This window comes from Kitasatospora sp. NPDC015121 (genome assembly GCF_055562955.1).
Genome location: NZ_JBVHEH010000016.1, coordinates 176,551 through 227,227, shown reverse-complemented (window position 1 = coordinate 227,227; position 50,677 = coordinate 176,551). Strand labels below are relative to the sequence as shown.

Here is a 50,677-nt window from a genome sequence, read left to right as displayed (position 1 = left end):
GCGGGGGCGCTGCGCGGGGGTGGCGCGCCGGCGGCGGGGGCGGACGGCCGGTATTTGGGCGGACACTTCGACGGGCCCGGGGGGCCGGGGGGCGGGGGGGGGGGGCGGCCGGGCGCCCCCCCCCCGACCGAGGGTCAACGCGCCTTGCGGCGCGAACCGGGGCGGCGTTCGCTCGGCCGGTAGACCGGCTCGCCCGCCGCGGTGGCGGCGTCCCGGCGGGTGGCCCCGAAGTCGGCCAGCGCCTGGGCGAGCGCGGACGCGGACGGGGCCGGGGCCATCACGTCCACCCGCAGGCCGTGCTCCTCCGCCGTCTTGGCGGTGGCCGGGCCGATGCAGGCGATGACGGTCACGTTGTGCGGCTTGCCGGCGATGCCGACCAGGTTGCGGACGGTCGAGGACGAGGTGAACAGCACCGCGTCGAAGCCGCCGCCCTTGATCGCCTCCCGGGTCTCGGCCGGCGGCGGCGAGGCGCGCACCGTGCGGTACGCGGTCACGTCGTCGACCTCCCAGCCGAGCTCGACCAGGCCGGCCACCAGGGTCTCGGTGGCGATGTCGGCGCGCGGCAGCAGCACCCGGTCGATCGGGTCGAACACCGGGTCGTACGGCGGCCAGTCCTCCAGCAGGCCGGCCGCGGACTGCTCGCCGGAGGGCACCAGGTCGGGCTTGACGCCGAAGTCGACCAGCGCCTGCGCGGTGGTCTCGCCGACCGCCGCGACCTTGATGCCGGCGAACGCCCGGGCGTCCAGGCCGTACTCCTCGAACTTCTCCCGGACGGCCTTGACGGCGTTCACCGAGGTGAAGGCGATCCACTCGTAGCGGCCGGTGACCAGGCCCTTGATCGCCCGCTCCATCTGCTGCGGGGTGCGCGGCGGCTCGACCGCGATGGTCGGCACCTCCTGCGGCACCGCGCCGTACGAGCGGAGCTGCTCGGAGAGGCCGTGGGCCTGCTCCTTGGTGCGCGGGACGAGCACGTTCCAGCCGAACAGCGGCTTAGTCTCGAACCACGAGTGCGAGGCCCGGTGGGCGACCTGCTCGCCCACCACGGCTATCACCGAGGTCGCCGGGTCCACCGGGGCGGAGACCGGCGAGGGCAGCACCCGGGCGGCCTTCAGGTCGGCGGCGATGGCGGCCAGCGTGGAGGTGAAGGTGCGCTGCCGGGTGGTGGTGCCGGAGAGCGTCGCGGAGAGCGCCGCGTCGGGCTTGCGGCCGTGCGCCACCAGCGAGTTGGCGGTCGCGGGCAGCTGGCCCAGGGTGGTCCGCACCACCAGGGTGGTCTCCGGCGCGCCGAGGTCGACGACCTGGCCGGCCAGCAGCGCCTCGGCGTCCACGAAGCGGACGTCGGCGCCCTGGCCGCCGCGCAGCGGGACGCCCGCGTAGGCGGGCACGCCCACCGACTGGGCGACGCCGGGGACGACCTCGAACGGCACGCCGGCCTTGGCGCAGCGCAGCATCTCCTGGGCGGCGCAGCCGTCCAGGCCGGGGTCGCCGTCGACGGTGCGGACCAGGTGGCGGCCGGCCTTGACGGCGTCGGCGGCCAGGTCGGCGAGCTCCTTGCCGGCGTCGGCCGGGTCGATGACCTGGACGCCGCTGGGACAGTGGGTGCGGACGGCGGCGGCGGTCAGCGGGTCGGCGATCAGCACGTCGGCGGTGCCGAGCACGTCGACGGCGCGCAGGGTGAGCAGCCCGGGGTCGCCGGGGCCGGCGCCGAGGAAGGTGCAGCGCCCTGCGGGCGGGTGGAATCCGGCGGCGGTCATCGGGCGCGCTCCCCCATCAGGTCGGCCGCTCCGGTGTCGAGCAGCCGGGCGGCCAGGGCGCGGCCCAGGGCCGCGGCCTGCTCCTCGGCGGTCTCGTCGGGGACGAGCGGGCCGTTGGCGGACATCTTGAGCAGTTCGGTGCCGTCGGTGCTGCCGACCACGCCGTCCAGGCGCAGTTCGGTGCCGGCCCAGGTCGCCAGCGCGGCGACCGGGGCGGAGCAGCCGGCCTCCAGGGTGGCGAGCAGGGCGCGTTCGGCGACCACGGCGGCCCGGGTGGGGCGGTGGTCGAGCCGGGCCAGGACGGCGGCCAGGGTCGGGTCGACGCACTCGACGGCGAGCGCGCCCTGCCCGGGGGCGGGCAGCATCAGCTCGGGGTCGAGGTGCTCGGTGATCTCGGCGGAGCGGCCGAGCCGGTTGAGGCCGGCGGTGGCCAGCACCACGGCGTCGAGCTCGCCGGAGGCGACGTAGTGGATCCGGGTGTCGACGTTGCCGCGGATCGGCACGGTCTCCAGCTCGGCGCCGCGGGCCCGGGCCCAGGCGTTCAGCTGGGCCATCCGGCGCGGAGAGCCGGTGCCGATCCGGACGGTGCGGCCGGCGCTCTTGCCGACCAGCTCGGCCAGGGTCAGGCCGTCGCGGGCGACCAGCGCGTCCCGGACGTCCTCGCGCTCGGGGACGGCGGCCAGCAGCAGCCCGGCGGGGGCGGCGGTGGGCAGGTCCTTGAGCGAGTGGACGGCCAGGTCGATCCGGCCCTCCAGCAGGGCGTCGCGCAGGGCGGAGACGAACACCCCGGTGCCGCCGATCTGGGCCAGCGACTCGCGGGAGACGTCCCCGTACGTGGTGATCTCGACCAGCTCCACCCGGCGGCCGGTGATCTCGGCCACCGCCTCGGCGACCATGCCCGACTGGGCCATGGCGAGGGCGCTGCGGCGGGTGCCGAGGCGCAGCGGCGTCACTGTCTCTGGACCATTCATGAGGTGATCGTCCTGGTCGTGCTGGGGGGCTGACGGGGTGTTCATCTGGTGGCTCCGGCGGGCGGGGCGGTGGCTCCGGCGGGCGGGGCGAGGGCGGCCTGGGCGGCGGGGACGCCGCCCGGCGGGATCGAGGATCCCGCCTGGGCGCCGATCGGGGTGCCGGAGACAGCGTGCACCGCCGCGGGGTCCAAGTCGAACAGTTCGCGCAGGGCCTCCGCGTAGGAGGCTCCGCCGGGTTCGGCGGCGAGCTGCTTGACCTTGACGGTCGGGGCGTGCAGCAGTTTGTCGACCACCCGGCGGACGGTCTGCGAGATCTCGGCGCTGGAGCGCTCGTCGAGGTCCGGCAGCCGGGCGGTGAGGCGGGCGAGCTCGCTGCTGACCACCTCGGAGGCCATGGCGCGCAGGGCGACCACGGTCGGGGCGATCCGGGCGGCGCGCTGGGCCTGGCCGAAGGCGGTGACCTCGTCCGCGACGATGGTGGCGACGGCGTCCACGTCGCCGGCGCCGGGGGTGGCGGCGTGCGCGTGCGAGAGGCTCTCCAGGTCGACCAGCAGGGCGCCGTCGAGGGCGTGCACGGCGTGGTCGACGTCCCGGGGCATGGCCAGGTCGAGGAAGGCCAGCGGGGAGGCGGCGGTCCGGGCGGCGAGCGCGGCGGCGACCTCGGGGGCGTCGATCACGGTGCCGGCCGCGCCGGTGCAGGAGATCACCAGGTCGACGTCGGCGAGCGCCTGCGGGACCTTCGCGAAGTCCAGGACGCGGGCGGCGCCGCCGAGGATCTCCACCAGCCGCTCGGCCCGGGCCCCGGTGCGGTTGGCGACCAGCAGGTCGGTGACGCCCGCGCGGACCAGGGTGGCGGCGGCCAGCGAGCTCATCGAGCCCGCGCCGACCACCAGGGCGCGCTTGCCGGCGACCGGGCCGGCGCCGGCCGCGACCTGCTCCAGGCCGAAGGTGACCAGCGACTGGCCCGCCCGGTCGATGCCGGTCTCGCTGTGCGCGCGCTTGCCGACCCGCAGCGCCTGCTGGAACAGCTCGTTCAGGCCGCGGCCCGCGGTGTGCTCCTCCTGGGCCTTGGCGAGCGCGTCGCGCAGCTGGCCGAGGATCTGGCCCTCGCCGACGACCATCGAGTCCAGGCCGCAGGCCACCGAGAACAGGTGGTGGACGGCGCGGTCCTCGTAGTGCACGTACAGGTGGGGGGTGAGCTCGTCCAGGTCGACGCCGCTGTGCCCGGCGAGCAGCTGGGACAGCTCGGCGACGCCCGCGTGGAACTTGTCGACGTCGGCGTACAGCTCGATCCGGTTGCAGGTGTTGACCAGCGCGGCCTCGCCGACGGTCGCCGAGGCGGCGGCGTCGTGCAGCAGCCGGGTCGGGGTCTGGCCGGTGAGCGCGGCGCGTTCCAGCACGCCGACGGGCGCGGTCCGGTGGCTCAGACCGACTACCAGAAGACTCATGCCCCCACCTCGTCGTGACGGATGTTCGTGCTCACGCCGGCATCACCGCGGACAGGTCGTCGTCCGGACCGCCCTTGGCGGCGGGCGCGGCCTTCGCCTGCTCGGCCTTGCCGCCGGCGGCGGCCCGGCGCAGCTTCGCGGCGGCGGCGCGGACCGGGCCGGGGGCGCGGTCGAGCACCGAGTCGCCGGCGGCCGGTTCGTCGCCGGCCTTGCGCTGCTCGTGGAAGGCGAGGATCTGCAGCTCTATCGACAGGTCGACCTTGCGCACGTCCACGCCGTCCGGGACGGTCAGCACGGTCGGGGCGAAGTTCAGGATGCTGGTCACGCCGGCCTCCACCAGCCGGTCGCAGACCTGCTGGGCGGCGCCGGGCGGGGTGGTGATCACGCCGATCGAGACGTGCTGGGTGGCGACGATCTCCTCCAGCTCGTCCATGTGCCGCACGGGCAGGCCCGCGGCGGTGCTGCCGACCACGTGGGGGTCGGCGTCCAGCAGCGCGGCTACCCGGAACCCGCGGGAGGCGAAACCGCCGTAGTTGGCGAGGGCGTGGCCCAGGTTGCCGATGCCGACGATGACGACCGGCCAGTCCTGGGTGAGGCCCAGCTCGCGGGAGATCTGGTAGACGAGGTACTCCACGTCGTAGCCGACGCCCCGGGTGCCGTAGGAGCCCAGGTAGGAGAAGTCCTTGCGGAGTTTCGCGGAGTTCACCCCGGCGGCGGCGGCCAGCTCCTCGGAGGAGACGGTCGGGACCGAGCGCTCGGAGAGGGCGGTCAGCGCCCGCAGGTAGAGCGGGAGGCGGGCCACGGTCGCCTCCGGGATGCCCCGCGCACGCGAGGACCTGCGCGCGGCGCCCGGGTCGGGCGTCTGCGAACTGCTGGGTGAGGGTCGGCCGATTGCCACGTTGCTCCTGTGGGTGAAGCTGGGCTTGGACCGCCAGGCTATGCGTTTGTGAACGTGTGCACAAAGATGGTGTCCGATTTGTCCCCGAACAGTGACACGCATCACTCGTAACCCGCCGAACCGATCAGCGCCCGCGGGCCCTCCACCCCGGCCGGCCACGGCCCGAGCGGCGCCACCCGGCGCCGCAGCGGCGCCCCGCCCCCGGCCCGGGACGCCCGCGACGGGCCCAGCCGGGGCCACGGCACCGCCGGCTGCTCCGGCGCCCGCTCCTCCGGGCAGCCGCCGGTCCGGCGGCAGTGCCGCAGCAGCTCCACCGTCGCCCGGGCGTCCCCCAGCGCGGTGTGCGCCGGGAACCAGCCGAGGCCGGCCGCGTCCACGCACGCCGACAGCCCGTACCCGCCCGCCTCCGGCAGCTGCCGGCGGGCCATCCGCATCGTGCACAGCAGCGGCACCGGCGGCAGCGCCACCCCGATCCGGGCGAACTCGCGCTCCAGGAACGCCCGGTCGCACGTCACGTGGTGGCCCACCAGCACCCGGCCGGCCAGCAGCTCCAGCAGCCTCGGCGCGATCTGCCGGAACCTGGGCGCCCCGAGCACGTCGCCCTGGGCTATCCCGTGCACGTGCGTCGGCCCGACCGGGCCGCACGGGTCCACCAGCGTGGCGAACTCCCGCTCGGCCCGCAGCCCGGCGTCCAACTGCACCACGGCGACCTCGACCACCCGGTGGCGCCAGGGGCTGCGACCGGTGGCCTCGACGTCGACGACGGCGTAGCCGTTCATCGCGCCCTCCTCTTGCACGGCCCCCGGCGGACACGGAAACCGTTCGATCGTAAGCCGAGGGGCGGGCGAACTCCTAGGGCGATCTTCGTCGGACGTCCACGAAGCAGTGCCGGGGCGGCCCGGCGGGGCCGGGCCGGTCAGGCGCCGAGCGCCTTGCGCAGCCGCTTCTCGTCCACCCGCCAGAAGTCGTGCTGGCGCCCGTCGATCAGGGTGACCGGGATCTGCTCGGCGTACTGCTCGTAGAGGGCCGGGTCCCGCAGGATGTCCTTCTCCTCGAAGGACACGCCGAGGTCGGCGGTGACCCTCAGGACGACCGCGCGGGCGTCCTCGCAGAGGTGGCAGCCGGGCTTGCCGATCAGCGTGACGACGGTGTCGGCGGGGTTCTTCTTGGCGCGTCGCAGCAGGTTCACCGGTTCATTGTGCCGCCGCGCGTTCACTGCGGCGGCACTCCTCCGACACGGGGTCGGGCGGCCGCGCTGACTATGCTCGTCGCATGGCCGCGCTGCGAAGGCTCACCCAGTCAAGGCGTCCCACCGACGACCGGACCGCCCTGGCGGGCGAGGCCGCGGCCGACGCCGCCAGCGCCCAGCTCCCGCCCGAGGAGCGGGCCGCCCCCGCGGAGCCGGCGGGGGACCACACCCCGGAGCCCGGGGACGTCCGGGCCGCCGCGTTCTTCGACTGCGACAACACGATCCTGCGCGGGGCGGCGATCTTCTACCTGGGCGTCGGGCTGTACCGGCGGCGCTTCTTCTCCCGCCGCGACCTGGCCCGCTTCGCCTGGCAGCAGGCCGCGTTCCGGCTGCGCGGGTCGGAGAACCCGGAGCACATCGCCGACGCCCGGGACAGCGCGCTCGGCCTGGTGGCCGGCAAGCGCACCGCGGACCTGGAGCAGATCTGCGAGGAGATCTTCGAACCGGTGCTGGCCGAGAAGGTCTGGCCGGGCACCCGGGCACTGGTGCAGATGCACCTGGACGCCGGGCAGCGGGTCTGGCTGGTGACGGCCGCGCCGCAGGAGGTGGCCCGGCTGATCGCGCGCCGGCTGGGCATGACCGGCGCGCTCGGCACCGTCGCGGAGACCGCGGACGGCGTCTACACCGGGCGGCTGGTCGGCGGGATGCTGCACGGCCCGGCCAAGGCGGCCGCGGTGCAGGCGCTGGCCCGCCGCGAACAGCTGGACCTGGCGCGCTGCGCGGCGTTCAGCGACTCCGCCAACGACATCCCGATGCTGAGCCTGGTCGGCCACCCGTACGTGATCAACCCGGACGGGGCGCTGCGGCGGCACGCGCGGGCGATGGGCTGGCGGGTGCGGGACTTCCGGACCGGGCGGAAGGCGGCCCGGATCGGCCTCCCGGCGGCGGCCGGGCTCGGCGTGCTGGCCGGGGCGGCCGCGGCGGCGGTCGCAGTGCACCGCCGACAGCGGGCCTGACCGGCGCTCCGGCGGCGGGCCCGGGCGGTGCTCGGACGGGCGCGTCAACGGCGTGGCGGCGGGCGCGTCAACGGCGTGGCGGCGACACGCCCCCGCACGGGTGGTCGTGGCAGGTCGGCGGGGGTGAACCCGTCGGCGCGGACGGATGGTTCGGGACCGTCCGGCGGTGACCGGAACTGATCGTTCGGCGGTCGGCCAAAGTCGTGGGTTGGGGCCGCAGATGGCGGGGAAACCCGGCCAGCGCACCGCTCTTCGGTCACCCGACGTGCACAAGTGGTCACATTGAGCCGGGTGGATGGCGCCAACTTCGGTCACCGGCAGGTGAATATGCGCAAGAAGTGGACCTCATCCGACCACTTCGACCACGCGGTGTAGCTGTCATTGCACAAAGCGTTATTCTCTCCTGGATGCACGCCACCCGAACGTCCCCGTGACGGGTGGTCCGTGCGGCGTGCTCTCCGCACAGGCGGAGGTGATCCGTCCACAGTTCTGCCTCTGGGAGTCCCGTGTACCCACCCGTCCGGAACGACGCGCCAGCCACCTCCCGCCCGTCGACCGCCACTCTGCGCCGCGGTGTGCGCCTGGAACGGCTGTGGGCCGCGATCCGCGAGTTCGAACTGGCCGTCCCGCAGCCCGCGGTGGCCGGCCCGGCGTTCGCCGCGCCCGCGCCCGCCGCCCCCGTGGCGTTCGCCGCGCCGCTGCTGCGCTCGACCGCCACCGGCCCGACCGCCGCCGGCAGCCCGTCCGGCGGCACCGCCCCGGGGGCGCGGACCCGCACGGTGCCCGCCCCCGGCACCCGGGGCCGCTCCCGCAGCGCGCCCGCCGGGCCCGGCTACGACACCGAGCACAACCCGGTGGTGGAACTGGTCGAGCGGGCCCAGAACGGCGAGAGCGAGGCCTTCGGGCGGCTCTACGACCACTACGCCGACACCGTGTACCGGTACATCTACTACCGGGTCGGCAGCCGGGCCACCGCCGAGGACCTGACCAGCGAGACCTTCCTGCGCGCGCTGCGCCGGATCGGCACCTTCACCTGGCAGGGCCGCGACTTCGGCGCCTGGCTGGTGACCATCGCCCGCAACCTGGTGGCCGACCACTTCAAGTCCAGCCGGTTCCGGCTGGAGGTCACCACCGGCGAGATGCTGGACTCCAACGAGTGCGAGCGCAGCCCCGAGGAGTCGGTGCTGGAGTCGCTCTCCAACGCCGCCCTGCTGGACGCGGTGCGCCGGCTCAACCCGCAGCAGCAGGAGTGCGTCACGCTGCGCTTCCTGCAGGGCCTCTCGGTGGCCGAGACGGCCCGGATCATGGGCAAGAACGAGGGCGCCATCAAGACCCTGCAGTACCGGGCGGTGCGCACGCTGGCCCGCCTGCTGCCGCCGGACGCCAGGTGACCCGCCGACCGTGGACGCGATAGCCCGCGGACCGTGGCCGCCGCCCCCGGCGCCCGACGGGCCGTCAACCCGCCCCGGGCGCGGGCACGTCCGGGTGACGGGGCGGTCATCTGCTCTGCTTAATACGCCAGGGGGGTCGTGCGTAACCGACTCCCGACACCGCTCGTTGGCCAGCGTGCAATCCGCCACCGGGCCCGCAGTCAAGTGCGAACTCGAGCTGTCACCCGATGGTGTGGTTTCGGCCTGTCGGGACAACCAACCGGCGGGCCACGGTGTCGAAAACGACGAAGGGAGGTGTGGCCCGTGACGGCAAACGTGCTGGAGCACCGGCGGGCGAAGTCCTTCGCCGAGGCGCTGGAGGCCCACCAGAGTGACCACCGGAGCAGCGGCTCGCACCGGGCCGGCTCCGCCGCCATGACCGAACTCCTCGCCACGGCCGACGCACTCGGCGCGCTGCCCGCGCCCGGGCTGGCGGCCGAGACGCGGACGGTCCAACGCGCCCAGCTGGTGGCCGCGTTCGAGCAGCAGTGGTCCGGCGGCGCGCCCACCGCGGTCCTCCCCGCCGCGCACGGCCGGCGCGCCCGTCGCTCCCGCTGGGGCCGCCGCCTGGCGATCGGCGGCCTGGTCGCCGGCGTCGCGGTCGGCTCGCTGGCCGGAGCCGCCGCCGCGTCCACCAACGCCCTTCCCGGGGACGCCCTGTACGGCATGAAGCGCGGCCTGGAGGGCCTGCGCCTGGACTGGGCGGACAGCGACACCGAGCGCGGCGCCCTGCTGCTCCAGCAGGCCTCCACCCGGCTCGACGAGGCGCAGAGCCTGCTCGGCCGCGCCGACAGCCCCACCGCGCTCAGCCCCGGCACCGTCGACCAGGTCCGCCGCGCGCTCGACGACATGCACGCCGAGGCGCTGCGCGGCCGCGACCTGCTGCGCGCGGTCTACCGCACCGACGGCTCGCTCGCCCCGATGCGCCAGCTCGCCGGCTTCGCCGGGGAGGACCGGCGCTGGACGGCCCTGCAGTCCAAGCTGCCCTCCGGGCTGAGCACCCAGGCCTCCAAGGTCGACCGGCTCTTCGACGACATAAGCGAGGACGTCGCGCCGCTGCGCCTGGGACAGGCCCCGGGCCAGGGCGGCAGCGGCGGCGGCGCGTCCTCCGGGGGCGGCACGGGCGGCGGCGCGGGCGGCGGCGGCACGGGGGGCACGGCGGGCGGCGGGACGGAGCAGCAGCCGCTGCTGCCCGGCGTGCCGGTCACCGGCGGCGTGGTCGGCGGGCACGACCCGGCCACCGCGCCGTCCTCCCGGGCCACCCCGAGCGCGCCCGGCGGCGGCACCTCGGGCGGCCTCGGCGACCTGCTGGGCGGCCTGACCGGCAGCGGCGCCTCGCCCGCCGCGTCCGGCTCCCCGGCCGCCGGGGGCGCCCCCGCGGGTGCCTCCCCGGCCGCCTCCGGCTCCCCGGCGGCCCCGCCGGCGGACGGCGGGCAGGGCATCACCATCCCGCCGCTCATCCCGGGCCTGCTGCCCGGGCTGACGCTGAAGTAGCGGCCGGGCCCGGGTAGCGCCGGGGCGGGCGCCGTCCCGCCCCGGCGCTACCCGAAGACCGACCGCCGCTGCACCAGCAGCTTGTACAGCGTGTGCTGGATGGTCTCGCGCACCTGGTCGGTGAGGTTGAAGACCAGCATCGGGTCCTCCGCCGCGTCCTTCGGGTAGCTGTCGGTGGGGATCGGCTCGCCGAACTGGATGGTCCACTTGGTGGGCAGCGGGATCGCGCCGAGCGGTCCGAGCCAGGGGAAGGTCGGCGTGATCGGCACGTAGGGCAGGCCGAGCAGCCGGGCCAGCGACTTGAAGTTGCCGATCATCGGGTAGGTCTCCTCGGCGCCGACGATCGAGCAGGGCACGATCGGCACGCCGGCCCGCAGCGCGGAGGCGACGAAGCCGCCCCGGCCGAAGCGCTGCAGCTTGTAGCGGTCGGTGAAGGGCTTGCCGATGCCCTTGAAGCCCTCGGGCCAGACGCCGACCACCTCGCCGCGCTCCAGCAGGGTCTGCGCGTCCTCGTTGCAGGCCAGGGTGTGTCCGGCCTTGCGGGCCAGCTCGTTGACGACGGGCAGCACGAAGACCAGGTCGGCGGCGAGCATCCGCAGGTGCCGGTCGGCGTGGTCGTGGACGGCGACCTGGGTCATCAGGGCGTCCAGCGGGATGGTGCCGGAGTGGTTGGCGACGATCAGCACGCCGCCCTCGGCGGGGATGTGCTCGGTGCCGCGGACCTCGATCCGGAAGTACTTCTCGGCGAGCGGGCGGAGCAGGCCGAGGAAGACCTCCTCGGTGAGCTCCCGGTCGAAGCCGAAGTCGTCGACCTCGTAGTCGCCGGTGAGCCGGCGGCGCAGGAAGCCGAGGCCGTTGGCGGCGCGCTGCTCCCAGCCCTTGCCGAGGACCCGGGTGGCGGTGGCGCCGAGCTGTCCGGCGAGGGCGGTGCCGACGCCGTCGGCGATCCGGTCGGCGAGGCCGGGGCGGGCGTCGGGGTCGGGTCCGCTCCAACTGGGGGCGGACTCGATCGGGATGACCTTGGCCGCCGGATCGGCGGACTCCCGGGCGGCTGTCATCGCGGCCTCGTTTCCTGGTTCCGGGTGGGGTGGTTCCGGGTGCCGGAGCGGTCGCCGAGCGCGTCCGCGAGCCGGTCGGTGACGGCGGTCAGCCGCTCGGGCGGCAGCGGCCCGGGCGGGCAGTGCGCGACGAAGTCGGCGAAGGTCTCGGAGGTGGTCCAGCGCGGGGTGTAGCCGAACCGGTCGCGCAGCTGGACGGTGTCCACCACCCGTCCGTGGGTGAGCAGTTGGAGCTGTTCCTGGGAGAACGCCCGGTCGGCGGGGGCGGACAGCCCCCGGGCCAGCCGGGCGACCAGGCCGAGCGCGGGCCGCAGCAGCGGGACGGTGGGGCGGCCGAGCCGGCGGGCGCACTGGGAGAGCAGCAGGACGCCGTCCCCGGCGACGTTGTAGGTGCCGGTGGGGGCGGCCAGCGCGGCCAGCCGGAGCACCTCCTGGGCGTCGTCCTCGTGGACGAACTGCAGCCGGGGGTCGTGGCCGAAGGCGGTGGGCAGCAGCGGCAGGCGGAAGTACGCGGCGAGCGGGGTGTCGCCGTCCGGGCCGAGGATGTTGGCGAAGCGCAGCACGGTGACGGCGACGTCGGGGCGGCGGCGGGCGAAGCCGCGGACGTAGCCCTCGACCTCGGCGGCGTCCCGGGCGAAGCCGCCGGGGGGCAGCGCCTTGGGCTGGGTGCCCTCGCCGAACACGGCGGGGTCGCGGGGCGCGGAACCGTAGACGGCGGTGGTCGACTTGACGACCAGGCGGCGCAGTCCGGGGGCCTGCTGGCAGGCGCCGAGCAGCTGCATGCTGCCGATGACGTTGCTCTCCTTCACCGCGGCCCGCCCGCCGTGGCCGAGCGCGGTGACGTTGAGGTGCACGACGGTGTCCACGCCGTGCTCGGCGATCACCCGGGCGATCGCCGGGCGGCGCGGGTCGACCTGGGCGTACCGGACGCCGAACGGCAGCCGGGACGGCGGCGGGGCGGCGTCCACCCCGACCACCCGGTCGACCTCGGGGTGCTCGGAGATCCGCTCGGCGAAGCGCGCGCCCAGCGGGCGCGCCACGCCGGTGACGAGCACGACCTTGCCCACGATGCCCCGACCTCCCTGGATGCCCACCCTGGTGTGCACCGTACCGCGCGGAGGTCACGGGGGCTCGAACGCCACTGCCCGCCCGGGGGATTTCTCCTCCGGGCGGGCAGTGGCACACCGACGGCGCCGGTTCTACCTGCGTCGCTGAACGCGTGTGCGGGGTCGTCCCCCGCAGGAGCGAGGAAGGCGCCGACCGGTGTTACTTCTTGTTGCGACGCTGGACGCGAGTCCTCTTCAGAAGCTTGCGGTGCTTCTTCTTGGCCATACGCTTGCGACGCTTCTTGATGACAGAGCCCACGGAATTTCCTCGCTCACTCGGACCCGCGCCCGTGAGAGACGGGAGTCCATACGACTGACGGAGGGCCTAGCCTACCGTCCACGTCGCGTTTGCCGTAATCGGTGCCCCGGTGGGGCTCCGGCCTACGCGCTTTCCAGGCGCACGTAGGACTCCTGGAGGTACTCGTGCACCTTCTGCTCGGGCACCCGGAAGGAGCGTCCGACCCTGATGGCCGGAAGCTCGCCGCTGTGCACGAGGCGGTAGACCGTCATCTTCGACACCCGCATCACCGAGGCGACCTCGGCCACGGTCAGGAAGACGACATCCTGCAGGGGACGCTCGCCGGAACTCATGACCCATCACCCGACCCTTACCCGTGTGCAAGGCACCGGCTTCCCCTCCGGTGACTCCACCGGCACACGTGTATCCCCAGAGTAGTTATACGTGGTACGGGTGGGAAGAGGGGGGCCGTCACCTGTTGTACGGTGCGAGATCCGCCCGTTGCAGTACGTAGTCGCTCAGCGGGACGTAGCAGCTGGGAGCGGAGCCGTCCTCCAGCGGGACGACGACCTCCACCAGGCCGTCCGCCTCGGCGGCGAACGGGGCGACGTCGTTGCAGTCGGCGATGCCGCCGGCCGGGATGCCGAGGCGGCCCGCGCCGCAGAGCCAGCCGTGGTCGCCCAGCACCAGGTCGGGCGGGCGGTGGCCGGCGTCGGCGAGGGCGGTCAGGGCGAGCCGGACCGGCAGCGGGGAGTGGGTGTGCGCGAGGTCGCCGGGCCCCGGCCGGCCGGGGCCGTCGGGGCCGTCCAGGGCGCGCACGACCAGGACGCCGTCGAGCACGTCGAGGTAGCGGGGGCGCTCGCCCTCGGGGGTGGGCTCGCGGAAGCGCGTGCCCCGCGCGGGGGTGTGCACGGTGCAGCCGGCCGCTTCGAGCGCCTCGGCCAGCGCGCGGTGGAAGCCCGCCAGCTTGTTCGGGTGGCCGGTGCCGGCGAGCACGCCGCCGCGCCGGTCGGCGGTGCGGCGCAGCAGGGCGGCGAGGCGGTCCAGCGCGTCGAGGGTGCGGTCGGGGTCGATGGAGTCGGCGCCCTCGGTGTGGCGCGGGTCGGGGTTCACGCCGGCCCGTTCGGCCATCAGCTCCAGCACCGCGTCCTCGTCGCGGCGGGCGGCGGGGTCGAGGCCCATCAGGGCCTTGGGGTCGCCCTGGGCGAACAGCCGGTAGTGCCGGAGGTTGTTCTGCCGGGGGGTGGGGACCTCGGGCCCGGCCAGCCGGTGCTTGACCAGGTAGGCGCGGAGCTCGTCGCGGGCGCTCACGGGATCAGTCCGTGGTGCGGGAGGACGGCCCGGCGGGTGGCCAGGATGGCCTGGTCGAGGCGGTCGGCGGGGTCGTAGCCGCCGTCCTGGAAGTCGGCCCAGCGCGGGGTGGCGCCGTCGGTCATCCGGAGCGGGGCGGGGCGGCGGGTCAGCCGGTAGGTCTCGGCGCGCCAGGCCTCGGGGGTCTCGGTGGCCGGGTCGACGGGGTGGCCGGCGGCGGTGGCGACCAGGTGGGTCCAGGTCCGGGGCACCACGTCGACCACGGCGTACCCGCCGCCGCCGGTGGCGATCCAGCGGCCCTCGGCGTGCTCGTGGGCGAGGCGGTGGACGGCCTCGGCGACGATCCGCTGGGCGTCGACGGTGACGGCGAGGTGCGCGAGCGGGTCCTCGACGTGGGTGTCGGCGCCGTGCTGGCTGACGATCACCTGCGGGCGGAACGCGGCCAGCAGTTCCGGCACCAGGGCGTGGAAGGCGCGCAGCCACCCGGCGTCGCCCGTCCCGGCGGGCAGCGCGAGGTTGGCGGCGCTGCCCGGGGCGTCCGGGCCGCCGGTCTCGGTGGCCCAACCGGTCTGCGGGAACAGCGTGCTGGGGCTCTCGTGCAGCGAGACGGTCAGCACCCGGGGGTCGTTCCAGAACGCCTGCTGGACGCCGTCGCCGTGGTGGACGTCCACGTCGACGTAGGCGACCCGCTCGGCGCCGAGTTCGAGCAGCCGGGCGATGGCCAGCGCCGGGTCGTTGTAGACGCAGAAGCCGGACGCCTGCCCGGGCATCGCGTGGTGCAGCCCGCCCGCGAAGTTGACGGCGTGCGGGGCCTCCCCGCGCCAGACCGCCTCGGCGGCGGCCACCGACTGTCCGGCGATCAGCGCGGAGGCGGTGTGCAGCCCCGGGAAGGCCCAGTTGTCGTCCGTGCCCAGCCCGTGCGCGAGGTCCGCGGCGGACGGGTCGGCGGCGGCGCGCTTCACCGCGGCGACGTACTCGGCGGTGTGCACCAGCCGCAGCGTCGACTCCCCCGCGGGCGGCGCCGAACGCACCGTCACGGACGGCCGGTCGGTCAGCCCGAGCGCCTCGACCAGCCGCATCGTCAGCGCGAGCCGGGTCGGGTCCATCGGGTGGCCGGGGCCGAAGTCGTATCCGGTCTCGGCCTCGTCCCAGAACAGGTGCAGTCCGCAGGAGGTTTCCGCCATGCCCCACACCGTATCGGTGGCGGCCCGGACGGGCGGACCCGCCGGGCCGGGCCCGCCGGGGGCGCGGTCCCGCCGCGCGGGCCGGTCAGGCCGGGGCGTCCGCCGGGGCGGGCCGTGCGGCGGGGGCCGGGACGAAGTGCGGGGCGAGCGGGAGGACGGCCAGCACGAGGAGCATGGGGGCGCAGAAGGCCCAGCGGTAGTCGGAGAGTTCGGCGAGGGCCCCGACCAGGGGGGAGCCGATCAGGAAGCCGACGTAGTTGAACAGGTTGAGGCGGGCGACGGCGGCGTCGCTGGCGTGCGGGAAGAGGCGGCCGCCGGCGGCGAAGACCTGCGGGATGATCGCGCAGATGCCGAAGCCGAGGACGGTGAAGCCGAGGATCCCGGCCCGGGCGCCGGGGGCGAGGACGGCGATCAGGAAGCCGGCGGCGGCCACGGCGGTGCCGGTGCGGACCACCGGGAGGACGGTGAAGCGCTGGACGGCGCGGTCGCCGACGGCGCGGCCGAGCAGCATCGCGACCATGTAGCCGAGGTAGGAGAACTTGGCGAGGTCCTCGGGGCTGTGCAGGCCGTCGGTGAGGTACTTGACGCTGTAGTTGGAGACCGAGGCGTCCGCGATGTAGGCGAAGGCCATCACGGCGCACAGCGGCAGCAGCGGCTTCCAGGGGATCCGGCGGGCGGCCAGCGCGGCGGCCTCGCGGACGGCGTCGCCGAGTTCGGCGGGGCCGGCGAACCAGCGGCCGGTGACGATCGCGGCGGGGACCAGGACGGCCGAGGCGCCGCCGAACAGGACGGGCAGTCCGGTGTCCCAGTGGGCGCCGACCGCGGCGAGCGCGGCGCCGACGATGCCGCCGAGGCTGAACGCGGCGTGGAAGCCGATCATGATGCTGCGGCCGTAGCGGTGCTGGAGGCCGACGCCGAGCATGTTCATGGAGGCGTCCAGGGCGCCCACCAGGAGACCGAACAGGCCGAGGGCGAGGGCGAGTTGCCACAGCTGCGAGCCGAGGCCGGTGAGCGCCAGGGTGAGGCAGAGGGCGGGCTGGACGACCCGCAGGACGCCGCGCGCGGTGGTGCGTTCGACCAGCCGCTCGGAGGTGATCGAGCCGACGCCGGCCAGGATCGGGACGGCGGCGAGGAAGACCGGCAGCAGGCCGTCACTGAGGCCGTAACGTTTCTGCAGATCGGTGATGCAGGTGACCAGCAGGGCGAAGGTGGTGCCCTGCAGGAAGAACGAGACCGCCAGCGCGGCCCGGGCCCGCCGGAGCCGGGCGGTGGGTTCGGCCGTGGCCGTGACCTGCATCGGGACCTCGCTCACCACCGACGCTACCGGCCGGTACGCAACTGTTGGGCAGAGCGTAGGCGGTCGGCGGCGCCGGCGGGAGGGGTGCGACGGGATCAGTTCGGCAGCAGGGCGATCGCCTCCGGCAGCGTGCCGAGCAGGCCGGTCGCGCCCGCCGAGGTGAGCTTGGCCGGGTCGGTGAGCGCGGCGTACCCGTACACGTCCATGCCGGCCGCGCGGGCGGCCAGCACGCCGTTGCGGCTGTCCTCCAGGACCAGGCAGCGGGCCGGGTCGACGCCCATGGTGCGGGCGGCGTGCAGGAACAGGTCGGGGGCGGGCTTGCCGACGCCGACGTCCTGGGCGGAGAACAGCAGCTCGTCGGTGAAGTAGCCGGACAGGCCGGTGAGGCGGTGCGCGGTGCGGATCCAGGAGTGGTGGGCGGAGGAGGCGACGCAGTAGCGGACGCCGCGCTCCCGGAGGTGGCCGAGCAGTTCCTCCGCCCCGGCGACCGGCCGCAGCTCCTCCGCGAAGGCGGTGAACACCCGGTCGTGGAACAGGTCGTCGAAGCCGTCCGGGAGCTTCGCCCCGTACCGCTCGGCGACCACGTCGTGCACGGTGTGCGCGGCGGTCCCCATGAAGTCCCGGTAGGAGTCCTCGGTGCTGGTGGGGTAGCCGAGCTCGGTCAGGTACTCGGCGAGCACCCGGTTGGAGATCGGCTCGCTGTCCACCAGCACGCCGTCGTTGTCCAGGATCAGCAGGTCGTAGCTCACGGGGTCGCTCATGCCGTCCGAGCCTACTTGCCGCCGCCGGCCAGCTCCCGGGAGCGGTCCCGGGCGGCCTCCAGGGCGCCGAGCATGGCGGCCCGGACGCCGTGGTTCTCCAGTTCGCGGATGGCGGCGATGGTGGTACCGGCCGGGGAGGTGACGGCCTCGCGGAGCTTGACCGGGTGCTCGCCGGAGTCGCGCAGCATCACCGAGGCGCCGATCGCGGACTGCACGATCAGCTCGTGCGCGACCTGCCGGGGCAGGCCGAGCAGGATGCCCGCGTCGATCATCGCCTCGACCAGGAAGTAGAAGTACGCCGGGCCGGAGCCGGACAGCGCGGTGGCGGCGTCCTGCTGGCTCTCCGGGACGCGCAGCGCCTTGCCGACCGAGCGGAAGATCGCCTCGGCCCGGACCAGGTGCGCCTCGGTGGCGTGCGAGCCGCCGGAGATCACGCTCATGCCCTCGTCGACCAGGACGGGCGTGTTGGGCATCACCCGGACCACCGGCGTGCCGGGGGCGAGCCGCTCCTCGAACCAGCCGGTGGGGATGCCGGCGGCGGCCGAGACGACCAGCTTGTCGGCGGCGACGTGCTCGGCCAGCTCGTCCAGCAGGGTGCCCATGTCCTGCGGCTTGACCGCGAGGATCAGGGTGTCGGCGAGCTTGGCGGCCTCCGCGTTGGTGACGACGGTGACGCCGTACCGGTCGGCCAGCTCGGTGGCGCGCTCGGCCCGGCGGGCGGTGACCAGCACGTCGGCGGGCGAGGTGCCGGCCCGCAGCAAGCCGGAGAGCAGGGCCTCGCCGATCTTGCCGGTCCCGAGGAAGGCGATCTTCTGGCCGGCGGTCGTGGTGTCGCTCATGGGCCCCTCCGTGCACTGCGGTTGCGGTTCCTGGGCGCCATCTTGCCCCGGGAGCGGCCGGCCCCGGCGGAGGCGTCCACCCTGCGGGCGCGGGGGGCGGCGCGGAGGCGGCGCGGGGCCGGGGCCCCCGGGCCCGTAGGGGGAATCTCAGGGGCCCCGGCTCTGGATTCCGGCGCCGGGCGGGAGCACCGTGGAGGCATGGGAAACGGAGAGCTGTCAGGACGCGAGAACCGCCAGGTCGCCGTCGCCGCGGCGACGCTCGGACCGTGGCGGACGGCGGCGACGGTGGGCGCGGTGGTCGGCGGCGCCACGCTCGCGGTCGAAGTGGTCACCCTGGACTGGTCGTTGGACATCCTGTCCCTCCCGGTCAGCCTGGGCCTGTTCGTCTTCTTCCTGGTCGGCACGGTCGGCGGCCGACTGCGCGGCGGCGAACGGCGGCTGCGCCGCTGGGCGGACGCGCACCCGTGGCAGTCGGTGCTGCCGGCCGCCGGGGCGCTGTGGGGGCTGGACACCCTGGTGCTGTGGCTGCTGGGCGACCACAGCCTGTTCGGGGCCCTGTTCACCGCCCTGCTGCCGGCCGGCGCGCTGCTCGCGGTGGCGGGCGTGGTGGGCTCGGTGAAGGCCGCCCGCCAGGGCTGACGCCGCGTCACGTTCCCCCCCGTCGTCGGGGGTGTCGTCGGTGGACGACATAATCCCGGCCGTGCCGACGATAGAAGAGCCGGGTCCGGGGTCCTCCGGGCCCGGCGGAGACGACGACCCCTTCGAGGGGCTGGTGCTGGACGAGGAGTTCGTCCGGTCCGCGACGAACAAGGAGGCGTCCGGGCGCTCCCGGATGCTGGCCGCGCGGTGGAAGCGGAACCCGCCGCCGGAGAACGAGCCCTGGCGGCCCGCCACCGCGGGCCGCCCGGACGACCACCGCCGGCGCCGCGCCGGCCGGGGGCCGTCCGCCCCGCGCCGCCGCTTCCGCCCCGGCGTGGGCGCCGGGCTGGCGCTGCTGCTGGTACCGGTCCTGGTGCTGGCCGGCCTGGCCTCGCTCGACGACGGCTCGGCGCTGGCGCCGCGCTCCTCCGCGCTCCCGACCCTGGGCGCCGAGACCGCTCCGCCGAGCAGCGCCCCTCCCGCCGTCGCCCCGGAGGTGCCGACCCCCGAACGCCCCTGGGCGGGCGCGCCCGCCGAGTCCTGGCCGAACGGCGCGGACGGCATCGGCATGCCCCCGGCCACGCCCGCGACGGGCGCGTTCGGCGCCGGGCAGGTGGCCGCCAACCTGGCGGCGGTGAAGGCGTACCTGGTCGCCGGCAACCTCGACCCGCGGGTGCTGTCCGGCGCGACCGCCCAGCCCGTCCTGGACCTGCTGGACGAGCAGGACGCGGCGGACCTCGCCGGGGCGCTGGCCCACCCGACCGCCGAGGACGACCCGACCTCCTGGCTGAGCCGCTTCGACCCGGCCCGGGCGGTGCCGGTCACCGACCAGGTCAAGGTGCAGGGCTCGGTCACCTTCGAGGACGACGGCGAGAACGGCATGCTGGTGCACACCGACGTGACCTACGTGTACGCGCTGCGCCCCGGCCCGGACGCCGGGAAGTCCGCCGGCGGCGCGCGGCCGGCCTCCTGGGCGCGGGCCGACCACGGCCGGGAGGTGGCCCGGGAGATCGTCCGGCGCTCGCAGGACTTCCGGTTCCACGACCCGGCGCGCTACCGGGTGACGCCCGGCAAGCCGGTGCTGGGCCGGAGCAGCAGCGAGTTCGGCAACAACCGGTGCGAGACCGGCTCCGGCTACCTGGAACCGGAGTTCGACTTCCTGCGGGCCGCCGCGACCGGCCCCGCCCCGAGCGGTCCGGAGTCCGACCCGTACGACCGGACCCGGCCGTTGCGGGCGGACGGGGAGTGCGGGCGGGTCAGCCGCACCTGACCGGCGCTCAGGTCCGCCGTCGGGCCGCCTTGCGGGCCTCGCGCTCCGCCCTGGCGGCCCGGCGGCGGTGCCAGACGGCGCTCTCCTGGTCGTGGGCGGCGCGCTTGAGGCCCTCGCCGGGGGCCTCGACCAGGCTGCGGGCGAAGTAGGCGGCCAGTGCCCCGGCGAAGCCGACCAGCCAGACGCCGGCCAGTGACTTCTCCTCGGCCATCCAGCCGCTCAGCGCGTCCCGGCCCTCGGTGAGGATCTTCCAGTTCCGCAGGCCCGCCAGCGCCGAGCAGACGGCGATGGCGAGCATCAGCAGGACCGAGAGCGGGGCGGCCTCGGAGAGCCGGACGCCGGAGACGCCCAGGCGCAGCGCGAGCGCCCCGGCGGCGGTGGCCGCGAGGGCACCGAGCGAGACCGCGACGCGGCGCAGCCAGTAGCCGGGGCCGCGCTCGACCCAGCTGGTGCCGAACCAGCGGATCGGCTGGGGGGCGGGGGCCCCGTCCGCGGTGCTGCTCGGGCTCGTCGCACGCGTGGTACTCACGGTCCGATTATCACCGCGACCGGGGGCCGCCCCGGGGAGCAACGCGCCTCAGCCGAGCTTGGAGACGTCCCGCACGGCGCCCTTGTCGGCGGAGGTGGCCATCGCCGCGTACGCCCGGAGCGCGGCCGAGACCTGGCGGTCGCGGTTCTTCGGGCGGTAGCCGCCCTCGGACTCCAGCGCGAGCCGGCGCTCGTGCAGCTCCTCGAAGGAGACGTCCAGGTTGATGGTGCGGGCCGGGATGTCGATGGTGATCCGGTCGCCGTCCTCGACCAGCGCGATGGCGCCGCCGGAGGCCGCCTCCGGGGAGACGTGGCCGATGGAGAGGCCGGAGGTGCCGCCGGAGAACCGGCCGTCGGTGATCAGCGCGCAGGCCTTGCCCAGGCCGCGGCCCTTCAGGAACGAGGTCGGGTAGAGCATCTCCTGCATGCCCGGGCCGCCCTTGGGCCCCTCGTAGCGGATGACCACCACGTCGCCCTCGGTGATCTGCTTGGTCAGGATCTTCTCGACCGCCTCGTCCTGGGACTCGCAGACCACGGCCTTGCCCTGGAAGCGCCAGATCGACTCGTCCACGCCGGCGGTCTTCACCACGCAGCCGTCCTCGGCGATGTTGCCGTACAGCACCGCGAGGCCGCCCTCGACCGAGTAGGCGTGCTCGATGCTGCGGATGCAGCCCCCGGCGGCGTCGGTGTCCAGGGTGTCCCAGCGCTCGGACTGGCTGAACGCCTCGGCGGAGCGGACGCAGCCGGGGGCGGCGTACCAGAGGTCGACGGCCTCGGCGGAGGCCGAGCCGCCGCGGACGTCCCAGGTCTTCATCCACTCGGCGAGCGAGTCGGAGTGGACGGTGTGCACGTCCTCGTGCAGCAGGCCGCCGCGGTACAGCTCGCCGAGGATGGCGGGGATGCCGCCGGCCCGGTGCACGTCCTCCATGTAGTACGAGCCGTTGGGGGCGACCTTGGACAGGCAGGGCACCTTGCGGGAGATGCTGTCGATCACCCGCATGTCGAAGTCGACCTCGGCCTCCTGGGCGGCGGCCAGCAGGTGCAGGATCGTGTTGGTGGAGCCGCCCATCGCGATGTCCAGCGCCATCGCGTTCTCGAACGCGGCGCGGGTGGCGATGTTGCGCGGCAGCACCGACTCGTCGTCGCCGCCGTAGTAGCGGTTGGTGATCTCGACGACGGTGCGGCCGGCCTGCTCGTACAGGGCGCGGCGGCCGGTGTGGGTGGCCAGCAGCGAGCCGTTGCCGGGCAGCGAGAGGCCGATCGCCTCGGTCAGACAGTTCATCGAGTTGGCGGTGAACATGCCGGAGCAGGAGCCGCAGGTCGGACAGGCGTTCTCCTCGATGATCGAGATGTCCGCGTCGGAGACGTTCTCGTTCACCGCCTGGGAGATCGCGTCGACCAGGTCCAGCTTGCGGACGGTGCCGTCGACCAGGGTGGCCTTGCCGGCCTCCATCGGGCCGCCGGAGACGAAGACCGTCGGGATGTTCAGGCGCAGGGCGGCCATCAGCATGCCAGGGGTGATCTTGTCGCAGTTGGAGATGCAGATCAGCGCGTCGGCGCAGTGCGCGTTGACCATGTACTCGACCGAGTCGGCGATCAGGTCGCGCGAGGGCAGCGAGTACAGCATGCCGTCGTGGCCCATCGCGATGCCGTCGTCGACCGCGATGGTGTTGAACTCGCGCGGGATGCCGCCCGCCTGCTTGATCGCCTCGGAGACGATCCGGCCGACCGGCTGCAGGTGGGTGTGGCCCGGGACGAACTCGGTGAAGGAGTTGGCGACCGCGATGATCGGCTTGCCGAAGTCCTCGCGGGCTACGCCCGCGGCGCGCAGAAGGGCGCGCGCGCCCGCCATGTTGCGACCCTGGGTGACCGTGTTGGACCTCAGCTGGGGCATCGTTGCCGCTCCTTCAGGAGACTCTCGGGGGCTGTCGAGCCTACGCCCGCACCGGCCGCCCCCGGACCCGGTGTCCGCGATGCGGTCAGTGCGGGCGTCCCCGGCGGACGCCGCGGGGCCGGCCCCGCGGCGTCCGCCGGGGCTGCGGCTACGGCTTCGGCAGGACGAAGACGTCCAGCAGGTACGGCTCGACCACCCACCCGTCCGGGAACTCGGCGAGCAGCGCCGCCCGCTCCGCCGCCAGCACCGGGGCCCGCTGCTCCGGCTCCAGCACCGCGACGTACGAGCGGGAGGTCAGGTCGTCGATCACCTGGTCCACCGTGATGCGCCGCTCCCAGCGCAGCCGGGCCGGGCGCACCTCCAGGCCCGAGGCCGTCAACGCCTCCGGCCGGGCGTTCCCCCCGCCGGTGTGGTGGTAGGTGGACAGGGCCGCCCGCAGCCGGTCCTGCTGGGCGGCCAGCCACGGGACCTCGTAGTCCTTGACGTTCCACCACACCGCGAGCGCGCCGCCCGGGCGCAGCACCCGCACCGCCTCCGGGATCGAGCGCTCCGGCTCGGTCCAGTGGAACGCCTGGGCGTACGTCACGAAGTCCGCCGAGGCGTCGTGGAACGGGAGGTCGTCGCCGGTGGCCTTCACCACCGGGATCCGCGGGCTGACCTCGCGCAGCACCGCCGCCATCCCCCCGCTCGGCTCGACCGCGACCACCCGGGCGCCGCGCCCGGCCAGCAGCCGGGTCGCGATGCCGGTGCCGGCGCCGACGTCCAGCACGTCGGCGCCGGCCAGCGGGCGGCCGGACAGCCGCTCCAGCTCGTCGAACAGCGCGTCCGGGTAGGACGGCCGGGCGGCCTGGTACTGCGCGGCCACCGGGCCGAAGGAGTAGGCGTGCGCCTTGGCGTCGTACATCGGTCGGTCCTCCTGGGTCACCGGTCAGGTCCAGTCGCGCGAGCTGAGCACCAGGTGGTGGCCGTCCGGGTCGCGGACGGTGACGCCGTGCTCGTCCCCGTACGGGGCGTGCGCGGCGACCCGGGTGCCGCCGGCCGCGACCGGCCGGTCCACCAGCTCCCGCTCGACGTGCCGGACGTGGGTGCCGGGGCCGATCACGCCAGCTCCGCCTTCCACACCGGGCTGTCCACGTAGTGGTTGTCGTAGCGCTCCGCCGACTCCCGGATCTCCGCCGGGTCGGCCTCGCCGCGCGCCACCCGGCCCAGCAGGCGCAGGTAGTCGAAGCGGCCCAGGCCCGGGGTGAAGGTGAACAGCACCTCGGCGGTGCGGCCCCGGGCGGCGGCGAAGGCGTGCGGGGTCCGCGGCGGCACCGCCAGGAAGTCGCCGCGCTCCAGCACCACCACGCGGTCGTCGACCAGCACCCGCAGCGCGCCGTCCAGCACGAAGAACAGCTCGCTGGCCCGGGTGTGGAAGTGCGCGGGGGCGCCGACCGCGCCCTCGGCGAAGGTGGAGCGGTAGGTGGTGTGCTCCGCGTTCTCCCCCAGCAGCGTCATCACGCTGCTCGGGTCCTCGCACGTCTCCGCCTCGTGGGCGCGCACCGGCTCGACCGGGAATCGGTTGATCATGCGGCCGACCCTAGGGGGAACTCGACCGCCGCGCACACGTTTTGTGGACGGACGGCTCCTCAGCGGCCGGGCCGCGGCGTCGCCAGGTGCAGCCGGGTGAAGGCCAGCGCCTCCGCGAGGTCCGCCTCGCGCTCCTCGGCGCCGCCCGACTTGCGGGTGTTCACCTCCAGCACCACGTGCCCGTCGAAGCCGGTCCGGGCCAGCCGCTCCAGCAGCTGCGCGCACGGCTGCTTCCCGCGCCCGGGGATCAGGTGCTCGTCCTTCCCCGACCCCGACCCGTCGGCCAGGTGCACGTGCGCCAGCCGGTCGCCCATCCGGTCCACCAGCTCGAACGCGTCCGTCCGGGACGTCGCCGCGTGCGACAGGTCGACGGTGAAGTGCCGGTACTCCTCGTCCGTGACGTCCCACCCCGGCGCGTACGCCAGCACCTCGCGGTCCCGGTAGCGCCACGGGTACATGTTCTCCACCGCGAACCGGACGTCCGTCTCCCCCGCCATCCGGTTCACCCCCGCCACGAAGTCCTTCGCGTACTGCCGCTGCCACCGGAACGGCGGGTGCACCACCACGGTGTCCGCCCCCAGCCGCTCGGCCGCCCGCCGGGCCCGCACCAGCTTCGTCCACGGGTCGGAGCTCCACACCCGCTGGGTGATCAGCAGGCACGGCGCGTGCACCGCGAGGATCGGCACCCCGTGCGCGTCGGAGAGCCGCCGCAGCGCGTCCACGTCCTGGCTCACCGGGTCGTTCCAGACCATCACCTCGACGCCGTCGTACCCCAGCCGGGCCGCCAGCTCGAACGCCGTCTCCGTGGTCGACGGGTACACCGACGCCGTCGACAGCGCCACCTTGGTGTCCGGGACGTGCAGCGCCGGGTGCGGCGGCGGCAGCGCCGGCCGCTCCAGCCCGCGCCGCGCAGCCCTGGCCGCCCGCGCCGCCTTCAGCGGCAGCGGGCCGCGCCTCGCCCTCCGCCCGTCCGCCGAATCAGCCACGCCCACCAGACTAAGTCAGAGCGCCGCGAAGCCGACCGCGCGGACGCCCGCCCCCGGCCCGCGACGTCCCTACGCCTCGATCGCGACCCGGCCCTCCTGGCCGTCCATCGTGTCCAGCCGCCGCAGGATGATGCCCTCGCGCAGGGCCCAGGGGCAGATGTCGAGCTCCTCCAGGCCGAAGAGGTCCATCGCGGCGTCGGCGACCAGCGCGCCGGCCAGCAGTTGTCGGGCGCGGCCCGGGGAGACGCCGGGGATCCGGGCGCGTTCGGCGGGGGTCGTCGCGGCGAGGCGGGGCAGCCAGGCGGAGAGGCCGGCCCGGGTCAGCCGGCGGGGGACGCGGACGCCCGCGCCCTCGGGGGCGGCGCCGGTCATCCGGGCGAGCTGCTTGAAGGTCTTCGAGGTGGCCACCGCGTGGTCCGGCGGGCCGAGCCGGGCGATGTCGCCGACCGTCCCGGCGATCTCGGCGCGGATGTGCCGCCGCAGCTCGCGCAGGTCGCCGGGGTCGGCGACCTCGCCGGGGAGGCGGGAGGTGAGCCGGCCGGCGCCGAGCGGGAGGGAGGTGGCGACGTCGGGCTGCTCGTCGATGCCGCAGGCGATCTCCAGCGAGCCGCCGCCGATGTCGAGGTTGAGCAGCCGGCCGGAGGACCAGCCGAACCAGCGGCGGACGGCCAGGAAGGTCAGCCGGGCCTCGTCCTGCCCGGACAGCACGGTGAGCGCGACGCCGGTCTCGTCCTCGACCCGGCGCAGCACCTCCTCGCCGTTGGCGGCCTCCCGGACGGCGGAGGTGGCGAACGGCAGCAGGTCGACGACGCCCTTGTCCTCGGCGACCCGGAGCGAGGAGGCGACCATCGAGACCAGGCGCTCGACGCCCACCTCGCTGATCGCCCCGTCCTCCTGCAGCAGCTCGGCGAGGCGCAGTTCGGCCTTGTGGGAGTAGGCGGGCAGCGGGGCCGCGCCGGGGTGGGCGTCCACCACGAGGAAGTGGACGGTGTTGGAGCCTACGTCGAGCACACCGAGTCGCATGACCGTCCAACCTAGCCCAACCCGGTGACCCGCCGGGATACGGACGGTGTCAGAGCATCCCGTCCCAGAGCTGCTCGACGATGACCGCCCACCAGCCCTCCGGGTCGCGCAGCGCCGTCCGGTCGAGCCCGGCCAGCGCCCACTGGAACCGGGCGACGGCCGGACCGGCCTGCTCGGGGGGCAGGTCGAGCAGGGCGGGGCGGTGCTCGGCGAGCAGGGCCAGGCAGCGGGTGAAGGCGGTCAGGTCGGCGTTGCAGTAGCGGGCCTCGCAGGTGTCCGGGTCGACGGCGCGGACCCTGCCCTGCGCGGTGTCGACGGTGAGCAGCGCCCAGCCGTCGGTGCCGATCAGGCGCTGGCCGAGCAGCGCGGCCCGGGCGGCGGCGGTGGCCCGGCGGCCGCGGCCGAGCGCGGCGAGGTGCTCGGTGAGGTCGGGCAGCGGCGGGGCGGCCTGTTCGGCGATGCCGTCGGCCTCCGGCAGGTGCAGGGCGAAGAAGCCGGGCACCTCGCGCGGCAGTCCGACCCGCTGCAGCGGGCGGGAGAACGCCTCGGGCAGGTCGGCGGCCAGCGTCTGGGCCTGCTCGAAGCGGTGCGTGCCGTCCTCGCCGAACAGCGCGGTCAGCCGCCGGCCGAGGCCGCTCTCGTCCTCGGGCTGGGCGGGCGGCACCGAGGTCGGCAGCGGCACCCGGTTGTAGCCGCCGCGGCCGCGGGCCACCAGGGCCCGGACGGCGGCCGCCCGGTGGTCGTGGCGCGGCCCGTACGGCTGCTCGAACTCCAGCCGGACGCCGGGCAGCCGCTCGGCGACGGCCTGCTCGGAGTAGCCGCCGGGGAGCATCGACAGCCGCAGGTCGGTGCGGAGCGAGACCAGCCGCTCGGCCGGGACGCCCTGCGCGGCGAGCTGCTCGCGGGCCAGCAGGGCGGGGTGCGGGCGGCCGTGCGCGGAGTGGACGGTGAGCGACCGCGGCTGGTCCTTGTCGTCCAGGTAGTGGAGGGTGGCCCGGGTGCCGGGGCCGGTGACCGGCGGGCGGGCCGGGTCGTGGCTGCCGGCGCCGAGCCGGTCCCGGTGCAGCTGCTCGACCACCGGGACCGGGACGGACGGGTAGACCACGAGTTCGCCGGTGGCCCGGTCGACCACGGCGCAGGCCGCGCCGATCTCCTCGGGGGCGCGGCGGGCGCCGGTGAGCGGGTCGGTGAGGAGCGGCGCGGGCTCCGGCCAGAGCACCCAGCCGAGGTCGAACTCGTGGCACCTGACAGGCCGCGCCCCCTCCTGCGGGAGGTCGCCGTTGACCCAGCGGTGGGCGGTGGCGAGGGCCTGCTCGCGGGTGATCATCGGCTGGTGCTCCCGGTGGTGGTGCGGTGGATGGTGAGCCGGGAACGCGGCGGTGCGGGCTCGGCGGCGGCCGGCCCGGTGTCCTCGGTGCCCCCGGCGGGCGCGTCGACCGGGGCGGCCTCCGGCTCGGGCTCGGGGGCCCGCGCCGGGACGGCGACGGTGGCGGGCAGCGGCGCGGTCAGGTCGATCGGCCGGTCGGCGGCGTCCACCGCGATCGCCCACAGACCGTGGTCGGCCGGGTAGAGCGGGGTGGGCGCGGCGTAGCCGGTCTGGTGGTCCAGGTAGCTGAGCACGCCCTCGTGGTTGACGGCGTTCCAGGTGTGCGAGCGGCCGAACGCGTCGACGGTGAGCAGCACCGCGCGGGTGCCGGTGCCGTGGGCGAGCAGGGCCTGGCCGAGCCGGCCGTGGGCGTCGGCGCCGTCGCCGAGGTCGAGGAAGCGGGTGCCGAGTTCGAGCTCGGCGCGGTCGCGGCCGCCGCGCTCGCCGGCCGGGCCGTCGGGCAGCCGGGGCGCGGCGCAGGTCGGGACGCCGCCGAGGGTGTCCACGGCGGACAGCGCCACGTCCACGCAGTTGTTGGCGCGCCCGCTCTGGGCGGGGCCGCCGCCGTTCAGGACCTCGATCCACTCGCCGACCATCGGGTCCGGCGCGGGCACCGGGGTGCGGCGCACCGCCTCGGCCTGGTGCGCCGGGTCGACCGGGCCGAGCCCGCCGGGCAGGCCGTACGGGCGGCTGTCGGCGAGGGTCCGCTCGCGCTCGCCGGCGGGCAGCGGGTCGAGCCGGCCGCCGCGCCGGCCGTTGGCGATCACCAGCCAGGCGGCGGACGCCTGCCCGGGGTGCACCGGCAGGCCCTGCTCGTCCGGGCCGGCCTGGCGCCGCAGGTCGCCCAGCGGCTCGTAGTGGCCGCGCACCGGGCCGCCGGGCGCGTGCTGGCCGATCCCGCCGCCGCCGACCGGCGCCACCGGGCCGGTCGCCACCGGGCGGCCCGCCACCGGCTGCTGGCCGACGCCGACCACCGCGGCCGCGCCGCCGGGGGTGCCGGCCGCACCGGGGGCGCCGACGCCGCCGCCGACCGGGCCCGCCACCGGTCCGGTCGCCGGACCGGCCGCACCGCCCGCACCGGGCGCGCCGGGGACGGGCGCCGCGCCGCCGGGCGCGGCCCCGACCGGGCCGCCCACCGGGCCCGCGCCGGCCACCGGGCCGCCCATCACCGGACCGCCGGTCGGGACGCCGCCGCCCACCGGGCCGGCCGCGCCGCCACCGACCGGGCCGAGCTGGAACGAGGAGCCGCCGGACGCGGCCGACCCGGTGGAGGACGACCACGGGTCCGGGGCATGATGCCCGCCGCCACCACCACCGCCGCCACCGCCGACCGACGACCAGATGTCGCCGCCGACCACCGGCGGGGCGCTCGGCGCGGGCGGCGCCGCCACCGAGTCGACGTGCACCGACAGCGGGCCGCGCACCGGCGGCCGGTAGTCGTCGACGTCCGGGTAGGAGCCGCCGCCACCGCCGCCACCGCCGGACGGCGTCTGGTAGGAGAGGTTGGACGCCCCGGTGTACCCGGAGCCGCCCGCGGAGGTGTGCGGGCCCCCGTACGAGGAGCCGGAGTTGGTCTGCGGGTAGCCGCCGCGGTGGCCGCCGCCGTCGGTCGGGGCGGGCTGCGGCCGGTCGCCGCCGAGCGCGCCCTGGGTGACCGCGTCCACCGGCGCGGCGACCGTGTCGACCAGGTCGGTCAGCGGGCCGCCCCGGCCGCCGGCCTGCGCGGTGCCGCCGTGCCCGTTGCCGTGGCCGCCGTGGCCGTTCTGGCCGCCGTCCTGGAACGGGCCGCCGCCGTGCTGCTGCCCGTCCGCCACCGGGAGCGGCTTCCCGTCGGGGCCGAGCAGGTCGAGCGGGCGGCCGTCCGCGCCGAACTGGACGATCTGCCCGTTCGGGCCGACCGCGCGGCCCGAGGCGTCGACCGTGACCGGCTGGCCGTCGGTGCCCGCCAGCAGGTGGCCCTTCGGGTCGGTGACCAGGGCGGCGACCGGCTGGCCGTCGAGCGTGGTCATCACCGGGTGGCCGTCGGTGCCCAGCGCGGGCTGGCCGTTGTGGCCGAGCGCGAGCATCAGGCCGGTGCCGATCAGCGCGCCGCCCAGGCCGACCAGCAGCGGCTTGCCGTTGCTGCCGAGCAGCGGCTTGCCGTCCTCGTCCATCGCCACGCCGCTGACCGGGGTGCCGTCCTCGGTCACCAACTGCTGGGTGCCGTCCGGGTTCTGGGTGACGGTCAGGCCGTCGACGCCCTTGACCCGCTGGCCGTCCGGGCCGACCAGCACCGGGTTGCCGTCGCGGTCGGTGCGGACCGTGCCGTCGGACTTCAGGTCGGCGTGCACCTGGGCGACCGAGGCCACCTCCACCGCGCCGGCCACCCCGGCCTTCGCCAGCGCGCCGGTGACCTGCCCGGAGCGGGCCGCCATCGAGGACTCGCGCCGCTCGCCGTGCAGGCCCCGGCCGTCGGCCTGGGCGATCCGCTCCAGCGCGACCAGCGGCGGCTCCTTGGCGAGCGACCTGGCCGCCTCGCCCATATCCCGGCCGAGCTGCTCCAGCAGCTGGCCGATCTTGGCCTTGGCGTGCTCGACCGCGACCAGCTCCTCGGCCTCGGCGGCGACCTCCTTCACCGCGCCGACGGCCGCGCCGACCGCGCCGGTCACCAGGCCGCCCAGGCCGGTGGTCATCCGCTGGCCGGCCTGCGCGATGTCCGCCTTGGCCTTCGCCTCGGCCGCGTCCGCCGCCCGGATCTTCTCGGTCAGCTCGGTGAGCACCGCGATGATCTCGGCCTTCGCCTGGTCGGCCGCCCCGGCCGCCTTGTCCAGCGCCGCGGCCACCAGCGCGGCGGCGGCCGCCGCGTCGTCCAGCCGGCCGCGCCCGCCGCCGCTGAACTGCCGCCAGTGGTCGGCGAACGCCTCCACCGCCGGGCCCTTGTTCTCCCCCGACACCCGCTGCGCGGACGCCGTGCCCCGGGCCACCAGGGCGTCCGCCTCCGAGCCGAACTCCCGCCACAGGCCGGCCGCCCGGCGCAGCCCGTCCTCGTCCGCCTGCGGCCACGCGTGGCCGGTCCGCGCCAGCGCGGGGGCTAGTTCCTCCGGCAGGTTCCTGGACACGTGCTCCCCCTTCGGGTGGTACGGCTCGGCGCGCACAGCCGCCCGCCGCGTGGTCTGACTCCGGTTCAGGCCCGACCGGTCGCGGTCGGCTGGTGGCCCGCGGGCGCGGTGAAGTCGGCGCTGATCTCCTGATCGGTGCGCTCGGTGCTGTCCGCCATCGTGTGCAGCCCCCGCCCGACCCGGCCCAGCCGCTCCGACAGCCCCTGCAACCCGGCCAGCACGCCCTCCCGGGCCTCGCCGTACGCCGTGCCGAACGGCTGCCCCGGCTCGTCCGGGCCCCACGGCGCGCCCAGCGCCGCCAGCCCGCTCTCCAACTGCTTCGCCGCACTTCCGAACTCGTCCGAGATCTTCTCGAACTCCCGTCCCTCGCCGTGGAGTTCCCACGACCGGATGACGACCTCGTCGCCCATCTGCACTCCCCCGTGCAAGGGCGCTCGCGCGCCCGACCTACCGGCTGGGCCATCCTAGGACCACACCCCCGCCGACACCGACCGGCCTGCGACCGTTTTCACAGCCGTTTCACCTTCGTCCGCCCCGCGAAACGCACCGAACCACCCCCAAACCGCACGAACCACCGGCAAAGCCGCGCCGCCGCACCTCCGGACCGCCCCGCCCAGGGCCTACCCTTACCGGGTGGCAGCAGCTGACAGCACCAAGAGCAAGAAGACCAAGAAGCCCGCCAAGGCCCCGAAGGCCAAGGGCCCCGTCGTCGACCTGGCGATGCCCACCGTCCGCGAGGTCGCGCTCGACTTCCCGCGCGCCTGGGTCGAGTTCACCGACCCCGCCGACGAGGACCAGGTGTTCCGCTGCGACCTCACCTGGCTCACCTCCCGCTGGGGCTGCATCTTCGGCAAGGGCTGCCACGGCATCCAGCCCGGCCGCGGCGCCTCCGACGGCTGCTGCACGCTCGGCGCCCACTACTCCGACGAGGACGACGAGCAGCGCGTCGCCGAGCACGCCGCCCGGCTCACCCCCGACATCTGGGAGCACCACGCCGAGGGCACCGACGCCGAGGGCCGGATCCGCCGCGACGGCGGCATCACCATGTTCGACGAGGACGGCGACCGGCAGACCCGCCGCGTCGGCGGCGCCTGCCTCTTCCTCAACGGCCCCGGCTTCCCCGGCGGCGCCGGCTGCGCCCTGCACGTCCTCGCCCTGCGCGAGGGCCTGGAGCCGCTGCAGACCAAGCCCGACGTCTGCTGGCAGCTCCCGGTCCGCCGCACCTACGACTGGATCGACCGCCCCGACGACACCCGCTACCTCCAGGTCTCCATCGGCGAGTACGACCGCCGGGGCTGGGGCCCGGGCGGCCACGACCTGCACTGGTGGTGCACCGGCTCCCCCGAGGCCCACAACGCCCCGGACCCGGTGTACGTCTCCTACCGCCCCGAACTCACCGAGCTCATGGGCCCCGCCGCGTACGACCAGCTGGTCGCCCTCTGCGAGGCCCACGACACCCGGCTCGCCCCGCACCCGGCCGACCGGTAGGCCCCCGGCCGACCGGTAGGCCCCCGGCCGCGACGCCTACTTGTCGATGTCCCCGACCACGAAGAACATCGACCCCAGGATCGCCACCATGTCCGCCACCAGCGTCCCCGGCAGCAGCTCGGTCAGGGCCTGGACGTTGTTGAAGGACGCCGAGCGCAGCTTGAGCCGCCACGGCGTCTTCTCGCCGCGCGACACCAGGTAGTACCCGTTCACCCCGAGCGGGTTCTCCGTCCAGGCGTACGTCTCGCCCTCGGGCGCCTTGAGCACCTTGGGCAGCCGCAGGTTGACCGGCCCGGCGGGCAGCCCGGCCAGCCGGTCGAGGCACGCGTCGGCGAGGTCGAGCGCGTTGGCGGTCTGCTCCAGCAGGCACTCGAACCGGGCCAGGCAGTCGCCCTCCTCGCGGACCGACACCTTCAGGACGTCCCGCAGCTCCCCGTACGCGAGGTAGGGCTCGTCGCGGCGCAGGTCGAAGTCGACGCCGCTGGCCCGGGCGATCGGCCCGCTGACGCCGTACGCGTGGACGTGCTCGCGGGAGAGCACGCCGACGCCCGCGGTGCGGCCGCGGAAGATCTCGTTGCCGAGCACCAGGTCCTCGAAGACCGGCAGCTGCCCGCGCACCACGCCGACCGCGCGGCGGACCCGGCCCGGCCAGCCGGCCGGCAGGTCCTCCTTGAGGCCGCCGACCCGGTTGAACATGTAGTGCATCCGGCCGCCGGAGGCCTCCTCCAGGACGTGCTGGAGCTCCTCGCGGCCGTTGAAGGAGTGGAAGATCGGCGTGATGCCGCCCAGCTCCAGCGGGTAGGAGCCGAGGAACATCAGGTGGTTGAGGACCCGGTTCAGCTCGGCCAGCAGGGTGCGCAGCCAGACCGCCCGCTCGGGCACCTCCATGCCGAGCATCCGCTCGACGGCCAGCACCACGCCCAGCTCGTTGGCGAACGCGGACAGCCAGTCGTGCCGGTTGGCCAGCATGACGATCTGCCGGTAGTCGCGGGCCTCGAAGAGCTTCTCCGCGCCCCGGTGCATGTAGCCGATCACCGGCTCGGCGCTGGTGATCCGCTCGCCGTCGAGGACCAGCCTCAGGCGCAGCACGCCGTGCGTGGACGGGTGCTGGGGGCCGATGTTGAGCACCATGTCGGTGCTGCCGGGGTCGCCGGGGAGCGTCTGCGCGCCCGGGCCGATGCCGACCGTGGTCTCCGTCATGGCCGTCGCCTCCTTCTACGAGGGGAGAGTCTGCCATCCCGGCAGGCCCGCGAGGTCGTCCGGTACCGGCATCCGGACGGCCTGGACCAGCCAGTGGAACGCGCCCAGCCCGGCCGGGTCGGTGAGCTCGGCGGCCTCGCCCGCGCCGGACAGCGCCCGCAGGTACGCCGCCGGGTCGGCGGAGGCCAGCGCGAGCGGCGGCCGGGCGCCGCTGACGCCGAGCGCGCGCAGCGCCGCGCGCTGGGTGGTGAGCAGCGCCGGGTGCGCCGGCACCGCGGCCGCGGCCGCGTCGAGCGCGACGTGCGCGGTCAGGTCGGTCGAGCCGTCGGGGACGGGCGCGCACGCGCGGCCGTCCCGGAACCCGGTCAGGGTGCCGAACGGCGGCCGGGCGCCGGCCGTGTGCGCGTAGTCGGCGGCCACCGCGAGGCCGCCCGCCAGCGCGCCGACGGCGGCCGCCCAGGCGGCGTCCCGCGGCCCGCCCAGCTCGACCCGCTCGCCGTCCGGCCACCAGCGCCGGGCCCAGGCCGCGTCCGCCGGGTCCACCGGCCCGCCGGGCCGCTCGGTCCCGTCCGGCGCGACCTCGACGTACCGCAGCCCGCCGTCCGGGCCGCGCTCGGCGACGTCCAGCGGGACGTTGTCCAGCCACTCGTTGGCGAACAGCAGGCCCCGGACGCCGGCCGGCACCCCGGGCCGCCAGTCGACGTCGGCGGGCAGGCCGGCCGGGCGGTCGGCCAGCTCGACGGCGTACAGGTCCACCCGGTCGCGCAGGTCGGCGGGCAGCAGCCCGCGCACCGCCAGGGTGAGTTCGCCGCGCCCGGCGCCGACGTCGACGAAGGCCAGCCGCTCCGGGCGGCCGAGCGCCGCGTCGACCCCCGCCAGCAGGCGGGCGACCGCCCCGGCGAACAGCGCGGAGGCGTGCACGGAGGTGCGGAAGTGCCCGGCGGGGCCCTGCGGCCCGCGGTAGAAGCCGCCGTCCGGCCGGTACAGGGCGTGTTCGATCGCGGGCCGCCACCGCATCCATGTCATGGCGGACGACGTTACCGGGCGTCCCGGTCTCCACCCTGGGGAGTAGCCCCGGATCGGCCTCGCGGCGGAGCGGAACGCCCCTTCCGACTCCCTAGGCTTGGAGGCGTGCATCGACTCAACGCCTGGCTCCGCCGACATCCCGTGGTCGTCGACTCGGGCTGGGCGCTGCTGGTCCTGATGCTCGGCGTGCTCTCCGCCGTCGAGTCGACCGGCATGCCGGACTACCCGATGGCGCCCTGGCGGCACTACACCGGCGTCGCGGTCGCGTTCGTGCTGCCCGCCCTGATGGTGGTGCGCCGCCGCTGGCCGGACGCCACCACGGCCGCCGCCGTGGCCGTCGGCCTCGCCCAGGTGGCGCTGCGCGTCGACCCCGGCGCCTCCAGCATCGCCTTCCTGGTCTTCGCCTACACCGGCGCCGCGTTCGGCCACGCCTGGACGTCCCGGCTGGCGCTGGCGGCGAGCCTGACGGCCGGCCCGCTGACGCTGTGGCGGCTGACGCCCCCCGACCAGCGCGGGGACGGCTACAAGGCGGTGTTCCTGGCCGCCCTGATGACCACCCCGTTCGTGCTCTGCTGGGCCTGGGGCCGGCTGACCCGGGTCCGCCGCGCCTACCTGGTCGAGCTGGAGGACCGGGCCGCCCGGCTGGAGCGCGAGCGCGACGCCCAGGCCCAGGTCGCGGTGGCCGCCGAGCGCGCCCGGATCGCCCGCGAGCTGCACGACGTGGTCGCGCACAACGTCTCGGTGATGATCGTCCAGGCCGACGGCGCCGCCTACGTGCTGGACTCCTCTCCGCAGCAGGCCAAGGAGGCGCTGGGCACCATCGCCTCCACCGGCCGCCAGGCGCTCGCCGAGATGCGCCGCCTGCTGGGCGTGCTGCGCACCGCCGACACGGCCGGCGAGTACGTGCCGCAGCCCGGCGTCGAGGAGCTGCCCGAACTGCTGGAGCAGGTCCGCACGGCCGGCCTGCAGGTCGAGTACGCCGCCACCGGCGAGGTCCGCGAACTGCCGCGCGGCCTGGAGCTCACGGTCTACCGGATCGTCCAGGAGGCGCTCACCAACGTCCGCAAGCACGGCGGCCCGAACGCCCGGGCCAGGGTCTCCGTCGACTTCCGCGACGGCGACCTGGAGGTCCTGGTCGAGGACGACGGCCGCGGCTCCACCCACGAACAGCTCACCGGCGGGGCCGACGGCCTCGGCCACGGCCTGATCGGCATGCGCGAACGCGTCGGCATGGTCAGCGGCAGCCTCGACGTCGGGCCCCGGCCCGGCGGCGGCTTCCGGATCAGGGCCGTCCTCCCGCTCCCAGCCTCCCGCTGACCCCGCCCGCCCCGACGAAGGAGACCCGACCGAATGCCGATCCGCGTGATGCTGGTCGACGACCAGGAACTGCTGCGCACCGGGTTCCGGATGGTCCTGCAGTCGCAGGGCGACATCGAGATCGCCGCCGAGGCGGGCGACGGCCAGCAGGCCGTCGAGGTGCTGCGCACCGCGGACGTCGACGTGATCCTGATGGACGTCCGGATGCCGAGGATGGACGGCGTCCAGGCCACCCGCCGGATCTGCCTGGACGAGCACGGCAACCCGGTGGAGAACGCCCCCCGGGTGCTCATCCTCACCACCTTCGACCTGGACGAGTACGCCTTCGCCGCGCTCAAGGCCGGCGCGTCCGGCTTCCTGCTCAAGGACGTCCCGCCGACCGAGCTGGTCGCCGCGATCCGCTCCGTGCACGGCGGCGACGCGGTGGTCGCGCCCACCACCACCCGCCGCATGATCGACCGCTTCGCCGAGGTGCTGCCCACCCCCGCCGGCACCCCCGGCTCCCCCGTCCTCGGCCCGCTCACCGAGCGGGAGCGCGAGGTCTTCCTGCTCGTCGCCCAGGGCCTCTCCAACGGCGAGATCGCCGCCCGCCTGGTCCTCTCCGAGGCCACCGTGAAGACCCACGTCGGCCGCATCCTCGCCAAGCTCGGCCTGCGCGACCGCGTCCAGGCCGTCGTCCTCGCCTACGAGAACGGCCTCGTCCGGGCCGGCGAGACCCCCTGACGGGGGCGGGCCCCGCCCGCGGCCCCTTCCCCCGGCCCCCTTCCCCCCGACCCGTCCGCGCGGGGCGGAAACGCCCGTACCATTGACCGGTACGTCTGGTACCCCTAGAGGACTGGAACGGAAGAGTGCTGCCCGACTTCGGAGACCCCTCCGACCCCGGTAACCGCCCGGCCCGACTCGCCGTGGGCGTGCTCGGGGCCGGCCGCGTCGGCCCCGCCCTGGGCGCCGCCCTGCAGCTCGCGGGCCACCGCGTGGTGGCCGCGTCGGGCGTCTCCGCCGCGTCGCGCCGGCGGGCCGAGGCGCTGCTGCCGGGGGTGCGGCTGGTGACGCCGCCGCAGGTGATGGCCGCCGCCGACCTGGTGCTGCTGACCGTCCCGGACGACGCCCTGCCCGACCTGGTGCAGGGGCTGGCCGCGACCGGCGCCGTGCGCCCCGGCCAGCTGCTGGTGCACACCTCGGGCGCGCACGGCGTGGCCGTGCTGGAGCCCGCGACCCGGGTGGGCGCGCTGCCGCTGGCGCTGCACCCGGCGATGACCTTCACCGGCACCTCGGTGGACGTGGCCCGGCTGGCCGGCTGCCCGTTCGGGGTGACCGCGCCGCAGGAGCTGCGCCCGGTCGCCGAGGCGCTGGTGGTGGAGATGGGCGGCGAGCCGTCCTGGGTGCCCGAGGAGGTCCGGCCGCTCTACCACACGGCGCTCGCCCACGGCGCGAACCACCTGGTCACGCTGGTCGCGCAGGCGATGGAGCTGCTGCGCACGGCCGGCGTCCCGGAGCCCGGCCAGCTGCTCGGCCCGCTGCTGGGCGCGGCCCTGGACAACGCCCTGCGCTCGGGCGACCTCGCGCTGACCGGCCCGGTGGCCCGGGGCGACGTCGGTACGGTGCGCAAGCACCTGGACCGACTCGCTACGGTGACCCCGGACATCGGCCAGGCGTACCGGGCGATGGCGAGGGCCACCGCGCAGCGCGCGGTGGCCAACGGCACGTTGAAGCCGGAACCGGCGGCGGCGCTGCTGGACGTACTGAACGAGGAGAAGCACTGATGGCACGCGACAGGCGCCCGGCGAAGGCCCCGAAGGCGGCGAAGGTCCACAAGGCGGTGCTCACCCGCACCGTGGAGGAGTTCGAGGCCGCGTTCTGGCCGGACGAGCAGCCGGTGGACAACGCCGTGGTGATGACCATGGGCGCGCTGCACGAGGGCCACGCGGCGCTGGTCCGGGAGGCCCGCCGCCAGGTCGGCAAGGACGGCCGGGTGGCCGTGACGGTCTTCGTCAACCCGCTGCAGTTCGGCGCGGGCGAGGACCTGGACCGCTACCCGCGCACCCTGGACGCGGACCTCGCGCTCGCCGAGGAGATGGGCGCGGACGTGGTGTTCGCCCCGTCCGTGGACGAGGTGTACCCGAACGGCGAGCCGCTGGTGCGGCTCTCGGCCGGCCCGATGGGCGCGGGCTTCGAGGGCGCCGCCCGCCCGGGCCACTTCGACGGCGTGCTGACCGTCGTCGCCAAGCTGCTGCACATCACCGACCCGGACTTCGCGGTGTTCGGCGAGAAGGACGCCCAGCAGCTGGCGCTCGTCCGCCGGATGGTCGCCGACCTGGACTTCGACGTGGAGGTCGTGGGCGTCCCGACCGTCCGCGAGGAGGACGGCCTGGCGCTGTCCTCCCGCAACCGCTTCCTCTCCGAGGCCGAGCGCGTCCAGGCGCTCGCCCTCTCCCGCGCCCTGTTCGCCGGCCGGGACGCCGGCGCCCGGGGCCCGAAGGCCGTCCGCGAGGCGGCCGCCGCCGTGCTCGACGGCGCGGACGGCGTCTCCCCCGACTACCTGGCCCTGGTCGATCCGCTGTCCTTCACCGAGGCGCCGGACGACTTCCAGGGCGAGGCGGTGCTCGCCGTCGCGGCCCGGGTCGGCTCGACCCGGCTGATCGACAACGTGAGCGTCATCGTCCGCTAGCCCGGACACCCGGGGGCGGTCGACCTCCCGAGGCCCCGACCGCCCCGCCCCATCCCGGTACGCACCACCAGGCATGCACTCACAGGAGGCGTGACCCATGTTCCGCACCATGCTCAAGTCCAAGATCCACCGTGCCACCGTCACCCAGGCCGACCTGCACTACGTGGGTTCGGTGACGGTCGACGAGGACCTGCTCGACGCCGCGGACCTGCTCCCCGGCGAGCTGGTCCACATCGTCGACATCAACAACGGCGCCCGGCTGGAGACCTACACCATCGCCGGCCCGCGCGGCTCGGGCGTCATCGGCATCAACGGCGCCGCCGCCCGCCTGGTCCACCCCGGCGACCTGGTGATCCTGATCGCCTACGGGCAGATGGACACCGCCGAGGCCAAGGCCTACCTGCCGAAGGTGGTGTTCGTCGACGAGCACAACCGGATCACCGGCCTCGGCGGCGACCCCGCGGACGCCCCCGAGGGCAGCGGACTGGCGCGCGGCGACGCCGCGTACGGTGGTGCGAACGGCGCGGCCGACGCCGCCGCGCGCTGAAGGAGCAGCTGAACCCATGTCGCACCGCCTGACCGCCCCCGCCCCCGGCTGGACCACGAGCACCGACGTGGTCGTGATCGGCTCCGGCGTGGCCGGGCTCACCGTCGCGCTCAACGCCCGCAAGGCCGGCCTGCGGGCCATGGTGGTCACCAAGGCCGTGCTGGACGAGGGCTCCACCCGCTGGGCCCAGGGCGGCATCGCCGCCGCCCTGGGCGAGGGCGACACCCCCGAGCAGCACCTGCAGGACACCCTGGTCGCCGGTGCCGGACTGTGCGACGAGGAGGCGGTGCGCGCCCTGGTCACCGAGGGGCCGGACGCGGTGCGCCGGCTCATCGAGACCGGCGCCGAGTTCGACCTCGACGAGGACGGCGAGATCGTCCTGACCCGCGAGGGCGGCCACCACCGCCGCCGGATCGCGCACGCCGGCGGCGACGCCACCGGCGCCGAGATCGAGCGCGCCCTGGTCGCCGCGATCGAGGCCGACCCGGGCCTGGAGCTGATCGAGCACGCCCTCGTGCTGGACCTGCTCACCGACGCCGACGGCCACGCCTCCGGCGTCACCCTGCACGTGATGGGCGAGGGCCAGCGCGACGGCGTCGGCGCGATCCTGGCCCGGGCCGTGGTGCTGGCCACCGGCGGCATGGGCCAGGTCTTCTCGGCCACCACCAACCCGGCGGTCTCCACCGGCGACGGCGTCGCGCTCGCCCTGCGGGCCGGCGCCGAGGTCACCGACCTGGAGTTCGTCCAGTTCCACCCGACCGTGCTGTTCCTCGGCCCGGACGCGCAGGGCCAGCAGCCGCTGGTCTCCGAGGCGGTCCGCGGCGAGGGCGCCCACCTGGTCGACGCGGACGGCGTCCGCTTCATGGTCGGCCAGCACGAACTGGCCGAGCTCGCCCCGCGCGACATCGTCGCCAAGGCGATCATCCGCCGGATGCACGCCCAGGGCACCCGCCACATGTACCTGGACGGGCGGCACTTCGGCGCCGCGATGTGGGAGCACCGCTTCCCCACCATCCTGGCCGCCTGCCGGGCGCACGGCATCGACCCGGTCCAGGAGCCGATCCCGGTCTCCCCGGCCGCCCACCACGCCTCCGGCGGCGTCCGCACCGACCTGCACGGCCGCACCACCGTCCCGGGCCTGTACGCCTGCGGCGAGGTCGCCTGCACCGGCGTGCACGGCGCCAACCGGCTGGCCTCCAACTCGCTGCTGGAGGGCCTGGTCTTCGCCGAGCGGATCGCCGCCGACCTGGCCGCGCTGAACGCCGCCGGCCGGCTCCCGGCCCGCACCGTCAACATCGGTGCCGCGCAGGCCGCCACGCCCGTCCCGCTGCTGCCCGCCGGGGCCCGCGGCGAGATCCAGCAGCTGATGTCGGCCGGCGCGGGCGTGCTCCGCTCCGCGGACTCGCTGGCCGCCACCGCCAAGGGCCTGGCCGAACTGGCCGACCCGGCCGACGGCGCCGCCCCGTCCGTGGAGACCTGGGAGGCCACCAACCTGCACCAGGTCGCCACCGCCCTGACCACCTCCGCCGCCCTCCGCCAGGAGACCCGCGGCTGCCACTGGCGCGAGGACTTCCCCGACCGCGACGACGTCCACTGGCACCGCCACGTCGTCCACCCGCTCGCCGACTGACGTCACCCGCCCCGTCCCGTCCCGCCCCGCCGAAACCTGGAGCCCAGCCACCATGTCCCACTCCGAACTGCCCCTCCTGTCCACCGAGTCCGGCGGCTGCGGCGACGGCTGCGCGTGCGGGGAGGGCGAGGAGTACGAGACCGGGCTCGACCCGGCGCTCGCCGCGCTGCTGGAGGAGGCCGGGCTCGACCCGGTCGAGGTCGAGGACGTGGCGATGATGGCCCTGTCCGAGGACCTGGCCGGCGGCGAGGACGTCACCTCGGTGGCGACCGTCCCGGCCGAGGCCGTGGCGACCGCGGACTTCACCGCCCGCCAGGCGGGCGTGGTGGCCGGGCTGCGGGTGGCGGAGGCCGTCGTCTCGCTGGTCTGCGAGGAGGAGTTCGAGGTCGAGCGGCACGTCGAGGACGGCGAGCGGGTCGCCCCCGGCCAGGTGCTGCTCTCGGTGCGCAGCCGCACCCGCGACCTGCTCACCGCCGAGCGCTCCGCGCTGAACCTGCTCTGCCACCTGTCCGGCATCGCGACCGCGACCCGCGCCTGGGCGGACGCCCTGGAGGGCACCGGCGCGGTGGTCCGCGACACCCGCAAGACCACCCCGGGCCTGCGCGCGCTGGAGAAGTTCGCGGTCCGGGCCGGCGGCGGCGCCAACCACCGGATGGCGCTGTCGGACGCGGCGCTGGTGAAGGACAACCACGTGGTCGCCGCGGGCGGCGTCGCGGAGGCGTTCACCGCCGTCCGGGAGGCCTTCCCGGAGCTGCCGATCGAGGTCGAGGTCGACACGATCGAGCAGATCGCCCCCGTCCTGGAGGCCGGCGCGGACCTCGTCCTGCTGGACAACTTCTCCACCGAGCAGCTGCGCGAGGCGGTCGCCCTGGTGGCCGGCCGGGCCAAGCTGGAGGCCTCCGGCGGGCTGACCCTGGCCACCGCGCGCGAGGTCGCCGAGACTGGTGTCGACTTCCTGGCCGTCGGCGCCCTGACGCACTCCGCGCCGATCCTGGACATCGGCCTGGACCTCCGCAGCTCCTGACCCCTCCAAGCAGAAAGCGCCCCATGCTCCTCACCATCGACGTCGGCAACACCCAGACCACGCTCGGCCTGTTCGACGGCGAGGAGATCGTCGAGCACTGGCGGATCTCCACCGACCCGCGCCGCACCGCGGACGAACTCGCGGTCCTGCTCCAGGGGTTGATGGGCGCCCACCCGATCGTCTCGGCGGACGACCGGGTGGCCGGCCTGGCGATCTGCTCGTCCGTCCCGGCGGTGCTGCACGAGCTGCGCGAGGTGACCCGCCGCTACTACGGCGACGTGCCGGCGGTGATCGTCGAGCCGGGCGTGAAGACCGGCGTGCACGTGCTGATGGACAACCCGAAGGAGGTCGGCGCGGACCGGATCGTGAACGCGCTGGCCGCCAACCACCTCTACGGCGGCCCGTGCATCGTGGTCGACTTCGGCACCGCGACGACCTTCGACGCGATCAACGCGCGCGGCGACTACGTGGGCGGCGCGATCGCCCCGGGCATCGAGATCTCGGTCGACGCCCTGGGCGGCCGCACCGCGATGCTCCGCAAGATCGAGCTGGCCCGCCCGCGCAACGTGATCGGCAAGAACACCGTCGAGGGCATGCAGTCCGGCATCCTGTACGGCTTCGCCGGGCAGGTCGACGGGCTGGTCAACCGGATGGCCAAGGAGCTCGCCAAGGACCCGAACGACGTCCAGGTGATCGCCACCGGCGGCCTGGCCCCGCTGGTCCTCGGCGAGGCCGACTCGATCGACGTGCACGAGCCCTGGCTGACCCTGATCGGCCTGCGCCTGATCTTCGAGCGCAACCGCCCGGCCACGGCCGCCTGACCCCCCGCCGGCCCCGGGCCCCGGCCCCCTCGACCAGGGGGTCCGGGGCCCGTCGCGCACCCCCACCGCAGGTCGGAGCCGGATGCACCATCTCATAGGCCAATCGGGACAAACACGTCCTCAATCGTCATAAGTCGGACGTACGCCACGTACTGTCGACCCATGCCAACGCCACACGGATCGCGCGGCGGCATGGCCTTCAGCGCCGACGAAGTCCGGGTGCTGCGCCGTGTCCTCGCCCAAGCCCTCTACCCGGCCGTCCCCGACCGGCTCCCGGCCCCCGCCCCGGCGGGCGAGCTGTGGGCCGAGGACGTCCAGGACGCGCTTCGACTGACCGAGGCCATCGACGAGGCGGTCCAGGAGGGCGGTCGGCTGCGCGCCTTCATGCTCACCGACCTGACCCGCTACCGGTCCGCGCTGCCCGGCAGCGCGGCGGGCTACCTGGACCGCCTGGAGGAGGCCGTCACCGACGGCTACCTGCCCACCGCCGACGACCTGTCGGCGCTGCGCTCGCTGTCCCGCCAGCCGTGCGGCCCGCACGAACAGGCCCGCCGTTCCCGGCTCGCCGGGCGCTGCCACGCGCTCGCCGAGGCGGAAGTCCGCGAACGGCTCTCGCTGGGCTCCGGACAGCGGCACCTCGCCGCGGTGCCGAACCCGGCGTCCGAACCCCAGCCCGCCATCACTGTTGGAGGACGGTTCCCGATGAGCGACCAGCACCCCCCGCACCCGGCCGACCGGCCCCGCCCGCGCCGGATGCCCACCCCCGCCGAACTCTTCGGCCGCCGCTCCCGCCCGACCCCCCACCAGGACCCGCCGGACGACGAAAACCGCCCGGAACTCGCCACCGGAACCGGCGGCTGACGCCCCGTCAACCCCTGAGCCCCCTCCCCCCGGAGGGGGCTCAGGGGTTTTGCCAACGTTTCGGTAAAGACGTCGACCCGATACGAACGGCCCTGCCCCGAAGTGTCCGGTTCCGATTCGCCGGGCGGCCGGATCCGCCCCCTATCGTTCGCTCTGCACACACCGTGCACGGAACTTCTTGGGGGGAAGATGCGCATCCCGCGCTCCCGTTCGCTCGGGCTCGCCACCACTCTGGCGGCGCTCGCCCTGGGCGGTGCCGCGGCCCCGGCCGCGCACGCCGTCTCCAGCACGTTGACGATCGAGGCCCCCGGCGCCGTCGCCGTCGACCCGGCCTCGCAGGGCCCGGACCGCGACCCGTACTCCACCGCGGTGAAGCTGAACCTCTCGCTCACCGGGGCCCCGGACGCCACCACCGGCCGGATCACCGTGGACCTGGCCCCGCTCCAGGGCATCGCCTCGGTCGCCCGGCCCTCCGGCTGCTCGATCGTCTCGCAGGTGCTGACCTGCGAGACGCTGCCGATGTCCAAGGGCCGGCTGTCCCTGGAGCTCGACCTGTACGGCCCCTCCGCCGCCCAGCCCGCGGGCAGCAGCGCCGTCCTGCGCACCACCGCGACGTTCGGCGGCGCGACCGCCACCTCCGACACCAAGGTGACCCTCGGCGGCAGCAACCTCGTCGTCGAGGCGGCCCGCGTCCCCGACGGCACCAAGCCCGGCGACACCTTCACGCCGGAGCTCAAGGTGACCAACCGGGGCCAGCTCGCCGCCTCCCAGGTCCACCTCACCTTCACCGGCGGGGAAGGGCTCACCTTCCTGCCGCAGTTCTCCAACTGCCGGTACGGCACCGGCCCGAGCGGCCCCGTGGTGGTCTGCGCCGTCCCCTCGGCGGTCGGGGCCGGCGAGACGGCGAAGCTCTCCCCGATCGCGTTCAAGGCCGAGGCCGACGCCTACGGCGGGACCGAGCGGATCACCGTGACCGCGACCGAGCCGGGCGTCGAGGGCGTCCCCCTCACCCCGGGCCCGGCCTCCGGCCCCCGGCTGACCCTCGTCGACAAGCCGGAGGGCGGCACCCCGAACGGGGTGATCGACTACGGGCGCTCCAACAGCACGAGCCTGAGCGGGAACATCGAGAACACCGCCGACTTCGCCGCCTTCGGCAGCTGGGCCCCCGAGGCGGGCGAGCAGCAGGGCAAGCTGACCGTCGGCCTGGCCAACAACGGCCCGGCGTCGATCTTCTCGCACGCCGGCACCTCGCCGGCCCTGGTGCGCGTGGCACTGCCCCCGGAGGCCGCGGTGCTGCGGAAGCCGGACGGCTGCACCCGCGAAGGCGTCTGGGAGGGGACCGACCACTACTCGTGCGACACCGGGCTCTCCATCCGCAACGGCTACCGGGGCGCCTTCGACTTCGTCCTCCGGGCCGACCCGGCCGCGCACCTCACCGCCTCGGCGCGGCTGCTGACCGTCGGCGGCCACCAGACGGAGATCGACCGGCGGTGGGACCCGAACAAGGCCAACGACTCGGTGACCGTCGCCCTCGGTGGCGAGACCTCCACCGGCACGCCGTCCGCGCAGCCGAGCCCGAGCAGCACCGGCGGGCAGCCCGGCGGCTCCGACCCGACGGCCTCGACCGCCCCGAGCGCCTCGGCCGCGCCGTCCTCCGCCACCGCGAGCCCGAGCCGCACGGACGGCGGCAGCACCGGCGGCGGCAGCAGCACCGGGGGCGGCAGCCTGGCCTCCACCGGCGGCGGTCAGGGCACCGGCACCACGCTGGCCCTGGGCATCGGCGCCGTGGTGCTCGGCGGCGGCACCATCCTGCTGGTCGCCCGCCGCCGCGGCGCGCACCGCTGACGCACCGTCCGACCGACCCCTGCCCGGCCCCGTTCGCGGGGTCGGGCAGCGGTTTCTCCCCACACAAGAGATGTGTCGACATTGTGAGCCGCTCGCGGAGAAGCCTTTGGTAAAGATTCCGCAACACCTTCGAACGATAGGTCGAACGGATCCCGAACTGTCCGGTTTATCAACCCCCTTGACGTCCCGTCGTGCCCCTATGGTCTGGCTCGATCGCATCCGAAAGATCGAAGGATCAACGTGGGGATTTCGCGTATCACGCGCGCGGCGGCCGTCGGCGCTCCGCTGACCGCCGCAGCCGCGGTCCTGGCACTTGTCACCACCGTCCCGGCGCACGCCGCGGACGAGATCACCGCGAAGATCGCCCCGGGCATCACCCTGCCCCAGGGCGATCCGGCCGACGTCGACCACCGGAACTCACGCGCACTGAACGTGGCCTTCCAGGCCAAGGTCACCGGCGCGGGCGACTTCGTCGTCACGTACGACACCAGCGGCCTGGCCGGCATCGCGACCTTCCGGGGCGGCGGCCCGGCCTACGGCACCTTCCCGCACACCTGCGTCCAGCAGGGCGAGCAGTACGTCTGCACCGGCCACCAGGCCGCGGACGGCACGGGCTTCACCTACCAGACCACGGTCGGACTGACCCCCGTCGTCGGCGCCCCGCAGGGCCAGGCCGGCCACCTGAGGATCACCCGGACCTGGAAGGGCGGCTCGTCCGTCACCACCGACGTCCCGGTGTACGCCGGCGGGCCCCGGCTGGAGGTCACCGCCACCCCGACGGTCACGTCGGTCCCCCCGGTGAACGGCCGCCTGGTGCCCGGCTCATCCATCACGCAGAAGCTGAAGGTCGTCAACAAGGGCAGCATGCCGAGCGGCCGGCTGGTGATGGGCATCGTGAGCTCGCCCGGCCTGGACTTCACCCAGCGGTTCGCCAACTGCTCGTACGGCACCTACAAGGGCTCGCTGCCCTACCGGGGCACCGGCGCCGCCATCTGCACCATCAACACCTCGGTCAAACCCGGCGAGACCGTCACGCTCGACCCGATGACGCTCGGCTTCGGCACCGACGTCGTCCACACCAGCATGGAGTTCGTCGCCGCGGCCAACGAGGCGGCCGCCCGCCTCCGGGTGCGCGACCTGTACGACTTCACGCCCGCCTCCGGCACCGGCCCCCGCTACACCGCGGGCCTCCAGGAGGAGGAGAGCACCGAGCCCGGGCCGCCGAACATCGCGTACTCCGACGAGGAGGAACGCCACGAGTGGACGACCCGGGACTACAACCTCGACACCACCGCGGAGTTCATCCCGGTCGCCAGCTGGGCTCCGACCGGTGACGGGTCCGGGGGCACCCTGACCGCCAAGATCCGCAACACCGGGCCGGGCTCGGTCGGCTACGTGCTCACCAACCAGCACGTCGCCAGCATCCTGATCCGGCTCAACGGGAACACCACCGCCGTCAAGCCGCTGCCCGAGGGCTGCTGGATGGTGTCCGACCGCAACACGGTGGTCTGCGACACCGGCCCGTGGGTCTCGGGCAACGGCGGCGAGGTGTCCTTCGACGTGAAGCTGACGTTCGACGACCCGACGCTGCCGCTGACGAACACCGTGGGCGTGGTCCTGACCGACCGGAGCAGCGCCGGCGACGACTTCGACACCCCGGTCACGTTCGACCAGTACTACCCGAACAACCGGATCAACGTGCCGCTCACCCGCACCGGTACCGAGCCGTCCCCGTCGGCCAGCGCCTCCGCCAGCGCTTCGGCGAGCGCCTCGGCCAGCGCTTCGGCGAGCGCTTCGGCCTCCCCGAGCGCCGACCCGTCCGACAGCGCCACGCCCAGCGCGAGCGCCTCCGCGAGCGCCGGTGACTCCGCCGGCCCGTCGGCGAGCCCGGAGCCGTCGACGTCCACGGCCGGCACCACCCCGGTGACCACCGTCCAGGGCTCGTACCCCGGTGGCGGCCTGGCCTTCACCGGCGCCTCCGGACTCGGCGTCACCGCGGCCGCCGGCGCGGCCGTGGCCGCCCTCGGCGGCGGGCTGGTGCTGGTCGGCCGCCGCCGCAGGGCCGGAGCGCACCAGTAGGGCCGCCGACAGACCCCGCGGCTCCCCCGGTGCCCGCACGGGCGCCGGGGGAGCCGTCTCTCCCACCAGTTCCGAGGAATCCCATGCCCCACCCCCGTTCCCGGGCGCTCGCCGCGTCCGCGGCGCTCACCGCCCTCGCCCTCGGCGCCTTCGCCGGCCCCGCCCGGGCCGCCGAGCAGGTCGACCTGGACGTCGTGCCGGCGATCTCACTGCCCACCGACAAGGCCGACGGCACGACGCTGATCGTCGACGTCCGCGGCACCACCACCAGCGAGGGCGACCTGGTCGTCACCTACGACACCACCGGCCTGGCCGGCATCGCCTCGTTCACCGCCGAGGCCGCCACCAGCCACAACTGCGCCACCGCCGGGCAGGTCGTCACCTGCACCTACCGGCGCTACCCGGTCCCCGGCCACTCCGACTTCGGGATGCAGCTCCAGCCGACGCTGACCGCGCTCAAGGGCGCCCCGGCGAACACCGCCGGACACCTGCGGATCTCGCGGTCCTGGAAGGGCGCGGCACCGCAGGCCGTCGACGTCGCGGTCTACGCCGGCGGCCCCCGGCTGGAGTTCCCCGAGGGCCTCGACAACTCCCCGCAGCCCGGCGGCAAGCCCGGCTCGGTCCTCAAGCAGTCCCTGGAGATCACCAACAACGGCACGCTGGAGAGCGGTCAGCTGGTGGTCGCCGCCCAGCTCTCGCCCGGGCTGAGCTTCGAGAAGAAGTACGCCAACTGCTCGTACGGCACCCCCACCGGCTACGACGACCCGTACTTCCGGGCCACCTCCGCCGCCATCTGCACCATCGACACCTCGGTGCGGCCGGGCCAGCGGGTCACCGTCAACCCGCTCGAGTTCAAGGTGGCCGCCGACGCGCTCTACCCGGACATCGACTTCTACGCCCTGCCCGAGGCCGACACCCTCACCTACCTGAAGCGGAGCTACACCTTCGCCCCGGCCTCCGGCACCGGCGAGCGGCTGACCCTCCAGGGCGTGCCGGAGACCCCCGGCGCCAAGCCCGGCCCGCCGAACCTGACCGGCCCGTCGCGCGAGTCCGTGATCGTTTCGTACCAGGTCGACAGCGTCGCGGACTTCGCCGTGCTCGGCACCTGGACCCCGTCCGCCGGCGGGCGGACGGGCGTCCTGAAGGCCGGCGTGCGCAACAACGGCCCGGCCTCGGTCGACTACGCGCGCAGCGGCGAGCCGATCGCCGACGTGCTGGTGACGCTGCCCTCCGGGGTCACCGTCGACGGCAAGCTGCCGGACGGCTGCGGCACCCGCGAGGAGCGGCCGAACGTGGTGGTCTGCGCCACCACGGCCCACGTCGGCAACGGGACCGAGCAGACCTTCGCCCTGCCGCTCGCGGTCGCCGACCCGGCCTCCGCCCCGAAGGCCGCCCTCGCGGTGACCACCACCGTGGGCGGGTACGAGAACACCGTCCTCCCGCTGAAGTTCGACAGCGCGAACGCCGACAACACGGCCCTGGTGGCCCTGGGCACCACCGCCGCCACCGCCGCGCCGACCACCAAGCCCGGCGGCGGCACCGGCGGCACGGGCGGCACCGGCTCCACCGGCGGCGGCTCGACCAGCGGCTCCACCACCGGCGGCCCGGGCGGCTCCAGCGCCTCCGCCGCCCCGAGCAGCCCGGCCCCCGGCCCGACCGGCTCCACCGCGGGCGGCACGACCGGCGGCGACCTGGCCTCCACCGGCGGCGGCGAGGGCACCGGCACCATGCTCGGCCTGGGCATCGGCGCCGTGGTGCTCGGCGGCGGCACCATCCTGGCTGTCGCCCGCCGCCGCGGCGCGCGGCAACACTGACGCCCCCGCCGGGGCACCGGCCGCCCACCCCGGGCGGCCGGTGCCCCGGCCCGCGCGCGGCGCCCGGCAGCCCGTGCCGGAGCGCCCCGTGCGCCTGGCTACCCTGGTGGGGTGAGCGATCAGAGCACTCTCCCCGCGACCGACGACCTTCCCGAGCAGATGCGCGTCCGGCGCGAGAAGCTGGACCGGCTCCGGGCGGCCGGCATCGACCCGTACCCGGTCGGTTTCCCCCGCACCACCACCATCGCCGACCTGCGCGACAAGCACCCCGACCTGGCCCCGGACACCGCCACCGGCGAGCGGGTCGGCATCACCGGCCGGGTGGTCCTGGCCCGCACCGGCGGCAAGCTCTGCTTCGCCACCCTGCGCGACGGCTCCGGCGACCTCCAGGTGATGCTCTCCCTGGACAAGCTGGGCGCCGAGCGGCTGGCCGCCTGGAAGGGCGACATCGACCTGGGCGACCAGGTCGGCGTCGAGGGCGAGGTGATCACCTCCAAGCGCGGCGAGCTCAGCGTGATGGTCGACCGCTGGGAGCTCACCGCCAAGTGCCTGCGCCCGCTGCCGGACAAGCACAAGGGCCTGAGCGACCCGGAGGCCCGGGTCCGCCAGCGCTACGTGGACCTGATCGTGAACCCCGAGGCGCGCGAGATGCTGCAGCTGCGCACCAAGGTGATCCGCTCGATCCGCCGCACCTACGAGGACCGCGGCTACCTGGAGGTCGAGACCCCGATGCTCCAGCCGATCCACGGCGGGGCCAACGCCCGCCCGTTCAAGACCCACATCAACGCGTACGACATCGAGCTGTACCTGCGCATCGCCACCGAGCTGTACCTCAAGCGCCTGGTGGTCGGCGGCGCCGAGAAGGTCTTCGAGATCAACCGGAACTTCCGCAACGAGGGCGCCGACGCGACCCACAACCCGGAGTTCACCGCCCTGGAGTCGTACGAGGCGTACGGCGACTACGACACCCAGGCCGAGCTGATCCGGGCGATCATCGTCAACGCCGCCCGGGACGCGCTGGGCACCACCGTGGTCAGGGGCGTCGGCCCGGACGGCGCCGAGCACGAGATCGACCTGGCCGAGCCCTGGCAGGAGGTCTCGGTCTACCCCGGCATCTCCGCCCACCTGGGCACCGAGGTCACCCCCGCCACCACCGAGCAGGAGCTGCGCGAGCTGGCCGGGAAGGCCGGCCTGGGCGAGTACCTGGACCCGAAGTGGGACCACGGCCAGATCGTCCTGGAGCTGGTCGAGCGCCTGCTGGAGCACCACGCGATCAAGCCGACCTTCATCAAGGACTACCCGACCTCGGTCTCCCCGCTGACCCGGCAGCACCGCTCGGTCGAGGGCGTGGCCGAGAAGTGGGACCTGGTCATCTTCGGCACCGAGATCGGCACCGCCTACTCCGAGCTGATCGACCCGGTCGAGCAGCGCGCCCGGCTGACCGCGCAGTCCCTGCTGGCGGCCGGCGGCGACGTCGAGGCGATGCAGCTGGACGAGGACTTCCTGCGCGCCCTGGAGTACGCGATGCCGCCCACCGGCGGCCTCGGGCTCGGCGTGGACCGCCTGATCATGCTGCTCACCGGCAAGAACATCCGCGAGACGGTGCTCTTCCCGCTGGTGAAGCCGGAGAAGGCCGCCAAGGGCGACGCCAGGACCGAGCAGGCCGCCGCCCCGGCGGCCGACGACACCGAGGAGTAGGCGATGGACTACGTCAGCGCGATCGTCCCGCCGCTGGTGATGGCGATCGGTTTCGCCTTCCTGGTGCGGGCCATCATCCGCAGCCAGGGCGGCGCCCAGAAGGCGAAGGAGGACGCCGCGGCCGAGGCCCTGGCGGCGCGCTCCTCCACCCCCGAGTAGCGGTACCCGCGGCGGGGGGGGGGGGGCCCCCCCCCCCCGGCGCCCCCCCCCCCCCGGCGGGGGGGGGGGGGGGGGGTGGGGGGGGGGGGGGGGGGGGAGAGGGCCACGAGGGGGGGCGCCCCGGGCGCACCGC

46 protein-coding genes and 1 pseudogene are annotated in these 50,677 nt (G+C 75.3%); 20 read left to right on the top strand and 27 right to left on the bottom strand.

Annotated features, from left to right (window positions below; genetic code table 11):
• Window positions 1–134: 134 nt before the first annotated feature.
• The 6 genes from ACZ3J7_RS25190 to ACZ3J7_RS25165 form a co-directional block, all read right to left on the bottom strand.
• A complete protein-coding gene (locus ACZ3J7_RS25190; RefSeq protein ID WP_376054335.1) occupies window positions 135–1,754 on the bottom strand; it encodes a bifunctional uroporphyrinogen-III C-methyltransferase/uroporphyrinogen-III synthase in 1,620 nt (539 codons plus the stop codon).
• A complete protein-coding gene (hemC, locus tag ACZ3J7_RS25185) occupies window positions 1,751–2,725 on the bottom strand; it encodes a hydroxymethylbilane synthase (protein WP_465624939.1) in 975 nt (324 codons plus the stop codon). The genes ACZ3J7_RS25190 and hemC overlap by 4 nt, the downstream gene beginning before the upstream one ends.
• A gap of 41 nt (window positions 2,726–2,766) precedes the next feature.
• Window positions 2,767–4,173: a glutamyl-tRNA reductase gene (locus ACZ3J7_RS25180; RefSeq protein WP_465624937.1), complete on the bottom strand. Its 1,407-nt coding sequence runs from the start codon at window positions 4,171–4,173 to the stop codon at window positions 2,767–2,769.
• A 31-nt stretch (window positions 4,174–4,204) separates the two neighbouring features.
• Window positions 4,205–5,071, bottom strand: coding sequence for a redox-sensing transcriptional repressor Rex (locus ACZ3J7_RS25175; RefSeq protein ID WP_465624936.1), 867 nt, complete (start codon window positions 5,069–5,071; stop codon window positions 4,205–4,207).
• Between the two features lie 101 nt (window positions 5,072–5,172).
• Window positions 5,173–5,850, bottom strand: coding sequence for a 3'-5' exonuclease (locus ACZ3J7_RS25170; protein ID WP_465624934.1), 678 nt, complete (start codon window positions 5,848–5,850; stop codon window positions 5,173–5,175).
• A gap of 137 nt (window positions 5,851–5,987) precedes the next feature.
• Window positions 5,988–6,260: a glutaredoxin family protein gene (locus ACZ3J7_RS25165; RefSeq protein WP_465624932.1), complete on the bottom strand. Its 273-nt coding sequence runs from the start codon at window positions 6,258–6,260 to the stop codon at window positions 5,988–5,990.
• 83 nt (window positions 6,261–6,343) lie between these two features.
• Here ACZ3J7_RS25165 and ACZ3J7_RS25160 point away from each other — a divergent pair, with 83 nt between their 5' ends.
• From ACZ3J7_RS25160 to ACZ3J7_RS25150, 3 genes are all read left to right on the top strand, one after another.
• Window positions 6,344–7,276: an HAD family hydrolase gene (locus ACZ3J7_RS25160; RefSeq protein ID WP_465624930.1), complete on the top strand. Its 933-nt coding sequence runs from the start codon at window positions 6,344–6,346 to the stop codon at window positions 7,274–7,276.
• Between the two features lie 506 nt (window positions 7,277–7,782).
• Window positions 7,783–8,667: an ECF subfamily RNA polymerase sigma factor, BldN family gene (locus ACZ3J7_RS25155; RefSeq protein WP_465624928.1), complete on the top strand. Its 885-nt coding sequence runs from the start codon at window positions 7,783–7,785 to the stop codon at window positions 8,665–8,667.
• 303 nt (window positions 8,668–8,970) lie between these two features.
• Window positions 8,971–10,200 carry a DUF5667 domain-containing protein gene (locus ACZ3J7_RS25150; protein ID WP_465624926.1) on the top strand — a complete coding sequence of 410 codons (1,230 nt, stop codon included), beginning with the start codon at window positions 8,971–8,973 and terminating at the stop codon, window positions 10,198–10,200.
• Window positions 10,201–10,247: 47 nt separating this feature from the next.
• Here the strand turns inward: ACZ3J7_RS25150 and ACZ3J7_RS25145 are convergent, their stop codons facing one another.
• The 9 genes from ACZ3J7_RS25145 to proC form a co-directional block, all read right to left on the bottom strand.
• A complete protein-coding gene (locus ACZ3J7_RS25145) occupies window positions 10,248–11,258 on the bottom strand; it encodes a lysophospholipid acyltransferase family protein (RefSeq protein WP_465624924.1) in 1,011 nt (336 codons plus the stop codon).
• Complete coding sequence (locus tag ACZ3J7_RS25140) at window positions 11,255–12,325, bottom strand: NAD-dependent epimerase/dehydratase family protein (RefSeq protein ID WP_465624922.1); 1,071 nt, start codon at window positions 12,323–12,325, stop codon at window positions 11,255–11,257. Before ACZ3J7_RS25140 ends, ACZ3J7_RS25145 begins: the two co-directional genes overlap by 4 nt.
• A gap of 199 nt (window positions 12,326–12,524) precedes the next feature.
• The gene (locus ACZ3J7_RS25135) at window positions 12,525–12,623 is read right to left on the bottom strand and encodes a 30S ribosomal protein bS22 (RefSeq protein WP_003948845.1); all 99 of its coding nucleotides are present in this window, start codon (window positions 12,621–12,623) and stop codon (window positions 12,525–12,527) included.
• Between the two features lie 122 nt (window positions 12,624–12,745).
• Complete coding sequence (locus ACZ3J7_RS25130) at window positions 12,746–12,955, bottom strand: helix-turn-helix domain-containing protein (RefSeq protein WP_014136488.1); 210 nt, start codon at window positions 12,953–12,955, stop codon at window positions 12,746–12,748.
• 118 nt (window positions 12,956–13,073) lie between these two features.
• The gene (locus ACZ3J7_RS25125; RefSeq protein WP_465624920.1) at window positions 13,074–13,913 is read right to left on the bottom strand and encodes a phosphatase; all 840 of its coding nucleotides are present in this window, start codon (window positions 13,911–13,913) and stop codon (window positions 13,074–13,076) included.
• Window positions 13,910–15,097, bottom strand: a complete 1,188-nt coding sequence (locus ACZ3J7_RS25120) for an acetoin utilization protein AcuC (RefSeq protein WP_465624918.1) — start codon at window positions 15,095–15,097, stop codon at window positions 13,910–13,912. Before ACZ3J7_RS25120 ends, ACZ3J7_RS25125 begins: the two co-directional genes overlap by 4 nt.
• An 85-nt stretch (window positions 15,098–15,182) precedes the next feature.
• The gene (locus tag ACZ3J7_RS25115) at window positions 15,183–16,394 is read right to left on the bottom strand and encodes an MFS transporter (protein ID WP_465624953.1); all 1,212 of its coding nucleotides are present in this window, start codon (window positions 16,392–16,394) and stop codon (window positions 15,183–15,185) included.
• Window positions 16,395–16,489: 95 nt separating this feature from the next.
• The gene (locus tag ACZ3J7_RS25110) at window positions 16,490–17,143 is read right to left on the bottom strand and encodes an HAD family hydrolase (protein ID WP_465624951.1); all 654 of its coding nucleotides are present in this window, start codon (window positions 17,141–17,143) and stop codon (window positions 16,490–16,492) included.
• A gap of 23 nt (window positions 17,144–17,166) precedes the next feature.
• The gene (gene proC / locus ACZ3J7_RS25105) at window positions 17,167–17,994 is read right to left on the bottom strand and encodes a pyrroline-5-carboxylate reductase (RefSeq protein ID WP_465624916.1); all 828 of its coding nucleotides are present in this window, start codon (window positions 17,992–17,994) and stop codon (window positions 17,167–17,169) included.
• A 198-nt stretch (window positions 17,995–18,192) separates the two neighbouring features.
• Here proC and ACZ3J7_RS25100 point away from each other — a divergent pair, with 198 nt between their 5' ends.
• On the top strand, window positions 18,193–18,633 hold the full coding sequence (locus tag ACZ3J7_RS25100) for a hypothetical protein (protein WP_465624915.1): 441 nt from the start codon (window positions 18,193–18,195) through the stop codon (window positions 18,631–18,633).
• A gap of 61 nt (window positions 18,634–18,694) precedes the next feature.
• Entirely contained in the window at window positions 18,695–19,903 is a 1,209-nt protein-coding gene (locus ACZ3J7_RS25095) for an SCO2583/SCO2584 N-terminal domain-containing protein (RefSeq protein ID WP_465624913.1), read from the top strand.
• Between the two features lie 7 nt (window positions 19,904–19,910).
• Here ACZ3J7_RS25095 and ACZ3J7_RS25090 read toward each other — a convergent pair whose 3' ends face one another.
• From ACZ3J7_RS25090 to ACZ3J7_RS25045, 10 genes are all read right to left on the bottom strand, one after another.
• Entirely contained in the window at window positions 19,911–20,432 is a 522-nt protein-coding gene (locus tag ACZ3J7_RS25090) for a hypothetical protein (protein ID WP_465624911.1), read from the bottom strand.
• 48 nt (window positions 20,433–20,480) lie between these two features.
• A complete protein-coding gene (gene ilvD, locus ACZ3J7_RS25085) occupies window positions 20,481–22,325 on the bottom strand; it encodes a dihydroxy-acid dehydratase (RefSeq protein ID WP_465624909.1) in 1,845 nt (614 codons plus the stop codon).
• A 148-nt stretch (window positions 22,326–22,473) separates the two neighbouring features.
• Window positions 22,474–23,229 (bottom strand): class I SAM-dependent methyltransferase, encoded by a 756-nt coding sequence (locus ACZ3J7_RS25080; protein WP_465624907.1) that lies wholly within the window; start codon window positions 23,227–23,229, stop codon window positions 22,474–22,476.
• Between the two features lie 24 nt (window positions 23,230–23,253).
• Window positions 23,254–23,427, bottom strand: coding sequence for a hypothetical protein (locus ACZ3J7_RS25075; protein ID WP_465624905.1), 174 nt, complete (start codon window positions 23,425–23,427; stop codon window positions 23,254–23,256).
• Complete coding sequence (locus ACZ3J7_RS25070; RefSeq protein WP_465624903.1) at window positions 23,424–23,894, bottom strand: cupin domain-containing protein; 471 nt, start codon at window positions 23,892–23,894, stop codon at window positions 23,424–23,426. The genes ACZ3J7_RS25075 and ACZ3J7_RS25070 overlap by 4 nt, the downstream gene beginning before the upstream one ends.
• A 59-nt stretch (window positions 23,895–23,953) precedes the next feature.
• The gene (locus tag ACZ3J7_RS25065; protein ID WP_465624949.1) at window positions 23,954–24,778 is read right to left on the bottom strand and encodes a sugar phosphate isomerase/epimerase family protein; all 825 of its coding nucleotides are present in this window, start codon (window positions 24,776–24,778) and stop codon (window positions 23,954–23,956) included.
• A 171-nt stretch (window positions 24,779–24,949) separates the two neighbouring features.
• Entirely contained in the window at window positions 24,950–25,903 is a 954-nt protein-coding gene (locus ACZ3J7_RS25060) for a Ppx/GppA family phosphatase (RefSeq protein ID WP_465624901.1), read from the bottom strand.
• 49 nt (window positions 25,904–25,952) lie between these two features.
• Complete coding sequence (locus ACZ3J7_RS25055; protein WP_465624899.1) at window positions 25,953–27,230, bottom strand: SUKH-4 family immunity protein; 1,278 nt, start codon at window positions 27,228–27,230, stop codon at window positions 25,953–25,955.
• Window positions 27,227–30,367: a toxin glutamine deamidase domain-containing protein gene (locus ACZ3J7_RS25050; RefSeq protein WP_465624897.1), complete on the bottom strand. Its 3,141-nt coding sequence runs from the start codon at window positions 30,365–30,367 to the stop codon at window positions 27,227–27,229. Before ACZ3J7_RS25050 ends, ACZ3J7_RS25055 begins: the two co-directional genes overlap by 4 nt.
• 65 nt (window positions 30,368–30,432) lie before the next feature.
• Complete coding sequence (locus ACZ3J7_RS25045; protein ID WP_465624895.1) at window positions 30,433–30,777, bottom strand: WXG100 family type VII secretion target; 345 nt, start codon at window positions 30,775–30,777, stop codon at window positions 30,433–30,435.
• A 223-nt stretch (window positions 30,778–31,000) separates the two neighbouring features.
• Here ACZ3J7_RS25045 and ACZ3J7_RS25040 point away from each other — a divergent pair, with 223 nt between their 5' ends.
• Window positions 31,001–31,855, top strand: coding sequence for a DUF3109 family protein (locus ACZ3J7_RS25040; RefSeq protein ID WP_465624894.1), 855 nt, complete (start codon window positions 31,001–31,003; stop codon window positions 31,853–31,855).
• 36 nt (window positions 31,856–31,891) lie between these two features.
• Here ACZ3J7_RS25040 and ACZ3J7_RS25035 read toward each other — a convergent pair whose 3' ends face one another.
• Both ACZ3J7_RS25035 and ACZ3J7_RS25030 read right to left on the bottom strand, forming a co-directional pair.
• Complete coding sequence (locus ACZ3J7_RS25035) at window positions 31,892–33,055, bottom strand: NADH-quinone oxidoreductase subunit D (RefSeq protein ID WP_465624892.1); 1,164 nt, start codon at window positions 33,053–33,055, stop codon at window positions 31,892–31,894.
• A 15-nt stretch (window positions 33,056–33,070) separates the two neighbouring features.
• Complete coding sequence (locus tag ACZ3J7_RS25030) at window positions 33,071–34,081, bottom strand: SAM-dependent methyltransferase (RefSeq protein ID WP_465624891.1); 1,011 nt, start codon at window positions 34,079–34,081, stop codon at window positions 33,071–33,073.
• A 105-nt stretch (window positions 34,082–34,186) separates the two neighbouring features.
• Here ACZ3J7_RS25030 and ACZ3J7_RS25025 point away from each other — a divergent pair, with 105 nt between their 5' ends.
• From ACZ3J7_RS25025 to ACZ3J7_RS24960, 14 genes and pseudogenes are all read left to right on the top strand, one after another.
• Window positions 34,187–35,398 (top strand): sensor histidine kinase, encoded by a 1,212-nt coding sequence (locus tag ACZ3J7_RS25025; RefSeq protein WP_465624889.1) that lies wholly within the window; start codon window positions 34,187–34,189, stop codon window positions 35,396–35,398.
• Window positions 35,399–35,431: 33 nt separating this feature from the next.
• A complete protein-coding gene (locus tag ACZ3J7_RS25020; protein WP_465624887.1) occupies window positions 35,432–36,121 on the top strand; it encodes a response regulator in 690 nt (229 codons plus the stop codon).
• A 125-nt stretch (window positions 36,122–36,246) separates the two neighbouring features.
• On the top strand, window positions 36,247–37,161 hold the full coding sequence (locus tag ACZ3J7_RS25015) for a Rossmann-like and DUF2520 domain-containing protein (RefSeq protein WP_465624886.1): 915 nt from the start codon (window positions 36,247–36,249) through the stop codon (window positions 37,159–37,161).
• Window positions 37,161–38,066, top strand: a complete 906-nt coding sequence (gene panC, locus ACZ3J7_RS25010; protein WP_465624885.1) for a pantoate--beta-alanine ligase — start codon at window positions 37,161–37,163, stop codon at window positions 38,064–38,066. The genes ACZ3J7_RS25015 and panC overlap by 1 nt, the downstream gene beginning before the upstream one ends.
• Window positions 38,067–38,163: 97 nt before the next feature.
• A complete protein-coding gene (gene panD, locus ACZ3J7_RS25005; protein ID WP_465624883.1) occupies window positions 38,164–38,613 on the top strand; it encodes an aspartate 1-decarboxylase in 450 nt (149 codons plus the stop codon).
• Window positions 38,614–38,629: 16 nt separating this feature from the next.
• Entirely contained in the window at window positions 38,630–40,243 is a 1,614-nt protein-coding gene (locus tag ACZ3J7_RS25000) for an L-aspartate oxidase (RefSeq protein WP_465624881.1), read from the top strand.
• Window positions 40,244–40,295: 52 nt separating this feature from the next.
• Window positions 40,296–41,267, top strand: coding sequence for a carboxylating nicotinate-nucleotide diphosphorylase (gene nadC / locus ACZ3J7_RS24995; RefSeq protein ID WP_465624879.1), 972 nt, complete (start codon window positions 40,296–40,298; stop codon window positions 41,265–41,267).
• Between the two features lie 23 nt (window positions 41,268–41,290).
• The gene (locus tag ACZ3J7_RS24990) at window positions 41,291–42,088 is read left to right on the top strand and encodes a type III pantothenate kinase (RefSeq protein WP_014136518.1); all 798 of its coding nucleotides are present in this window, start codon (window positions 41,291–41,293) and stop codon (window positions 42,086–42,088) included.
• Between the two features lie 162 nt (window positions 42,089–42,250).
• Window positions 42,251–42,949, top strand: a complete 699-nt coding sequence (locus ACZ3J7_RS24985; protein WP_465624877.1) for a hypothetical protein — start codon at window positions 42,251–42,253, stop codon at window positions 42,947–42,949.
• A gap of 189 nt (window positions 42,950–43,138) precedes the next feature.
• Window positions 43,139–44,794, top strand: a complete 1,656-nt coding sequence (locus ACZ3J7_RS24980) for a hypothetical protein (RefSeq protein WP_465624875.1) — start codon at window positions 43,139–43,141, stop codon at window positions 44,792–44,794.
• 240 nt (window positions 44,795–45,034) lie between these two features.
• A complete protein-coding gene (locus ACZ3J7_RS24975; protein WP_465624873.1) occupies window positions 45,035–46,873 on the top strand; it encodes a hypothetical protein in 1,839 nt (612 codons plus the stop codon).
• Between the two features lie 83 nt (window positions 46,874–46,956).
• Window positions 46,957–48,687 carry a hypothetical protein gene (locus ACZ3J7_RS24970; RefSeq protein WP_465624871.1) on the top strand — a complete coding sequence of 577 codons (1,731 nt, stop codon included), beginning with the start codon at window positions 46,957–46,959 and terminating at the stop codon, window positions 48,685–48,687.
• Window positions 48,688–48,726: 39 nt separating this feature from the next.
• A pseudogene (gene lysX, locus ACZ3J7_RS24965) lies at window positions 48,727–50,310 on the top strand (bifunctional lysylphosphatidylglycerol synthetase/lysine--tRNA ligase LysX); the annotation flags it as partial.
• A gap of 78 nt (window positions 50,311–50,388) precedes the next feature.
• Window positions 50,389–50,544 carry a hypothetical protein gene (locus ACZ3J7_RS24960; RefSeq protein WP_465624869.1) on the top strand — a complete coding sequence of 52 codons (156 nt, stop codon included), beginning with the start codon at window positions 50,389–50,391 and terminating at the stop codon, window positions 50,542–50,544.
• Window positions 50,545–50,677 lie beyond the last annotated feature (133 nt).

Bases quoted from the DNA above. Each gene is read 5' to 3' on its own strand.
- ACZ3J7_RS25080 (WP_465624907.1), bottom strand. From the start codon at position 23,229: ATGTACGACGCCAAGGCGCACGCCTACTCCTTCGGCCCGGTGGCCGCG.
- ACZ3J7_RS25130 (WP_014136488.1), bottom strand. From the start codon at position 12,955: ATGAGTTCCGGCGAGCGTCCCCTGCAGGATGTCGTCTTCCTGACCGTG.
- panC (WP_465624885.1), top strand. From the start codon at position 37,161: ATGGCACGCGACAGGCGCCCGGCGAAGGCCCCGAAGGCGGCGAAGGTC.
- ACZ3J7_RS25180 (WP_465624937.1), bottom strand. From the start codon at position 4,173: ATGAGTCTTCTGGTAGTCGGTCTGAGCCACCGGACCGCGCCCGTCGGC.
- ACZ3J7_RS25055 (WP_465624899.1), bottom strand. From the start codon at position 27,230: ATGATCACCCGCGAGCAGGCCCTCGCCACCGCCCACCGCTGGGTCAAC.
- nadC (WP_465624879.1), top strand. From the start codon at position 40,296: ATGTCCCACTCCGAACTGCCCCTCCTGTCCACCGAGTCCGGCGGCTGC.
- ACZ3J7_RS25120 (WP_465624918.1), bottom strand. From the start codon at position 15,097: ATGGCGGAAACCTCCTGCGGACTGCACCTGTTCTGGGACGAGGCCGAG.
- ACZ3J7_RS25115 (WP_465624953.1), bottom strand. From the start codon at position 16,394: ATGCAGGTCACGGCCACGGCCGAACCCACCGCCCGGCTCCGGCGGGCC.
- panD (WP_465624883.1), top strand. From the start codon at position 38,164: ATGTTCCGCACCATGCTCAAGTCCAAGATCCACCGTGCCACCGTCACC.
- ACZ3J7_RS24990 (WP_014136518.1), top strand. From the start codon at position 41,291: ATGCTCCTCACCATCGACGTCGGCAACACCCAGACCACGCTCGGCCTG.
- ACZ3J7_RS24985 (WP_465624877.1), top strand. From the start codon at position 42,251: ATGCCAACGCCACACGGATCGCGCGGCGGCATGGCCTTCAGCGCCGAC.
- ACZ3J7_RS24960 (WP_465624869.1), top strand. From the start codon at position 50,389: ATGGACTACGTCAGCGCGATCGTCCCGCCGCTGGTGATGGCGATCGGT.
- ACZ3J7_RS24970 (WP_465624871.1), top strand. From the start codon at position 46,957: ATGCCCCACCCCCGTTCCCGGGCGCTCGCCGCGTCCGCGGCGCTCACC.
- ACZ3J7_RS25070 (WP_465624903.1), bottom strand. From the start codon at position 23,894: ATGATCAACCGATTCCCGGTCGAGCCGGTGCGCGCCCACGAGGCGGAG.
- ACZ3J7_RS25145 (WP_465624924.1), bottom strand. From the start codon at position 11,258: ATGACAGCCGCCCGGGAGTCCGCCGATCCGGCGGCCAAGGTCATCCCG.
- ACZ3J7_RS25190 (WP_376054335.1), bottom strand. From the start codon at position 1,754: ATGACCGCCGCCGGATTCCACCCGCCCGCAGGGCGCTGCACCTTCCTC.
- ACZ3J7_RS25170 (WP_465624934.1), bottom strand. From the start codon at position 5,850: ATGAACGGCTACGCCGTCGTCGACGTCGAGGCCACCGGTCGCAGCCCC.
- ACZ3J7_RS25045 (WP_465624895.1), bottom strand. From the start codon at position 30,777: ATGGGCGACGAGGTCGTCATCCGGTCGTGGGAACTCCACGGCGAGGGA.
- ACZ3J7_RS24980 (WP_465624875.1), top strand. From the start codon at position 43,139: ATGCGCATCCCGCGCTCCCGTTCGCTCGGGCTCGCCACCACTCTGGCG.
- ACZ3J7_RS25060 (WP_465624901.1), bottom strand. From the start codon at position 25,903: ATGCGACTCGGTGTGCTCGACGTAGGCTCCAACACCGTCCACTTCCTC.
- ACZ3J7_RS25020 (WP_465624887.1), top strand. From the start codon at position 35,432: ATGCCGATCCGCGTGATGCTGGTCGACGACCAGGAACTGCTGCGCACC.
- ilvD (WP_465624909.1), bottom strand. From the start codon at position 22,325: ATGCCCCAGCTGAGGTCCAACACGGTCACCCAGGGTCGCAACATGGCG.
- hemC (WP_465624939.1), bottom strand. From the start codon at position 2,725: ATGAATGGTCCAGAGACAGTGACGCCGCTGCGCCTCGGCACCCGCCGC.
- ACZ3J7_RS25100 (WP_465624915.1), top strand. From the start codon at position 18,193: ATGGGAAACGGAGAGCTGTCAGGACGCGAGAACCGCCAGGTCGCCGTC.
- ACZ3J7_RS25035 (WP_465624892.1), bottom strand. From the start codon at position 33,055: ATGACGGAGACCACGGTCGGCATCGGCCCGGGCGCGCAGACGCTCCCC.
- ACZ3J7_RS25030 (WP_465624891.1), bottom strand. From the start codon at position 34,081: ATGACATGGATGCGGTGGCGGCCCGCGATCGAACACGCCCTGTACCGG.
- ACZ3J7_RS25000 (WP_465624881.1), top strand. From the start codon at position 38,630: ATGTCGCACCGCCTGACCGCCCCCGCCCCCGGCTGGACCACGAGCACC.
- ACZ3J7_RS25160 (WP_465624930.1), top strand. From the start codon at position 6,344: ATGGCCGCGCTGCGAAGGCTCACCCAGTCAAGGCGTCCCACCGACGAC.
- proC (WP_465624916.1), bottom strand. From the start codon at position 17,994: ATGAGCGACACCACGACCGCCGGCCAGAAGATCGCCTTCCTCGGGACC.